General features: G+C 61.9%; 50 protein-coding genes and 1 tRNA gene. 31 read left to right on the top strand and 20 right to left on the bottom strand.

The window, feature by feature from the left end; genetic code table 11:
- Positions 1-94: 94 nt before the first annotated feature.
- Positions 95-670: a hypothetical protein gene (locus tag WYH_RS00865; RefSeq protein WP_156320029.1), complete on the bottom strand. Its 576-nt coding sequence runs from the start codon at positions 668-670 to the stop codon at positions 95-97.
- A gap of 135 nt (positions 671-805) precedes the next feature.
- Here WYH_RS00865 and WYH_RS00860 point away from each other — a divergent pair, with 135 nt between their 5' ends.
- Positions 806-2,239 carry an FAD-binding oxidoreductase gene (locus WYH_RS00860; protein ID WP_046902322.1) on the top strand — a complete coding sequence of 478 codons (1,434 nt, stop codon included), beginning with the start codon at positions 806-808 and terminating at the stop codon, positions 2,237-2,239.
- Positions 2,240-2,321: 82 nt separating this feature from the next.
- Positions 2,322-3,128: a SapC family protein gene (locus tag WYH_RS00855; RefSeq protein WP_046902321.1), complete on the top strand. Its 807-nt coding sequence runs from the start codon at positions 2,322-2,324 to the stop codon at positions 3,126-3,128.
- Positions 3,129-3,379: 251 nt separating this feature from the next.
- Here the strand turns inward: WYH_RS00855 and WYH_RS00850 are convergent, their stop codons facing one another.
- Positions 3,380-4,357: an N-formylglutamate amidohydrolase gene (locus WYH_RS00850; protein ID WP_235979623.1), complete on the bottom strand. Its 978-nt coding sequence runs from the start codon at positions 4,355-4,357 to the stop codon at positions 3,380-3,382.
- Positions 4,358-4,442: 85 nt separating this feature from the next.
- On the opposite strand from WYH_RS00850, the gene cpdR reads away from it, so the two are divergent.
- A complete protein-coding gene (gene cpdR / locus WYH_RS00845) occupies positions 4,443-4,820 on the top strand; it encodes a cell cycle two-component system response regulator CpdR (RefSeq protein WP_046902320.1) in 378 nt (125 codons plus the stop codon).
- 90 nt (positions 4,821-4,910) lie between these two features.
- Positions 4,911-4,985 (top strand) — tRNA-Val (locus WYH_RS00840).
- 129 nt (positions 4,986-5,114) lie between these two features.
- Here WYH_RS00840 and WYH_RS00835 read toward each other — a convergent pair.
- Complete coding sequence (locus tag WYH_RS00835; protein WP_046902319.1) at positions 5,115-5,432, bottom strand: hypothetical protein; 318 nt, start codon at positions 5,430-5,432, stop codon at positions 5,115-5,117.
- 190 nt (positions 5,433-5,622) lie between these two features.
- On the opposite strand from WYH_RS00835, the gene WYH_RS00830 reads away from it, so the two are divergent.
- Both WYH_RS00830 and WYH_RS00825 read left to right on the top strand, forming a co-directional pair.
- Positions 5,623-6,648, top strand: coding sequence for a thioesterase domain-containing protein (locus WYH_RS00830; protein ID WP_046902318.1), 1,026 nt, complete (start codon positions 5,623-5,625; stop codon positions 6,646-6,648).
- Positions 6,645-8,102 (top strand): oligosaccharide flippase family protein, encoded by a 1,458-nt coding sequence (locus tag WYH_RS00825; RefSeq protein ID WP_046902317.1) that lies wholly within the window; start codon positions 6,645-6,647, stop codon positions 8,100-8,102. The genes WYH_RS00830 and WYH_RS00825 overlap by 4 nt, the downstream gene beginning before the upstream one ends.
- Here WYH_RS00825 and WYH_RS00820 read toward each other — a convergent pair.
- Together WYH_RS00820 and WYH_RS00815 are read right to left on the bottom strand one after the other, a co-directional pair.
- The gene (locus tag WYH_RS00820; RefSeq protein ID WP_046902316.1) at positions 8,089-9,699 is read right to left on the bottom strand and encodes an AMP-binding protein; all 1,611 of its coding nucleotides are present in this window, start codon (positions 9,697-9,699) and stop codon (positions 8,089-8,091) included. The genes WYH_RS00825 and WYH_RS00820 overlap by 14 nt on opposite strands.
- Entirely contained in the window at positions 9,699-12,188 is a 2,490-nt protein-coding gene (locus tag WYH_RS00815; protein ID WP_046902315.1) for a TonB-dependent receptor, read from the bottom strand. The genes WYH_RS00820 and WYH_RS00815 overlap by 1 nt, the downstream gene beginning before the upstream one ends.
- A 122-nt stretch (positions 12,189-12,310) precedes the next feature.
- On the opposite strand from WYH_RS00815, the gene WYH_RS00810 reads away from it, so the two are divergent.
- The 4 genes from WYH_RS00810 (at position 12,311) to WYH_RS00795 (ending at position 16,955) form a co-directional block, all read left to right on the top strand.
- The gene (locus tag WYH_RS00810; protein ID WP_046902314.1) at positions 12,311-12,616 is read left to right on the top strand and encodes a hypothetical protein; all 306 of its coding nucleotides are present in this window, start codon (positions 12,311-12,313) and stop codon (positions 12,614-12,616) included.
- Between the two features lie 27 nt (positions 12,617-12,643).
- Positions 12,644-13,819: a serine hydrolase domain-containing protein gene (locus WYH_RS00805; protein WP_053833317.1), complete on the top strand. Its 1,176-nt coding sequence runs from the start codon at positions 12,644-12,646 to the stop codon at positions 13,817-13,819.
- Between the two features lie 288 nt (positions 13,820-14,107).
- A complete protein-coding gene (locus WYH_RS00800) occupies positions 14,108-15,331 on the top strand; it encodes an NADP-dependent isocitrate dehydrogenase (RefSeq protein ID WP_046902312.1) in 1,224 nt (407 codons plus the stop codon).
- Positions 15,332-15,356: 25 nt separating this feature from the next.
- Entirely contained in the window at positions 15,357-16,955 is a 1,599-nt protein-coding gene (locus WYH_RS00795; protein WP_082347702.1) for a carbon-nitrogen hydrolase family protein, read from the top strand.
- Here WYH_RS00795 and putP read toward each other — a convergent pair.
- A complete protein-coding gene (gene putP, locus WYH_RS00790) occupies positions 16,952-18,421 on the bottom strand; it encodes a sodium/proline symporter PutP (protein ID WP_046904669.1) in 1,470 nt (489 codons plus the stop codon). The two genes, WYH_RS00795 and putP, sit on opposite strands and share 4 nt — an antisense overlap.
- Positions 18,422-18,552: 131 nt before the next feature.
- Between putP and WYH_RS00785 the strand changes: the two genes are divergently transcribed.
- A complete protein-coding gene (locus WYH_RS00785) occupies positions 18,553-20,319 on the top strand; it encodes a cation:proton antiporter domain-containing protein (RefSeq protein WP_046902311.1) in 1,767 nt (588 codons plus the stop codon).
- Positions 20,320-20,374: 55 nt separating this feature from the next.
- The gene (locus WYH_RS16730) at positions 20,375-20,548 is read left to right on the top strand and encodes a hypothetical protein (protein WP_156320028.1); all 174 of its coding nucleotides are present in this window, start codon (positions 20,375-20,377) and stop codon (positions 20,546-20,548) included.
- A gap of 17 nt (positions 20,549-20,565) precedes the next feature.
- On the opposite strand, the gene alaS is transcribed toward WYH_RS16730, so the two are convergent.
- From alaS to dapA, 9 genes are all read right to left on the bottom strand, one after another.
- Positions 20,566-23,241: an alanine--tRNA ligase gene (alaS, locus tag WYH_RS00780; RefSeq protein ID WP_046902310.1), complete on the bottom strand. Its 2,676-nt coding sequence runs from the start codon at positions 23,239-23,241 to the stop codon at positions 20,566-20,568.
- Between the two features lie 83 nt (positions 23,242-23,324).
- Positions 23,325-24,152: a class I SAM-dependent methyltransferase gene (locus WYH_RS00775; RefSeq protein ID WP_046902309.1), complete on the bottom strand. Its 828-nt coding sequence runs from the start codon at positions 24,150-24,152 to the stop codon at positions 23,325-23,327.
- Positions 24,153-24,399: 247 nt separating this feature from the next.
- The gene (recA, locus tag WYH_RS00770; RefSeq protein WP_046902308.1) at positions 24,400-25,467 is read right to left on the bottom strand and encodes a recombinase RecA; all 1,068 of its coding nucleotides are present in this window, start codon (positions 25,465-25,467) and stop codon (positions 24,400-24,402) included.
- A gap of 102 nt (positions 25,468-25,569) precedes the next feature.
- The gene (locus WYH_RS00765) at positions 25,570-27,168 is read right to left on the bottom strand and encodes a DUF4139 domain-containing protein (RefSeq protein WP_053833316.1); all 1,599 of its coding nucleotides are present in this window, start codon (positions 27,166-27,168) and stop codon (positions 25,570-25,572) included.
- Positions 27,169-27,178: 10 nt separating this feature from the next.
- Complete coding sequence (locus WYH_RS00760) at positions 27,179-28,702, bottom strand: DUF4139 domain-containing protein (protein WP_235979611.1); 1,524 nt, start codon at positions 28,700-28,702, stop codon at positions 27,179-27,181.
- 80 nt (positions 28,703-28,782) lie between these two features.
- Complete coding sequence (locus tag WYH_RS00755) at positions 28,783-31,230, bottom strand: response regulator (RefSeq protein WP_046904666.1); 2,448 nt, start codon at positions 31,228-31,230, stop codon at positions 28,783-28,785.
- 5 nt (positions 31,231-31,235) lie between these two features.
- Positions 31,236-31,799, bottom strand: coding sequence for a DUF2062 domain-containing protein (locus tag WYH_RS00750; protein WP_244877939.1), 564 nt, complete (start codon positions 31,797-31,799; stop codon positions 31,236-31,238).
- A gap of 94 nt (positions 31,800-31,893) precedes the next feature.
- Positions 31,894-32,376, bottom strand: a complete 483-nt coding sequence (gene smpB / locus WYH_RS00745; protein WP_046902307.1) for an SsrA-binding protein SmpB — start codon at positions 32,374-32,376, stop codon at positions 31,894-31,896.
- A 184-nt stretch (positions 32,377-32,560) separates the two neighbouring features.
- Entirely contained in the window at positions 32,561-33,442 is an 882-nt protein-coding gene (gene dapA, locus WYH_RS00740; protein WP_046904664.1) for a 4-hydroxy-tetrahydrodipicolinate synthase, read from the bottom strand.
- A 105-nt stretch (positions 33,443-33,547) separates the two neighbouring features.
- Here dapA and WYH_RS00735 point away from each other — a divergent pair, with 105 nt between their 5' ends.
- Genes WYH_RS00735 through WYH_RS00720 form a run of 4 tightly spaced genes read left to right on the top strand, consistent with a single transcriptional unit; the run spans position 33,548 to position 36,389 of the window.
- Positions 33,548-35,485 carry a lytic transglycosylase domain-containing protein gene (locus tag WYH_RS00735; protein ID WP_046902306.1) on the top strand — a complete coding sequence of 646 codons (1,938 nt, stop codon included), beginning with the start codon at positions 33,548-33,550 and terminating at the stop codon, positions 35,483-35,485.
- 11 nt (positions 35,486-35,496) lie between these two features.
- On the top strand, positions 35,497-35,979 hold the full coding sequence (greB, locus tag WYH_RS00730) for a transcription elongation factor GreB (RefSeq protein ID WP_046902305.1): 483 nt from the start codon (positions 35,497-35,499) through the stop codon (positions 35,977-35,979).
- Between the two features lie 27 nt (positions 35,980-36,006).
- Positions 36,007-36,186, top strand: a complete 180-nt coding sequence (locus WYH_RS00725; protein WP_046902304.1) for a DUF4169 family protein — start codon at positions 36,007-36,009, stop codon at positions 36,184-36,186.
- Positions 36,186-36,389 carry a hypothetical protein gene (locus WYH_RS00720; RefSeq protein WP_046902303.1) on the top strand — a complete coding sequence of 68 codons (204 nt, stop codon included), beginning with the start codon at positions 36,186-36,188 and terminating at the stop codon, positions 36,387-36,389. The genes WYH_RS00725 and WYH_RS00720 overlap by 1 nt, the downstream gene beginning before the upstream one ends.
- Before the next feature lie 39 nt (positions 36,390-36,428).
- Here WYH_RS00720 and WYH_RS00715 read toward each other — a convergent pair whose 3' ends face one another.
- Positions 36,429-38,093 (bottom strand): flotillin family protein, encoded by a 1,665-nt coding sequence (locus tag WYH_RS00715; protein ID WP_413226742.1) that lies wholly within the window; start codon positions 38,091-38,093, stop codon positions 36,429-36,431.
- Positions 38,094-38,188: 95 nt separating this feature from the next.
- On the bottom strand, positions 38,189-38,824 hold the full coding sequence (locus WYH_RS00710) for a YqiJ family protein (RefSeq protein ID WP_046902302.1): 636 nt from the start codon (positions 38,822-38,824) through the stop codon (positions 38,189-38,191).
- Between the two features lie 179 nt (positions 38,825-39,003).
- Here WYH_RS00710 and WYH_RS00705 point away from each other — a divergent pair, with 179 nt between their 5' ends.
- The gene (locus tag WYH_RS00705; RefSeq protein ID WP_046902301.1) at positions 39,004-39,486 is read left to right on the top strand and encodes an invasion associated locus B family protein; all 483 of its coding nucleotides are present in this window, start codon (positions 39,004-39,006) and stop codon (positions 39,484-39,486) included.
- An 85-nt stretch (positions 39,487-39,571) separates the two neighbouring features.
- On the opposite strand, the gene WYH_RS00700 is transcribed toward WYH_RS00705, so the two are convergent.
- Positions 39,572-40,231 (bottom strand): outer membrane protein, encoded by a 660-nt coding sequence (locus tag WYH_RS00700; protein WP_046902300.1) that lies wholly within the window; start codon positions 40,229-40,231, stop codon positions 39,572-39,574.
- A 282-nt stretch (positions 40,232-40,513) separates the two neighbouring features.
- Between WYH_RS00700 and rlmN the strand changes: the two genes are divergently transcribed.
- Positions 40,514-41,770, top strand: coding sequence for a dual-specificity RNA methyltransferase RlmN (rlmN, locus tag WYH_RS00695; RefSeq protein WP_046904662.1), 1,257 nt, complete (start codon positions 40,514-40,516; stop codon positions 41,768-41,770).
- 24 nt (positions 41,771-41,794) lie between these two features.
- Here rlmN and WYH_RS00690 read toward each other — a convergent pair whose 3' ends face one another.
- Entirely contained in the window at positions 41,795-42,226 is a 432-nt protein-coding gene (locus WYH_RS00690; RefSeq protein ID WP_082347698.1) for a winged helix-turn-helix transcriptional regulator, read from the bottom strand.
- A gap of 41 nt (positions 42,227-42,267) precedes the next feature.
- Here WYH_RS00690 and WYH_RS00685 point away from each other — a divergent pair, with 41 nt between their 5' ends.
- The 13 genes from WYH_RS00685 to WYH_RS16365 all read left to right on the top strand — a co-directional run bounded on the left by WYH_RS00685 (position 42,268) and on the right by WYH_RS16365 (position 57,197).
- A complete protein-coding gene (locus WYH_RS00685; RefSeq protein WP_046902299.1) occupies positions 42,268-42,864 on the top strand; it encodes an FMN-dependent NADH-azoreductase in 597 nt (198 codons plus the stop codon).
- A 211-nt stretch (positions 42,865-43,075) separates the two neighbouring features.
- On the top strand, positions 43,076-43,447 hold the full coding sequence (locus tag WYH_RS00680) for a glycine zipper 2TM domain-containing protein (protein ID WP_046904660.1): 372 nt from the start codon (positions 43,076-43,078) through the stop codon (positions 43,445-43,447).
- Positions 43,448-43,572: 125 nt separating this feature from the next.
- Positions 43,573-44,775 (top strand): amidohydrolase family protein, encoded by a 1,203-nt coding sequence (locus tag WYH_RS00675; RefSeq protein WP_046902298.1) that lies wholly within the window; start codon positions 43,573-43,575, stop codon positions 44,773-44,775.
- Between the two features lie 153 nt (positions 44,776-44,928).
- Complete coding sequence (locus WYH_RS00670) at positions 44,929-46,962, top strand: NAD(+) synthase (protein ID WP_413226741.1); 2,034 nt, start codon at positions 44,929-44,931, stop codon at positions 46,960-46,962.
- Positions 46,963-47,036: 74 nt separating this feature from the next.
- Positions 47,037-48,488 (top strand): helicase HerA domain-containing protein, encoded by a 1,452-nt coding sequence (locus WYH_RS00665; RefSeq protein ID WP_046902296.1) that lies wholly within the window; start codon positions 47,037-47,039, stop codon positions 48,486-48,488.
- Between the two features lie 177 nt (positions 48,489-48,665).
- A complete protein-coding gene (locus WYH_RS00660) occupies positions 48,666-49,430 on the top strand; it encodes an SDR family oxidoreductase (RefSeq protein WP_046902295.1) in 765 nt (254 codons plus the stop codon).
- A complete protein-coding gene (locus tag WYH_RS00655) occupies positions 49,427-50,101 on the top strand; it encodes a cytochrome b/b6 domain-containing protein (RefSeq protein ID WP_046902294.1) in 675 nt (224 codons plus the stop codon). Before WYH_RS00660 ends, WYH_RS00655 begins: the two co-directional genes overlap by 4 nt.
- Entirely contained in the window at positions 50,088-50,828 is a 741-nt protein-coding gene (locus WYH_RS00650; protein WP_046902293.1) for a molybdopterin-dependent oxidoreductase, read from the top strand. The genes WYH_RS00655 and WYH_RS00650 overlap by 14 nt, the downstream gene beginning before the upstream one ends.
- Positions 50,829-50,940: 112 nt before the next feature.
- The gene (locus tag WYH_RS00645) at positions 50,941-52,212 is read left to right on the top strand and encodes an SAM-dependent methyltransferase (protein ID WP_046902292.1); all 1,272 of its coding nucleotides are present in this window, start codon (positions 50,941-50,943) and stop codon (positions 52,210-52,212) included.
- Positions 52,213-52,235: 23 nt separating this feature from the next.
- The gene (locus WYH_RS00640) at positions 52,236-53,510 is read left to right on the top strand and encodes an SAM-dependent methyltransferase (RefSeq protein WP_046902291.1); all 1,275 of its coding nucleotides are present in this window, start codon (positions 52,236-52,238) and stop codon (positions 53,508-53,510) included.
- Positions 53,511-53,546: 36 nt separating this feature from the next.
- Positions 53,547-54,908: an MATE family efflux transporter gene (locus WYH_RS00635; protein ID WP_046902290.1), complete on the top strand. Its 1,362-nt coding sequence runs from the start codon at positions 53,547-53,549 to the stop codon at positions 54,906-54,908.
- Positions 54,909-55,102: 194 nt separating this feature from the next.
- Positions 55,103-56,320: an argininosuccinate synthase gene (locus WYH_RS00630; RefSeq protein ID WP_046902289.1), complete on the top strand. Its 1,218-nt coding sequence runs from the start codon at positions 55,103-55,105 to the stop codon at positions 56,318-56,320.
- A gap of 334 nt (positions 56,321-56,654) precedes the next feature.
- Entirely contained in the window at positions 56,655-57,197 is a 543-nt protein-coding gene (locus WYH_RS16365) for a septal ring lytic transglycosylase RlpA family protein (RefSeq protein ID WP_413226735.1), read from the top strand.
- Positions 57,198-57,201: 4 nt separating this feature from the next.
- Here WYH_RS16365 and WYH_RS00620 read toward each other — a convergent pair whose 3' ends face one another.
- Positions 57,202-57,615 carry a CHRD domain-containing protein gene (locus WYH_RS00620; RefSeq protein WP_053833315.1) on the bottom strand — a complete coding sequence of 138 codons (414 nt, stop codon included), beginning with the start codon at positions 57,613-57,615 and terminating at the stop codon, positions 57,202-57,204.
- Positions 57,616-57,671 lie beyond the last annotated feature (56 nt).

Here is a 57,671-nt window from a genome sequence, read left to right as displayed (position 1 = left end):
CGCAGCTTCTGGTACGGCACCATAAGGTACCGCCATGATCGTCGCGCCCTATGCACTCACGGGTGCAAGAGTCAAGGAAACGCAGGCGTAAAGTCTAGTTTGAAATGGCGACCAGGCGGTTAAGCTGCTTCAGCTTGCAGGCCGAACCGGCGCGCGATTGCAACTGGTCACGCCCGCTGCAAAGTTGCCCGTCATCATTCCGTTCGACATAGAAGCCGGAATAGAAATCCTGCGCATTACAGGCCCGTTCCAGCGCGGCGGACAGGATCCGCCGATCCCGCATGAACAATAACAGCCGGTTTTCATTAGCCGGCTGTACCCCTGCGATTGCGGAAATCGGCACGCAGTTCTGGATCTTCTCTTCCTGATAACGCTGGGGCATCGGCCGGCGCGGCAGATCCGCCAGCAAACGGTCCCGCGCATGTGCCGGGCCTGGTGCAATCCGGATGATGACGCGTTGTTCGATGCGCACCTGGTTCTGCCGGGGCGTCCGGCGGGCGCGCTCCATGGTCAGAACCGGATCCGGCAAGGACTGCATCGCCAGCGGCAGATCGGCCCCGGCCTGCGATTTTTCGGCCAATAGCCGCGCAGTCTGCGGCGCCGCACTGTCTGACACAGCGATCGGCAGCAGCAGAGCCAGGGGAGCTATGAAGGCGGCAAGGCTGTTCATCTGGAGCAGTGCTTCGTTGCTCGGAACCGCATCATGCAATCCCGCAGCGCCCTCCTTAATCCGCGCGATTGAATGCTGGCTTAACTTGCCAATTGACCTTTGCAACCCTCTGCCGCGACTGGCAAAGGCAGCAGCATGGCACAGACAGAGGAATTTCTCGCCGCAGCCCGGGATGCACTGGGCGAACGCGGGCTGACCACCGATCCCGAACTGCTCCAGCCGTGGCTGACGGACTGGCGCGGCCGCTTCACCGGCAAGGCGCTCGCCCTCGCCTCGCCCGGTTCGACCGAGGAAGTCAGTCAGCTGATGAAATTGTGCACCCGGTTCGGCATCCCCATTGTGCCGCAGGGTGGAAACAGCGGGATGTCCGGCGGCGCCACGCCCGACGATACAGGCCATGCCGTCCTGCTCTCGCTTCGCCGCATGAATGCGATTCGCCGGGTCGATGCCGACGCGAAAGAGGCCGTGTGCGAAGCGGGCGTGATCCTTCAGACCCTGCATGAGGCGGCGGATAAGGAACAATTGCGCTTTCCCCTGACCCTGGGCGGCAAGGGGTCCGCCACCGTTGGCGGGCTGATCGCGACCAATGCGGGCGGATCGCAGGTTCTCCGGCACGGATCCATGCGCGCGCAGGTTCTGGGGATCGAAGCGGTTCTGGCGGATGGCAGCGTGTTCGACGCGCTGGTTCCGCTGAAGAAGGACAATCGCGGCTTCGACCTGAAACAGATGCTGATCGGGTCCGAAGGGACGCTGGGCATCGTGACCGCGGCCACGCTCCGCCTGCTGCCCGCAGTGGCGGAACGTAGCGTGCTGTGGATCGGCCTTGGCGATGTGCGCGATACGCGCAAGCTGTTCCTTCATGCGGACCGGATGGCCGGGGACGCTCTCGAAGCCTTCGAAATCCTCCCCCGTCACAGCCTGGAAGCAGTGCTGAAGCACACGCCTGATGCGCGTTCCCCGTTGCAGGGCGATCACGAATGGCACGTATTGATCGAACTGATAGCGGACGCGGCGGGCGCCGATGCCCTGCCCGATCTGGCCCAGAACCTGCTGGAAAGCGCGTTTGAAGCGGGCCTGGTGGAAGATGCCACCATCGCCGCAAATGAGACGCAGGCCGAACAATTCTGGACCCTGCGCGATGAAATATCACCGGCAGAACGGGCACTCGGCCCCGCCATGCAGCACGATATTTCCGTACCCGTTGCGCGAATGGCCGATTTCGTGGCCGAAGCTGTCCCGCTGGTCGAACAGAAATTCCCCGGCTGCACCGGCATCGCTTTCGGCCATCTGGGGGACGGTAATGTGCACTTCCACGTCCTGTCCCCGCCAGGTTCCGAACGCGGGACCTGGGAAGCTGGCGAAGGCAAGAAAATCAGCGCCTTCGTGCACGATCTGGTCACGCGATGGGACGGTTCCATCAGTGCCGAACATGGCATCGGCCAGTTGAAGGTGGATGAACTTGGAAGGCTGGGCGACCCGGTGCATCTGCACATGATGCGGGCGGTGAAACAGGCGCTCGATCCGAATGGCCTGCTGAACCCGGGGAAGCTCGTCCCGCCTTGCGCGTGATCGGCTCCCCCGATAAAGCGCCCCGAATTCGATGCGGGGGCTTCCTCCCGCGACCGCATTACAGCCAAACCGGAGAGTGATAATGGCCAGTGCGCCGCAAGCCCAACTGCCCCTGTTCTACAAAGACCTGATGCCGCTCAACAGCCGCGATCATGCCAAGTGGCATGCCCGCTCTGTCGATCGTGCAGGATGGGTCGGCAATCAGCACGCCATCCCGCTGACCGTGGACGAATTCGCCCAGGCACAGCGCGATTTTCCGATCGTCTTTTCGGCCGGTGATAACCCGGTGCCGCTGGCGCTGATGGGCCTGAATGAAGGCATCAATGTCTTCTTCGACGACGAGGGCAAGGCGCTGGAGGATTTCTACGTCCCGGCCTATATCCGTCGCTATCCGTTCCTGCTGGCACGGCTTGACCCGAATTCCACCAATATGTCGCTGTGCTTCGATCCGACCAGCGATCTTCTGGGCGAGTTCGAGGAAGGCCACGCCCTGTTCGATGGCGAACAGGCGACCGAGCATACACAGAACCTGCTGCAATTCTGCGAACGCTTCGAAGAAGCCGGCCAGCGCACCCAGGCCTTCATCGACGAGCTGAAGAAGCACGAACTGCTGATGGACGGCGAAGTTTCGATCCAGCGCAACGACAAGCCGGATCAGCCCTTCATCTATCGCGGCTTCAAGATGGTGAACCAGGAAAAGCTGCGCGAAGTCCGCGGCGACCAGCTGCGCAAATGGAATGAAAGCGGCCTTCTGCCCCTGATCTTCGCCCATCTGTTCTCGCTGGACATGATGCGCGTCGTCTTTGCCAAGCAGAGCGCGCAGGGCAAAGGCCCGGGTGCCGCGAATAGCGGCGATGCATCGCTGAATGCCGCCCCCGCCACCAACTGATCTGCCATAGGATCCGGGCCTGCCTTCATCGGGCAGCGTCCGGCGAAAAACACCAAGGCCCGGCGTGTCACGGATGTGGCGCGCCGGGCCTTGAACATTGGCGGTTGGCGATTAAATTGCACGCGTCCGCTCGGCGCTTCCCTCATGGCCCGACCGGATAGGTACGTCTCTACGTACCTCCTCCCTGAACCTTGGCCGCCTCGTGCAATGCACGGGGCGGTTTTTTCTTGGCTGTTTGCCCGCCTCCGCCGCTATTCCGCGGCTTGCGGCACGCTCCGCCCTGCGGCCAGAACCGAGGACAAGCGCCGCACCAGCCCGGCCAGGTCGCGCACCACGGCGGCCATCCCCTTGCCCGGTTCACGCATCTGCGAATCGAGATAAGCCGTGCGGCAGACCTCGATCTGCATCGCATGGAACGATCGGGCCGGCGCGGAATGCCGGTCAAGCACGTAACCGCCGGCATATGGCCTGTTATGCGCCGCCCGCCGGCCGATAGCCGTGAAATAATCGAAAGCCATTGCCGCCAGCACCGAATCGCAGGAACTTCCGAACCTGTCGCCGATCACGAAATCGGGCGCCGCGTCGGGCCCTCGTTTGGGGCCGAGCGGAGGCATCGAATGGAGATCGAGCAGGAGGACCGAACCCCACTGATCCCGCAGCCGTTCCAATGCGGATTCCAGCGTCGAATGATAGCTGCGATGGACGTGCTCTATCCGCGCATCCAGCTCTTGGGCCGTCATGCGCCTCCTCCACAGCTCGCCCATTCCCGGCAGGCGGCGGGGCACGAGGCCGAGGCCGCTGCGCGCCCTTTGCCCGGCCGCAAGGCGAACCCTGCCTTCCGGCGCACCGCCGGCGACCATGTCCCAATCCATATCGTCGGGCGCGCGGTTGAGATCGATCATCGCGCGCGGCGCATGGGCAATCAGTAGCGTCGCCCCCGTCTCCCGCGAGATTGCTTCCGCCAGCAAATCGGTAAAGCGATCCTCCAGCCTGAGGCTGGCCGTGCCGGCATTGCGCATCCGGCCGGCCAGATCGGCCGGATAGATCCGCCCGCCATGCGGGGCGGCAATCAGCACCGGCACGGGCGCCGGATCGCAACGCGTGATTGACCAGGCCGGCTGGCCCGCTGTTCCGGGGATCCGGCCGCCACGCTCCCTACGCGAATCGCGCGCCGGAATTTCGCCATTCACCATCCACAGATAGCTGGCCCGGATTGCCGCCTGTGTCAAAGCTGGGCACTGCCGAGACTCATCGAGATTCTTGACGCTGGTCCGATTATGCGGGGTCCGACACCGACAAACAGGGAAAGACACGATGATCCGCATCCTGCTGGCCGAAGACGATGACGCAATGCGGACCTATCTCGCGCGTGCCCTGGAAAAGGCGGGCTATTCGGTGGTCGCCGTGGATCGCGGCACTGCTGCCCTGCCCCTGCTGGAAGTCGAACGCTTCGACCTGTTGCTGTCGGACATCGTGATGCCGGAAATGGACGGGATCGAACTGGCCCAGCGTTGTGCCGATCTCAGCCCGACTACCCGCGTGATGTTCATCACCGGATTCGCGGCTGTCACCTTGCGCGAAAACCGCCACACGCCGCAGGCCAAGATGCTTTCCAAGCCCTTCCACCTGAAAGACCTGGTGATGGAAGTGGAACGCATCTTCGAAGAAGAAGCGATGGCCTCTCACCGATAGTCGAAATGCAGGCTTGATAAGCGCCGGCAGCGGCGCTAATGGGCCCGCCTGCCGAGCGATCTTCGCATCCTCGGCAGTCCGGAATGGATCGGGCGTATAGCTCAGTGGTAGAGCACTGTGTTGACATCGCAGGGGTCGGAAGTTCAACTCTTCCTACGCCCACCATTCGAAAACCCCGCAAAGCCTCGGCTTTGCGGGGTTTTTCGTTGCCTGAAGCGATTTCAGACACGGCCGCGGATCAGGATGATCGGACGCTCCGCTGAAATGTGTGCTGGAGAAAACCGAAAAAGGGTTTCAGCCTCGATCGGACACCGCCCTTACACCATGCAATGGCATTTTACCGATCGCGCCAGCATGAATCACCACCCGCAATTCATCGCCCAGGAGCTCTCCTTCGCAGCGCAAGGTCATCCTGATCGGCTTGGTCAGATCCATCTTCCAGCTGATCCGGGCCCCATCCACCCTGCCTTCCAGGAATTCCAGCGTGCCGGTATTGCTTTCACTCGTGCCGGTGAAGCTCTGCCCGTCATCGGCCATGACGAAGGTGAGCGTGCTGTCCTGGACGCCGATGGGCGTCTTCGTCTTGCAGATGAACACACCGTCGAGATTCATAGGGCCTCCTGCTTCGCCGGGCGCCCAGCCGAATTCTGGAAGCGGCGCGCCGGATACGGCGATAACCGCCCTCCCTCACCTCGCCAATATCAGGCTACGCCCTGGAACCGGATTGGGTCAGAATGGCACCATCATCAGCGCTCTGGCTTCTGCTTCTTCACTCCGCGCGAAATCCGGCTAGGGAAAGCGAGTGCACAGGACACAGATTCCAACTCCGCTGAAAGCGATTGAGACATGCTGGGAAGAAACCTTCCCGGATCTGGAATTCCTTCCCGATATTCCCTGGTGCGAAACTGGCGCCGATTCGCTGAAGAGCGTCCTCTTCATGCTCCATCTGGAGCAATTGCTCGGCATTTCGATCCCTCTGGACAATCTCACCCGGGATACGACGCCGCGCGAACTGGCCTCGGCCATTGCGGACATCTCCAGCCCGAGTTCCGAAAATGCGCCGATATTTCTTCTGCCAGGCATGCTCGGTGACGAGCCGCGCCTGGTGGCATTCCGCCAATCCTTCACCGACAGGATCAGGTTTCACCTTCTGAACCTGCCGGATATTGAACGCAGCAGCAGGGTACTTTCAAGCATTCCCCTCAGCGCAGCGATACTGAGGGAAGAGATCGAGAAATTGCAGCCCCAAGGGCCCATCCGGCTGGCGGGCTACAGCGTGGGCGGCGTGATAGCGTTCGAAATCGCCACGCAGTTGGAGGCAGCAGGCCGCGAAGTCACTTTCCTGTGCTTGCTCGATCCATTTCTTCGGATTCGGCTGCACAAACCCCTGATCGATGAAGCGGGGCAACAAAGCCCTATCCTGTTTGCCCGCGATTCCCTCACCGTTCCGAAAGGCGCAAAGGCGCTGGGGGAGAAACTGGCGTTCACCCTGCCGCTCCTGTTCGGCAGGCTGGAAAGCGCGCGCCGCCATCTGGTGAAGGTTGCACGGACCATTCCCCTGGGCACCCTCTATTGGCGCCGACAGCGGCTGATCGGGCGCTTGCGATGGATTGCGCTGCGCAGATGGCGCGCATCACCCCTGGGCATTCCAGCTCTGCTTATCTCCAGCGATGAAGCCGAAACGCATTTCGATGTTGAGGAATGGGATCGCCTGCTACCCGCGCTGCAACGCATCCATGTGGGCGGAACGCATCTGGGATTGTTCGAACCGCAACCATTATCCGTGATCACTCCGGCGGTGACCGAAGCCCTCCTCCCCAAATCATGAGCGGGAATACCGCAGAAGGCCAGGTCGGCAGCGCGGCCTTCTGGTCCTATGCCGGCGCCTTTGCCGAACGGGGTCTGCGATTTGCGGTCTTCGTGGTCATCGCCCGGTTTGTGCTCCCCGAAGAATTCGGCATCGTGGTTCTGGCCGGGCTGATCCTCAGCCTGTTCCAGGATTTTTCGCAAATCGGGATGAACGAAGCGCTGGTACGGCGGAAGGACGTCGACTCGCTGACTTTCGACAGCGTTTTCTGGTTCCTGATCGCCATCAGCGGCGTGGCAACGCTGATCTACCTGACCGGCGTCATGCTGTTCGTGGATAGGGAGAATCAGGCGCTATTGTGGATCGTCCTGCTGTCCCTGGCGCCGGCGCTGCCTATCTCTTCGCTGGGCAGCGTGCATCACGCCCACCTGCTACGTGATCTCGGTTTCAAGGAGCTCACCCTGCGGATCGTCGGGGCGAGCCTTGCATCGGGCGTGATCGCGATCCTGCTGGCACTGGCCGGCTGGGGGATCTGGGCACTTGTCGCCAAGAGCCTGCTGCAGGCGTTGTTCCAGACGGCACTATTGTGGTTTTTCTGCGATTGGCGCCCGTCACTGCGGTTTTCATACGAGAAGCTTCGACCGCTCATGCCCGACAGTCTTCGGCTTCTGGGTTCAGGCGCCCTCACCCAGTTCAACCAGAAAGGTTTCGACTTCGCCGCCGGGCTGCTTCTCAGTGCGGCTGCGCTGGGCATCCTGCGAGTGGCCGGGCAGACGATCCTGCTTCTGATTGAACTTACGATCGGCCCGATGACGATGGCCGCATTCGCGATCCTCTCCCGCTATCCGGACGATCCGGTGGTCGGCCGCAGGACATTCGCCCTGCTTACCAAATCGACCGCACTGCTGGTCTATCCATCCTTCTTCGGCCTCGCCGCGATTGCGGACCTGTTGTTGCCCTGGGTCTTCGGCGAACAATGGGGCCAGGCATCCGCTTTCGTCCAGCTTCTGGCCCTGCTCGCCCTGCCGGTTCACCTGCAATTGCTGCTGATGGCGGCCTTCTTCGCGGCGGGACGCACCGACCGCATGCTGCATTGGCAAATCGCGCTTTCCGGGGCCACTGCGCTAGGCATTGCCATCGGCACGCCTTTCGGCCTGTGGGGACTGGCCATCGCGACCGTCGCGCATTTCTATATCCTGCTTCCGCTGGGATTATGGTGGATGCAACGCGACACCTATTTTCAGATCGGCGAGTTGTTCCGTTCGATCTGGCCCAGTTTCCTGTGTGCCGGATTGATGGCGATCGCCGTTCTGGGGGTAAAACCCGCCATCAGCGGGAAGCTGGGCACCCCGCTCGAACTGGCGGTCCTCGTGGCAATCGGTGTGGCCCTGTTTGGCGCCGCGGCGTTGCTGATCGCCCCCGACCTGCTTCGTGCCGGGCTCGATGGTGCCCGCCGCAAGTTCAGGCCAGCATAGCTTCCAGCCGTTTCAGGTCGGGCTTGAAATTGGCCAGCCTCGGAATGGCGTCGAGCATTTCGATGCGGCCCGGCACCATATGTTCCGCGGTGGCCGTTGCAACGGCCCGCCTCAGTTCCGCTGCGGTGGGGGCATCGACAGACTTTTCCGGAACGACATAGGCAACGATCTGTTCGCTGCCACCCGCGCCGATTGCATCCACCACCGCATCCGCCACTCCGCCGCAGGAACGCAACGCGGCTTCCACTGCACCCAGATCCGCCCATTGCCCGCGGATCTTCAATTGGCGGTCCTTGCGACCATGATGTTCGAACAGTCCATCCGGACGAAGACGGACAAGATCGCCCATCGGATATACAAACCAGTCGGGCCTGTCCGGATCCGGCAGGAAGCGCCCCTGGGTCAGTTCACCCTTCTGCCAGCCGCCCCGCGCAAGCATCCCGCGTACCACGAGTTCACCAATCTCTCCGGGACGAACGGAATTGCCGTCTTCGCCAATGATGGCCACCTGTTTGCCGGGGATCAGATAGCCGACCGGGACGCGCCCATCCTCGATCTTGTCCTCCTTGGCGTACCAGGTGAACACCAGGCCGGTTTCGGTGGCGCCCAATGTGATGCTGATGTGGCAATGTTCCGGGAGACTGGACCGCATCAGCGCCATGTCTTCAGGAAGCGTGGCTTCGCCATGCAGATCGAGAATACGCAGGCTGCGCAGCGATTTCTCGATCCCCGGCAGGCCGAACAGCATCCGGATATAGGATGGCACAAAGCTCATGAAGGTGATCTGCTCTTGCTCGATCACCCGCAGGGCTTCCATCAGGCCAGCCCGTTTCACATCGATCAACCGGATTGTCGCACCGGAAATCAGTGCCATGAAGGTATCGCGTGAACCGCCCGATGTGAGCGAGCCCAGCCCGAGAACGATGTCATTCTCGTTGAGATGAAACGTATCGATCGTCTGCGACATGGTAGAGGCATGACGATTGGCGAAAGCCAGCCCCTTGGGCCTTCCCGTGCTGCCCGAAGTAAAAATCACGAACATCGGATCCGCCGGATCGGCAGGGCAATTGATCCGCTCCGCGCCGGTTTCCATCGTCGCATCGACCTTGATCCGCGGCAGATCGGCGGGGATGAAACTGTCATCTACCTTTGCGTTCGCATCCAGCAGCAGCAGTTGGGCCCCGCTCTCCTCGAACAGGGCTCTCTTCCGCTCCAACGGGTGCCCTGCATCCAGCGGCACCAGCGTCCGGCCGACGGCGAAACACGCCAGCACTATGATCGGCGCGGCGGCAGTGCTGCCGACCAGCGATGTGACGACCGCCCCCTTGGGCAGCATCTCGTCGATCTGCCGGGCCAGGCCGTAAACACGGTCCAGAACCTCGGCATAGCTCAGCGACGTCGTTCCGTCATAGATCGCGACCTTATCGGCATAGCGTTCAACGGCCCGTTCAAAGGGTTCGATACCGTGAAAATTCTCTGCCGCTTCCGAGAGGGGGACGTAGCCGATATCTTCCGGCCCGCCGAAATCCATCAGCACGGGCCGCTGGGCAATCCAGTCCACCGCCAGGCCCGAGGGCTCCTCAATCGCTACCGCCATTATCGCCCTCCGAGCGAAATCGATGCCGTGAACAGGATGCTGCGCGGTGCCCCGGCGACATAGCTGGGCAGGCCGAAAGAGACGCTGCCCGTTCCCAGATCGCGGACGTAATCCTGATCGAACAGGTTTTCGATATGGGCCTGCAAGCGCAGCGGGGAATTGTCCGGCTCAAATCCCACATGCAGGGCTGCCAGCGCATAAGGCTGCTGACTTGCCTCGAATGCCAAGGGCCGGAGGAAAGCCCCGGAAAAGGCTGACAGGTCGCCATTGCTGTTGTCGAAATAGACGCGCGAACGCCAGTTCAACGTGGGGGTGGCCGTCAATTCGCCGATACCCAGATCCAGCGCCATATTTGCGCCGAAAGACAGGCTGTGATCGGGGGAAAGGCGCACATGGTTCCCGTCATAAAGCCCGGCGCCGAACCGCGCCCTGGTATAACCATAGGTGGCAAACAGCGTGAATGCGGGCATTACGGCATATCGGGCGGTCAGCTCCGCCCCATGGGAACTTGCCTTCCCCGCATCCATCGAAACGAGCGTGGTGCCTTGCAGAACTTCTGTCTGGAAGTGCCGATAATCGTAATAAAATCCTGCCGCCTCGAGCCTGAACGGCCCAGAGTTGAGCTTGAATCCCAATTCGATGGAATCGACAACTTCGGAAGCGAGATCGCTGAAGCGCGCCTCCCCTCCAGGGCTCAACGGCGGTTGGGTGGAAAGTACTTCGGGACGTCGCCCCCGCGCATAGATCGCGTAGAGATTGAAGTCCGGGCTGGCCTCGTAAATTGCCGATGCGCGCCAGGAAAATCCTCCGGCTTCCAGTTCTCGCTCATCCCGGTTTCCTTCCTGATAAAGCAGACCGAAATTCGGCACCGGATAGCTTGCACTTGCCGGAATATGGGCGGCACCTGGCGCGGCAAGCGCCTGCAACAACGGATCCCTGACGGAAGCGGGCTGCGTCAGCGCGCCGAGAACACCTGCCAGAACGGACCGCTGATAGATGGTAGATTCTATGCCGCTCCGTTTCCTTTCGTCAGTGTAGCGCAGGCCGAGCTCGAACTTCCACCGCTCCGCCGGTTGGAAGACCATGCCAGCAAAGATTTCGCGATACTGATTGTCAGCGCTTCTCAGCAGGCGCTCCGAATGGTCGCCCAACATGTTGTTGGCGAGCGCCAGCGCCAGCGAACCGTCCAGTGCAAAACCGGACGCCGCAGCGATGCCCTGCAATTGCCCGGTCACTGCCGGAGAAGAAGAATAGACCGCCTCTGGCAGCGGTACCGGGTTGGTCCGATCGAGAAATCCGGTCTGCAGGGCCAGCAGATCGCGCTCATCCACCTGCAGCAATATGTCCTGCGATCCGGATTCGTCGGCAAAACTTGCGCCGATGAAGGCGCTCAGGCCATCCGCAGGCTGGTAATGCAACCGCAAATCACCGCTCCACTGCCGGTTTTCCGACTCTTCTCCGGTAGTCGCGGTATCGAAGGCAAAGCCGTCCACATCACCGGCAAACTGCGCACGGAACCTGTTCCACGCGCCGATTGCGGAAATCTTCCACCCTTCCCCGATTGGCTGTTCGTAGAGCAGCGTCATGCCTTCAAGCTTGCGCCTGCCCCCGAGGCGTTCATCGGGAAATCCCGGCGCCGTATCAAGAAAGGCAGGGCTCGACGGATCGAGATCTCCCAGCGGAGTGCCGGTGACTGGATCGGTGGGCGCGAATACACCCGATTTGTAGGAAAGGCCGCTGAAACGGTCCCATTGGGCATTGCCCAGAAGGTCGATCTTGCCGCCCGATGCCAGATCGAAATGCAGGCTGCCGCGCAGGGCGCGGGCGCGGTTGCCGTTCAGCTTTGCCCCACCGGCCAGGTTGCGCACATAGCCATCGCGGTTTCTGGCCAGTCCGGCGATCCGCAATGCCGAACTGCCGGATAGCGTCAGATTGACCACGCCCTGGGCCAGATAGGCCCCCAGATTTCCGCCGCCGACCGTGCCAGTGACATCGAAATCCGCAGGATCGGCCTTGTTCTGGATGATGCTGACCGCGCCTGTAAGGGCGCTCCTGCCGAAAAGCGTGGATTGTGGGCCCTTCAGAACCTCGACACGTTCGATATCGAACAGTTCGAACATGGCCGATTGCGGGCGCGACACATAGACCCCGTCCCGATAGACCGAGACGCGCGGTTCCGCCGAAAGATCGGCCGTATCGCTGCTGATGCCACGAATGACTATACTGGGCGTCGTCGGATACTGACTCTCGACATAGAAGCCGGGCACGAATGGCGCGATTTCGCGCAAGTCATGCAGATCCCTCGCCCCAATCTCCTCGTCGGAAAAGGTCTGAAGCGAAATCGGAACATCTTCGCTCGCTTCCCGGCGCCCCTGCGCAGTTACAATGATCGCGCCCTCATCCAGGGACAGGTCATCCTGCGCGTAAGCCGGCAATGGCGAAACGAGGACACAGGCAAATGTCCCCAGAAAAAGGCGAATTTGATGCAAGTAACCCCCGATGGTTCGACCCCGCGAATACGAAGGATTAAAAGCGGCTAATCCTTGTGACCAGCTGGAACCTGAGGTCGATCTATCTTAGGACACCCGTGAATCTGGATTGAGGGGCTGGCTTGTACACGATCGACGAACTCACCGAGAAACTGCAACTCGCTCTCGCCCATAATCCGGTAGGCCGCTCTCTGCTCATAGATATGGGCGATGAAGGCGTGATCCGGGCGGAAGGCCTGGTCGTCACAAATGAGCGGCAGGAGGCAGAATGCACGCTGAAAGTGAGCAAGGCCAATCTCGATGCAATCCTGCGCGGTGATCTGGATATGGTCGAAGCGGCAAATGATGGCCGGATCGAAGTGATCGACGATCCCAGCGCTGCCATTGCCATGCAGCCGGTTCTCTTCGCGGCCTGGCTCGACTCCTGAACCATGGCTCGTTCGGGCATGTCTGCAATGCGGCTCGCTCGGCTGACCGCCAAATTGCAGGCGCTGATCGACTGCGACGAAATTCCCGGCGCCGTGGCGCTGATCTTGCGCCACGGCGAAGAAGCCCATTGTGACGTGCTGGGTTCGATCGATGGCCAGGGCACACCCATGCGGCGGGATGCACTTTGGCGCCTCGGTTCGATGACCAAGGTCGTCACCAGCATTGCCGCGCTGATCCTTATGGAAGAAGGTAAGCTGCGCCTTTCTGACAGGATAGATCAATGGCTGGCCGAATTGCGGGGGCAGAGGGTGCTGCAGAAACCCAACGGCTCGCTGGAGGATGTCTGTGCGCCGATACGGCCGATCACGGTCGAAGATCTTCTTACGCACCGGGCGGGATTTCCCAGCTATGCTCTGCCGCAGGGGCCAGCGGCGCGAATGGCGCAATCGCTGATGGCGGGATCATCCATGCGGCCCGACATCGGCGTGGATGAATGGCTCGGCAAACTGGCGGAAATTCCGCTGATCCACCAACCCGGCGAGCGGATGGTGATGGGCTTTTCCAGCGATGTACTCGCCATCCTGATCCAGAGGGTTGCCGGCCTTCCCTTCGAACAATTCCTGCAAGAGCGGATATTCGGGCCGCTGGGTATGTCCGATACCGTGTTCTGGGCGGATGAAAGCCGGATCGGGCGCCTGGGGCCAGCCTATTCCATCAACTGGCTGACCGGAAAGAAAATCCTGCAGGATCCCGGCCCCGGTGGTTATTTCAGCCGCCCGCCGGCGCATCCTTCGGGCGGAGGCGGGCTGGTCTCCACGGCGGATGATTTTGCGCGCCTGGGCACCATGCTTCTGCGGATGGGGCGCTGTGAAGATGGCCGTATCCTGTCCCGCAAGACGGTGGAATTGATGACTACCGACTTCCTTACCGCCGAACAGCGCGCCCAACCCTATTTCGGCTACCCCTACTGGCGTGATCGCGGCTTCGGCCTTGGTGTTTTCATCACTGATAACATTGCCGCACGCGGCGGCCCCGTTTCTGTCGGCCAATATGGCTGGCGCGGGGCCTTCGGCACCTACTGGTTCAACGATCCGCAAGAGGACCTGGTGGCGGTGCTCATGCTGCCCGTCTCCTGGCCAGCAGTGATCCCCCAACCCCTGGCTGACTTCGAAACGCTGGTTTACCAGGCAATCGACGACTGAGCGGCGCCGACACTCAGGATCATCCCCCTCACTTTGCGCCGGAAAGACGAGAGGCCGGATGGAACGCAGCCGCCTCACCCCTCCGTTTTGGATGCAACATGCCCGTGCGGATTGGCTGGCACGCGAAGAATCCCGTAACATTCATGCCCGGCGAAAAATGCAGGCCGGGGAATTTGGCCATGAACGTGAAGGGTTTTCGCAATTTGGCGCACCGCCTTGCGCTCGACTGTCACGCTGCCTAAGAGGCGGCGCATTCTCGCGAAACAAAAGCAGCAGGATTCCTACCGCATGGCGAAGATCAAAGTCGTAAACCCGGTCGTTGAAATCGACGGCGACGAGATGACGCGGATCATCTGGAAATGGATCCGCGAACGGCTGATCCTTCCCTATCTGGATGTCGATCTGAAATATTACGATCTGTCCATCCAGAAGCGGGACGAGACGGACGACCAGATCACGGTCGATGCCGCGAACGCGATCAAGGAACATGGCGTCGGCGTGAAATGCGCCACGATCACGCCGGATGAAGCCCGGGTCGAGGAATTCGATCTCAAGCACATGTATCGTTCGCCCAACGGCACGATCCGCAACATCCTGGGCGGCGTGGTCTTCCGCGAACCGATCGTGATCGACAATGTGCCGCGCCTGGTGCCGGGCTGGACCGATCCGATCGTGGTCGGCCGCCATGCCTTTGGCGATCAGTACCGCGCGACCGATTTCCTCGTCCCCGGACCCGGCAAGCTGCGTCTGGTGTTCGAAGGCGATGACGGTGAAGTGATCGACCGCGAAGTATTCCAGTTCCCGAGCTCGGGCGTCGCGATGTCGATGTACAATCTCGACGATTCGATCCGCGATTTCGCACGGGCGAGCTTCAATTACGGGCTCGATCGCGGCTGGCCGGTCTATCTTTCCACCAAGAACACGATCATCAAGGCCTATGATGGCCGGTTCAAGGATCTGTTCCAGGAAGTGTTCGACACGGAAGGCTTCAAGGAGAAGTTCGAAGCCGCGAAGATCACTTACGAACATCGCCTGATCGACGATATGGTTGCCGCCGCGCTGAAGTGGAGCGGCAAGTTCGTCTGGGCCTGCAAGAACTATGACGGCGACGTGCAGTCCGACGTCGTGGCACAGGGCTTCGGTTCGCTGGGCCTGATGACTTCGGTCCTCATGTCGCCCGACGGGAAGACGGTGGAAGCCGAAGCCGCCCACGGCACCGTGACCCGCCATTATCGCCAGCACCAGCAGGGCAAGGCGACGAGCACCAACCCGATCGCCAGCATCTTCGCCTGGACGCGCGGCCTGATGTATCGCGGCCGTTTCGACAACACGCCCGATGTGGTCCGCTTTGCCGAAACGCTGGAAAAGGTCTGCATCCACTGCGTCGAAAACGGCAAGATGACCAAGGATCTCGCTTTGCTCATCGGCCCGGACCAGAGCTGGATGACGACCGAACAGTTCTTCGAAGCGATTGTCGAAGGGCTCGAAAAGGAAATGGCGAACTGGGCCTGATCGGGCCCGGCTGGCCTCATTTCGTATGACCAAGGCCCGCCTGGAGATTAGACAGGCCGCACCGGGCGACGTGGCGTCTATCGCCGCGCTCGTCCGGCGCGCTTATGAGGATCTGCCGCCCTACAAGCACAGCGAATTGCGCGGGCAGATCAATAATTACCCCGAAGGCTGCTTCATCGCGGTGCTGGACGGCAAGGTCGTCGGTTACTGCGCATCGATGCGTATTTCGGGCAATATCGCGCTCAAGCCGCATAGCTGGGACGAGATTACCGGCAATGGCTATGGCTCGCGCCATGATCCCAAGGGTGACTGGCTGTATGGCTATGAGATGTGCGTCGATCCCAAGACGCGCGGCACCCGGATCGGCCGCCGCCTGTACGAAGAACGCCGCCGCCTTGCCGAACGGCTGGAGCTGAAAGGGATCGCCTTTGGCGGCCGTATGCCCAACCTCAAGCGCGTGTGGCGCCGGGTGGATGGGCCGCAGGACTATCTCGACCGTGTGATTTCCGGGAAACAGCCCGATCCCGTGCTGCGTTTCCAGCTGGCCAACGGTTTCGAGCCGATCGGCATCCTCAAGAACTATCTGCCGGAAGACCAGCGGTCCAAGGCCTATGCCGTGCACATGATCTGGCGCAATCCGTTCGTCGATCAGGAAGACAGCCCGCAGCACCGCGTGCCGCGCGGCGTGGAAAGCGTCCGCCTCGCCACGTGCCAGCTACAGGCGCGGGCGGTGAAGGATTTCGACGAATTTCTCGGCCATGTCGAATATTTCGTCGACGTGGCAGCCGATTACGAATCGGACTTCATACTGTTTCCCGAACTCTTCACGCTCATGCTGCTGAGCGCGGAGGACGAGGAACTATCGTCGATTGAAGCGATCGAGGCACTGAGCCGCTACACGCCGAGGATCCGCAAGGCGCTTTCGGAAATGGCGCTCAAATACAATATCAACATCGTCGGCGGCTCTCACCCGACGCGTATGCCGGACGGGGACATTCACAATGTCGCCTATGTCTGCCTGCGCGACGGCTCCATCCATGAACAGGAGAAGATCCACCCGACGCCGAACGAAGCCTATTGGTGGAATATCAAGGGCGGCGATTCAATCGACGTAATCCAGACCGATTGCGGCCCGATTGGCGTAACCATCTGCTATGACAGCGAATTCCCCGAATTGACCCGCCGCCTGGTGGATGAAGGGGCCCGGATCATCTTCGTGCCGTTCTGCACGGACAGCAGGCAGGGTTATATGCGGGTGCGTTATTGCGCGGCCGCCCGCGCGATCGAAAACCAGTGTTTCATGGTGCTCAGCGGCAATGTCGGCAATCTGCCCAATGTCGCGAATATGGATATCCAATATGCGCAGAGCTGCATCCTGACGCCCTGCGATTTCCCCTTCGCGCGCGACGGGATCGCCGCCGAAGCCACTGAAAATGTGGAAACGCTGACCATCAGCGATGTGAACCTGGCCGATATCGCCTGGGCCCGCGCGGAAGGCACGGTGAAGAACCTGGCGGACCGAAGGTTCGATCTCTACCGGATCGAATGGGAAGAAGGCACCGCCGCGGGTGCGGGGCCGCACGGGCTGGCCCCGACCGCGAAGGGCGGCCCCGGCGGCGGTTAAGCCGCGCTGCGGGCCGTTCCCGGCATCGACTTCGCCGTCACCTTGCTCACCACGTAAATGGCCAGCCAGGCGGCGATGAAGCCCGGAATGATTTCATAAATGCCCGTGCTGTCGCCAACGCCCAGCCCGATCCATCCGATAACCACCAATGCCCCCGTCACCAGCCCTGCAACCGCGCCGGCGCCGGTCATTTTCTTCCAGGTGAGCGACAGGGTGATCAGCGGGCCGAACGCCGCGCCGAAACCTGCCCAGGCATTGGACACCAGGCCCAGCACCTTGCTGTCCGGATCGCTGGCGATGAAGATCGCGGCAAGCGAAACCAGCAGCACGCAGATGCGGCCGATATTCACCATCTCCTTTTCGCTGGCATCGTCGCGAATGAACAGGCGGTAGAAATCCTCCGTCAGGGAACTGGATGAAACCAGCAGCTGCGAACTGATCGTGCTCATGATCGCCGCCAGCAGCGCGGCCAGCAGGAAGCCCGTGACGAAGGGGTGGAACAATGTGTTGGCCAGCAGGATGAAGATCGTTTCGGAATCTTCCAGCGTAAGCCCGTTCGCCACCACATGGGCACGGCCGGCAAGGCCAACGCCCAGCGCGCCGATCAGGGCCACCAGCATCCAGCTCATGCCGATATTGCGGGCGGTCTTTATGCCGCCATCCCGCACCGCCATGAACCGCACGATGATATGCGGCTGCCCGAAATAGCCGAGCCCCCAGGCAATCGCCGACAGGAAGCCGATGGTGGACAAGCCGCCGAACCAGCTGAGAAAGTTCGGGTCCACGCCATCGAGGATGGAGGCGACATTCCCCGCTCCGCCCTCACCCATGATCACGACCAGCGGCATCACCACCAGCGCGACGACCATGATGCAGCCCTGCACGAAATCGGTCAGGCTGACGGCGAGGAAGCCGCCGACCATGGTATAGGCCAGCACGACCAGCGCCGTCAGCCAGACGCCCGCCGTATAGGGGCTGAGCCCCCAGACCTGCCCGTCGATAAAGGTGGATTCGAACAGCTTGCCGCCGCCGACAAGGCCCGCCGCGCTGTAAACGGTGAAAAACACCACGATGATGATGGCGGAAATCAGCCGCAGGGCGATTGCCTTGTCCGGGAAGCGATTGGAAAGGAATTCGGGGATGGTCAGGGCATTGCCGTACTGGACCGTCTGTTCGCGCAGACGTGGGGCAACCACGATCCAGTTGATCAACGCGCCGATGAACAGGCCGATGCCGATCCAGGCTTCCACCAGTCCCGACAGATAGAGCGCGCCCGGCAGGCCAAGCAGGAGCCAGCCGGACATGTCGGAAGCACCGGCGGACAATGCGGCCACGGCGGGATGCAATTGCCTCCCCCCCAGGAGATAGCCTTCGCTGTCTTCCGTCGACTTGCGCCAAGCATAAAGTCCTATGCCCAGCATGAGGATGAAATAAAGGGCGAGTGAAATCATTGTGGCTGTCTGCATGGGCGCCATACATACCGACACAGACCTCTATGTCACCCGCCTGCCGGGAATGAGCAAGGTTCCAAGCCTATTTACCGCCTCTGCCATCCGAAGTTGTCGAATCCCGGTATTCTCTGACATAAAGCCCGACAATGCATTCCGAAACGATATCTCCCATCATGTCGGACGCGCTGGTGATCCTCGGTGCCGCGGGCATCGTGATCCCCGTTTTTGCGCGTTTCCGCATCACGCCCGTCATCGGCTTCATCCTGGTCGGGCTGCTGGTCGGCCCGTTCGGGCTGGGCCGCATGGTCTATGACTATGAATGGCTGACCTGGATAACGATCAGCGATCCCGAACGGCTCGATCCCTTCGCTGAATTCGGTATTGTGCTGCTGTTGTTCTCCATCGGGCTGGAACTGTCGTTCAACAGGCTGTGGAACATGCGCAAGCTCGTCTTCGGATTGGGCGCGCTGGAACTGATCATCACAGCCACGCTGATCGGATCTTTCCTTTCCATGCTGGGGCAATACTGGACCGGCGCCCTCGGGCTTGGCCTGGCGCTGGCCCTGTCCTCCACCGCGCTGGTGCTGCCCATGGCGGGAACGCAATCGCCAGTCGGACGTGCGGCCCTGTCCATGCTGCTGTTCGAAGATATCGCCATCGTGCCGATCATCTTCATGCTGGGCGCACTGGCACCCTATGCGCAGAGCGACGGCGTGGATAATCTGATCGATACGATCTGGATGGGGCTGGTGGTCGTCATCGGGATGATGATCGTGGGACGCTATGCCCTGCCCCGATTATTTGCGCAGGCCGCCCGGACCAAGAGCCCGGAAGTATTCCTGGCCGCTTCCCTGCTGGTGGTAATCGGCGCCAGCCTCGCCACCGGCGTGGTCGGCCTGTCCCCCATCGTGGGAGCTCTGGTTGCCGGGCTGCTGATCGCGGAAACCGAATATCACGCCGAAGTTGAAGGGATCATGGAACCCTTCAAGGGGCTGGCGCTGGGCATCTTCCTGATTACCGTGGGCATGGGGATCGATCTCGCCACGATCTGGCAGAATCTCGGTATGATCACCATGGCCGTCGTCGGCGTGCTGGTGCTGAAAGCCGTCGTCACGGCCGTATTGCTGCGCCTGATGGGCGCACGGCGCAGCACCGCGACGGAAACGGGCATATTGATGGCCAGCCCTTCCGAAACCACGCTGATCGTGCTGGCCGCGGCCACCGATGCCCTGCTGATCCAGCCCGGCACCGCCCAGTTCTGGCAGATTGTCACCGCCATCGGCCTGACCGTAACGCCGCTGCTCGCCATGCTCGGCCGCCATCTCGGCCGCCAGGTGGAACCGATTGCCGAAATCGACGATACTGGCGTGGATACGGATCAGCCGCCCGTAATCATCATCGGCTGCGGCCGTGTCGGCCGGCTCGTCGCACAGATGCTGACCGCGCATGGCAAGCCCTATGTCGCGATCGATTCAAATACGGATTTGATCGAAGCCTGCAAACGCGAGGGCTATAACGCCGTATTCGGCAATGCCGCGCGGGTGGACGCGCTGGACAAGCTCGGCGTGGAACGCACGCCTGCCGTCATCCTGACCATGGACGAACCTGTTCTGGCCCAGCGTATCACCAAGAAATTGCGCGCCGCCTATCCCGATCTGCCCATTATCGCGCGTGCCCGCGACACGATCCATGCAGCGGAACTCTACAGGGCCGGGGCCAGCACGGCTGTTCCGGAAACACTGGAAAGCTCGCTGCAACTTTCCGAAGCGGTGCTGGTGGATCTGGGCGTGGCGGTTGGTCCCGTTATCGCATCGATCCACGCGAAGCGGGACGAATTCCGCGAGAGGATCATGGAAGGCGGAGCTTTGGAAGAGAAACCGAAGCTCCGCACCTCGACTGCCGACGCAGCCTGAAAAGCAGGACCGATTGCCGGAGCTGAGCGTTTGCTTCTCCGAGAGGAGAAAGAAAATGGCTGACGCGAAACAACGTCCTGACGGCACACCCGATCAGAAACCGCAAAACCAGACCGGTGCGAACAAGGGCCCGATCAAGGCCCCCCAAAGAGATGGCCATTCCGTGCGGGGCGAGGATCTGCCGCGCGGCAGCGAAGGCGATGTCCGCCGCGCGAGCCAGAACCGCTAGCTTCCCGGAGCCGAAAGCTATTCGGCGGGCACCTGCTCGCCGGCCAATATCGCCCTGACGGCGGCGAGCGCTTCTTCCGCCTTGCCACCGTCCGGGCCACCGCCTTGCGCCATGTCGGCGCGGCCACCGCCGCCCTTCCCGCCCAAAGCCGCGACGCCGGCCTGAACCAGCTTCACTGCATCGAAACGATCGACAAGATCATCCGTCACCCCCACGGCAAACGCGGCCCTGCCCTCGTTCACGGCAACTATCGCGGCAATGCCGGAGGTCATGCGCTTCTTGGCTTCGTCCAGCAGGCCGCGTAATTCCTTGGGATTCATCCCTTCCAGAACCTGGCCGGAAAAGCTGACACCGCCCACTTCCTCGTCCGCCGCGCCCTGCGCCGAACCGCCGCCACCGAGAGCGAGCTGCTTCTTCGTTTCGGCCAGTTCCTTTTCGAGCCGCTTGCGCTCATCCACCAGGGCAGCAACCCGCGTCTCGACGTCTTCAGGCACAGTCTTGAGCGTTGCGGCTACTGATTTCAGCGCTTCTTCGCGGTTCACGATCCAGCGTCGGGCCGCTTCACCGGTCAATGCCTCGATCCGGCGCACGCCGGAGGATACAGCGCCTTCGGAAATGATGCGGAACAGGCCAATATCGCCCGTGGCGCGCACATGGGTGCCGCCACACAATTCGACCGAATAATTGCGGCCGCTGCCCTGCCAGTCCTGCCGACCCATCGACAGGACGCGCACTTCCTCGCCATATTTTTCGCCGAACAAGGCCATGGCGCCGGCTTCGATCGCATCGTCGGGCGTCATCAAGCGCGTGACGACCTCTTCATTATTGCGAATCTCGGCATTCACTTCGGCTTCGATCGCGGCGATTTCTTCCTGCGACAGCGGCTTGGGATGCGAGAAATCGAAGCGCAGCCGGTCTTCCGCGACCAGTGAACCTTTCTGCGTCACATGCTCGCCCAGATGATTGCGCAGGGCAGCGTGGAGCAAATGCGTGGCGGAATGGTTCGCCTTGATGCGTTCGCGCCGTTCAGCGTCAACTTTCAGATGGACAGTGTCGCCCACGGCGATGCTGCCGCTTTCGATCTTGCCATGATGAGCGTGCAGACGGCCCAATGGCTTGGTCGTATCGCTGACCGCAATCGACAAGCGCTTGTCACCCGTGATCGTGCCGGTGTCGCCGTCCTGGCCGCCGCTTTCGCCATAGAACGGCGTCTGATTGGTCAGCACCACCACTTCGCTGCCGGCATCGGCGCGGTCGACTTCCTTGCCATCCACCACCAGGGCCACAACGCGGCCTTCGCCTTCGGTCGAGGCATAGCCGGTGAATTCGGTCGAACCTTCACGCTCGGCAATATCGAACCAGAGTTCCTGATCTGCCGCCGCGCCGGAACCCTTCCAGGCTGCCCGCGCCGCCGCCTTCTGCTGGGCCATGGCTTCATCGAAACCGGCACGGTCCACTTCGATGCCGCGCGGGCGCAATGCGTCCACTGTCAGGTCATAGGGGAAGCCGTAAGTGTCATAGAGCTTGAAGGCAGTCTCGCCCGGCAGGCGGGCACCTTCGCCCATATCGTCGGTTGCTTCATCAAGCAGGCGCAGGCCCTTGTCCAGCGTCTGGCGGAAACGGGTTTCTTCCCGCTCCAGCACTTCGGAAATCAACGCCTGTGCGCGCGGCAGTTCCGGATAGGCGGCGCCCATTTCCCCGACCAGGGCCGGGACAAGGCGGTGCATCAGGGGCTCTTTCGCGCCGAGCAGATGCGCATGGCGCATGGCACGGCGCATGATCCGGCGGAGCACGTAACCGCGCCCTTCATTGGAAGGCAGCACGCCATCGGCGATCAGGAAACTGGTGGACCGCAGATGGTCGGCAATCACGCGGTGGCTGGCTTGCTGTTCGCCTTCCGCCTTCGTGCGGGTCAATTCTTCGCTGGCCTGGATCAGTTCGAGGAAACTGTCCGTGTCGAAGACATTGTGAACGCCCTGAAGCACGGTCGAAATACGCTCCAGCCCCATGCCGGTATCGATGCTGGGGCGCGGCAAATCGCCGATGATCTGGTCATTTTCCTGCATGTGCTGCATGAAAACGAGATTCCAGATTTCAACGAAACGATCGCCATCCTCTTCCGGCGATCCCGGCGGGCCACCGGCGATTTCCGGGCCATGATCCCAGAATATCTCCGAACAGGGGCCACAGGGGCCATCGGACCCCATCGCCCAGAAATTGTCCTTGCTGGCGATACGAATGATGCGATCATCCGGCAGCCCGGCAATCTTGCGCCACAGGTCGAACGCTTCGTCATCCGTGTGATAGACGGTGACGAGCAGCCGCTCCGGATCGAGACCGAATTCACCGGTAACCAGCCCCCAGGCCAGTTCAATCGCGCGTTCCTTGAAATAATCGCCGAAACTGAAATTGCCGAGCATTTCGAACAGGGTCAGGTGCCGGGCGGTATATCCGACATTGTCCAGGTCGTTATGCTTGCCCCCGGCGCGAACGCATTTCTGGCTCGTCGTCGCCCGCGGAGCAGGCGGCGTTTCCAGCCCGGTAAAGACGTTCTTGAACGGGACCATGCCCGCATTCACGAACATCAGCGAGGGATCGTTATAAGGGACCAGAGGCGCCGACGGGCGCACTGCGTGCCCATTGGCAGCGAAATAGTCCAGAAACGTGCGGCGTATATCGTTTGTCGAATGCATCGTGCCTCGCGAATTAGGGCGCATGAACGCCCGCGACAAGGCGATTAAGCCGCAGACTGTGTACGAAGATGGCGATCATGGCCTTATTGGCCGTTGCGGGCGGACACGATCCAGGCTGCCGCGCGCAGCAGAACGATGCCGTCATGGCAGTGTTGTTCCAGCAGACCACGCAAATCGTCGAGGAAGGATTCGCGTTCCTCATCCGCAAGCATGGGCATCATCCGGGCGGCGGGACCAATGGTCGTATAATAGCCCACGGCATCTTCGATCGGGTCCGAACCTGCACCTGCGATCATCCCAAAATCGAATGATTCGAAGGAGATATCATGCCAGCCGCCTTGCAGGAGGATGTTTTCAACATGCTGCCTGTCGGCAAAGGCGAAGGGACCGGGAGCCTTGGGATCACCCGCTTTCTCCTGCCTGGGCAGGAGCTTTCCTATCTCGGTAAAGAAGGAATTTGCGCTGAGGTCGCGAAAGCAGGAAAAGAGCAATGCGGCACCGGGTGCGGCAATGGAGGAAAGATGCGCAAAAGCCGCCACGGGATCTTCAAAAAACATGACGCCGTGGCGTGAAACGAGGAAATCCGGCGCGAATCCTTCTTCCGGCATCCACTGGCTGGCATCGGCCAGTTCAAAACTGGCATTGGGGTGATTGATCCCGCGTTCCCGGGCAGTTTCGATCAGCCGTGGCGAAATATCCACACCCACAACCTTGGCGTGATTCCGGCTCCGGGCGATGGCCAGAGATATTTCCCCGGCGCCACAGCCGATATCCAGCACCTTGTTGAAGTCATGTTCGCGGCTGCGCCGGAGAAGCCGTTCGGTCAACATGCCGAAACTGCGATCCGTGCGGCGCCATTCGGCGGCCCAGCTGTCTCCGGCCTGTCCGGCCCAATCGAACTTGTCGGTCACTGCGTGCCAATCCTCATCCCGGGGCGCGGGCCAGCGCGTATTTCATCCACGCGAACATTAGTGCCAAGTGACGGATTGCGGAAGTACCGAGACGAAACTGCCTCAAACCGATTCACCTGAAGGATGATCGATCGGGTTGCCCCACATAAGGAAGAAGCCGGCACGGGCCCCGTAGGACGCGCAGTGCCGGCTCCGGTTCTGCAAGCGCGTTTGCCCCTCGCCATGCGGGCGCAGCGCTTCTTGAGGATCAGCTGTTGGAGTCCGCGTCCGGCCCCGTCATCATCTCCTCGGCAACCTCGTCGGTGCGGCCGCGAATCGCAGCTTCCAACCGGTCGCAAACTTCGGGATTTTCCTTGAGGTAGTTCTTCGCGTTTTCGCGGCCCTGCCCGATCCGGATGCTGTCATAGCTGAACCAGCTACCCGATTTTTCAACCACACCGGCCTTGACGCCCAGGTCTAGGATTTCGCCGATCTTGGAAATACCTTCGCCATACATGATGTCGAATTCGACCTGCTTGAACGGCGGGGCAACCTTGTTCTTGACCACTTTCACGCGGGTGGAGTTGCCGATGATCTCGTCCCGATCCTTGATCTGGCCGGTGCGGCGGATGTCGAGACGGACCGAGGCATAGAATTTCAACGCATTGCCGCCCGTCGTGGTTTCCGGATTGCCGTACATCACGCCGATCTTCATGCGCAGCTGGTTGATGAAGATCACCATGCATTTGGAGCGGTTGATCGAACCGGTCAGCTTGCGCAGAGACTGGCTCATCAAGCGGGCCTGCAGGCCAACATGGCTATCGCCCATTTCCCCTTCGATTTCAGCGCGCGGCACGAGAGCGGCAACCGAATCGACCACCAGCACGTCGATCGCGTTGGAGCGCACCAGCGTATCGGTGATTTCCAGCGCCTGTTCGCCCGTATCGGGCTGGGAGACGACCAATTCATCGATATCGACGCCCAGCTTGCGGGCATAGACCGGGTCCAGCGCATGTTCGGCGTCGACAAAGGCGGCAGTGCCGCCGGCCTTCTGTGCTTCCGCGATGACATGCAGGGCCAGCGTGGTCTTGCCCGAACTTTCAGGGCCATAGACTTCGATCACGCGGCCCTTGGGCAAACCGCCCACGCCCAGCGCAATGTCCAGGCCGAGGCTGCCGGTGGAAATCGCCTCCACCTGCATGGTTTCCTTCTGGCCCAGCTTCATGGCCGAACCCTTGCCGAATGCGCGATCAATCTGTGCGAGTGCGGCGTCGAGCGCCTTCTGACGGTCCACGTTAGCTTCCTTGCCTTCTACCAGTTTCAGACTCGCCGCCATGACATGGCCTCCGTCAGTTTCCTAGGGTTGCACACCAACTCTTCAACTGGGGCCTTCGTACCCACTTTGTTCCAATAGAACAAGAGGGGAACGATAATTTGTCTAGTCGAGTTCCGTGCTGCTCACCCGCCAGCCCACGTCACGGATGGAATTGGGCGGCAGGCGCAGGTCCACTTTGCGCTGGCTATTCTTTACCTCCATCCGGCGCAGGCCCTTGATCTGCCACTCATTTGGCGATCCCAGCTGGATCCGGAACGTGACCGGGAAAGGGTTGGCATTGGTCAGGCGCAGCTGCATCGGCAGCTTGCGGATCGTGCCGTTACCGTCTTCCCCATCCGCCCCCGAACGCAGGCAATGGGCGGTGACTTGCGAGCTAGCGCCGAGCGAGATTTCCACATCCTGCCCTTCCGCATAATCGCGGATTCGCTGTTCGCCGACCATCATGTCGCCCGCCGAACCGGGCTCGAACAGGGTGATTCCCCCCATTGGCAGGGCCATGCCCAGCCCATGCTTCTCGTCATTGACGGTCGAGAACAGCATCTCTGCCGGCGCGGCTTCGTCCGTCTCGTGCCATGGAGTGCAATGCGCCTCGTACAGCATCCGGCCCTTCACTTCCTTCCGGTCAAGAAAGGCCACCTGCTTCAGCCCCTGCGCCGCGACCGTCACCCTTTCAGGCACGCGATAGAGCTTAAGATCACCCAATTGCTCCTCCCCCGCCATCATGGCGACAGGGGAGGATTGCAGTTCATCGCGCGACACGCGGCCGCCGGTGACGACGATGCTCTGCGCTTCCGCCATCATCCTGGCCGGCGGCGGCGGTGCGGGCGGAGGCGGCGCAAAAGGCGTACCGGCGGCAGTGCTGCCAAAGGGGTAACAGGTTAGCCGCAGCGGTTGGGCCATGGGCGGATCGGACAATTCCTCGAAATCGCTTTCGACATTGATCCGCCCGGCCACGACCAGCAGTTCCGCATCGGGAAAGCTCTGCCCATTATCGTTGAGCACGGTCAGCCAGCTGCGCAGATGCATGCGGACATCGTCGCGATCGCCGCCTTCGGCCAAGGTCCCGACATAATGCGCCTGCCAGTCGAAGCCCCATGCGAGATAGGTCAGCTGGACATCGTAAGTGCCGCCGGTCTCGTCCCGCGTGTCTATCGTGAAGACTGGCTGCGCGGAGAGCCCATCCGGCACACGGTCGAAAGTCAGCTTTTCCGGCAGGCCGGAACAGCGCACTGCCTCGTAACCTTCGGCCGTCTGCAGCACCAGGCCGCCATCGGCCCGTGTGCGCACGATGGCCTGTTCGCTCTCCTGCATGCCGGTGGCCGGATCGGTGCGCGTGATCCGCACCCTGTTGCCAAGAGTGCCATCGACCAGAGCGGCGGGGCTCAGCAGGTCGGCATTGCGGTTCTTCTCGATCGTTCCGCCCGGCAGGCCGGTGACGATGGCGCTCACCGCAACCATGCCTTCGGCAACGCCGGTGAAGCGGATCGTCGACCGGCCCGGCGGTAGAGTGACCCGGCGGGTTTCGGTGATCATCGCGAAGCCCTGCGGCCAGTCGCGGTCCATGTCCTGCCATTCGGCCCGATCGGGATCACGATACAGGGTGACGGCCAGATCTTCCGGCGGGGAGGCATCGACCACTTCACGTGCGGCGGCCGGGCTCGCCACGCCCAGAAGCAGGATCAGGAAGGCAGCGCGTCGCATTGCCGGCCGCTCAGTAACGGGTTTCGTAGGTTACCCGCACCACGCGCTCGCCATTGGCCGGCACGCTGATCACATATTTGCGGGCGTCCGCATTCAACTGTTCGCCGGGAACATCCTCGCTCGGGATGCGATAGTCGCTGGCCCACCAGCCGCGGTCGAGGCCCGACTGGACCAGCTCAACCTCCACGGGCTCCGGCTTGGCATTGGTCAGCGTGTAGCGCATCGTCGTGCGGTAATGGGTAACGGCACGGTCCAGCTGCACTTCCCGCACTGCCTCGCCATTCTCGATCACGCGATAGCGGGCACTGCGTTCATATTCGGCGGCATTGATCGGTTCGCGCTTTTCCACTTCGGCCTGCACGAAAACGTCAAAGGCGTCGCCCGTGCTCAGCACCAGTTCGCTGCCCATCGGCGTGTGGCCAATGCCATTTTCGCCGATGAATTGCGGATTGCCCTGTCCGTCACGCTGATAGAAGCGCACCGTGCCGGCAGGCAGCGCATCGCCCAGCCCGCCCTCCTTCGAGGAGGAAAAGGCGATCTGGCTCGACACATTGACCGGCTGCGTATCCGAAGCCAGCCAGCCGACTGTCCGGCCATAGATCTTGCGCGCCGGCACGCCCTGCACGTCGAGGAAGCTGACCTGCTTGGTCTGATTGTTGGCAATCGTGGTGCGTTCGGCAATCGGATAGAGATAGTAATCGCCCAGCCGTTCCCGCTCGGCAGTTTCGGTGCCGGGGACGGTGCGCGAAATATCCGGGGCGATGCGCGGATTATAGCCACGCCCCGGCTGACGGGAGGAAGAACCGTTGGGATTACCGGCCACCAGCAATGTATCTGCCGAATGGAAGGTCGTGCCGGTGGAATTGGTCAGCGTGACCCAGCCCTGCATGTCGACCGTGCCCCGCCCCTCGTCGTAAAGAGCGACATAGTCCGAAGACCAGCCAAGGCCGGGCGTCAGATAGCGGATCGAAGCGGGCCGCGTTCCGCTGCTGCTGCTCTCCACCGTCACCGACAGGGTCGGCTTTGCGCGCAGATTGGGCGGCACCCGGTCGAACACCACGCGGACCGGCAAGCCATCGTCCCGCAGCACCTCGATCCGGTCACCGATCTGGACGACCGTGCCGCCGGCGGTGGACAGGACCTTCGCCCGCTCACGCGTTTCGGCGCCGGTTGCCGGATTGGTGCGGACAAGCGTGACCGTCTGGCCGATTGCCTTTTCCATCATCTTGGATGGGGTCAGCAGATCGAAATCGAAATTCTGTTCGACAATCGCGGTATCCCGCGCGGCGAAGCTCAGCGTTTCAGGGCGGATCTGGGCGGAAACATCGGGAAAGGCGATACGGCTGCGCCCGGATGCGATCTCCAGCTGCCGGACATCCTGCACGAGCGCGAGATTGCCATTATAGATCGTCACCGAAAGATCGCCCTGCGCGCTTTCACCGTCAGCACTGCTTGTCTGGGCGGAAACCGGCGGCGCGGACCAGGCGAATGTGGCGAGCGAAATGGCCGCAATTGTCAGACGATTCTTCTTCATGGCTGTCCTCCCCCAAGACCCTGCGGTGATCCCCACCATCCACCCGGCTCGTTTACGCCTCGTGAATGCGGCGCCTGAAATCAACGAGGGCTGGCGCGCAGCGCTTCCTCGACCTTCTTGGCGATCTGCTGCACGCTGAAAGGCTTGGCGATGAAATGCATCCGGTCGAAATCGATCTCCCGCCGCAATTGTTCCTCGGCATAGCCGGACATGAACAGGACCGGGATTTTCGGGTGCAGCTTGCGAATTTCACGGGCCATGGCCGGCCCATCCAGCGTGGGCATCACCACGTCGCTGACGACAAGATCGAATTCCTGCCCGTCATATACGGCTTCGACGCCTTCATCCCCGTCACTGGCGGTAACGACAGTATAGCCCTGCCGCGTCAGCGCCCGTTCGGCGACGGCGCGAACCATGTCTTCGTCCTCGACCAGCAGGATCCTGCCGCCGGCGGACCAGTCCCGGCTTTCCTCTTCCTCCACCTCTGCCCTTGCCAGCTCTTCTTCGCTCGCATGGTGAACCGGAAGATAAATGGTAAAGCGCGCGCCCTTGATCGTGCCGCCGGGATGCTGCGCATTATCGACGAAGATGAAGCCGCCCGATTGCTTCACGATGCCATAAACCGTGGACAGGCCGAGGCCCGTGCCCTTGCCCAGTTCCTTGGTTGTAAAGAACGGTTCGAATATCTTGGAGAGGTTTTCCGGTGGAATGCCGCCCCCGGTATCCTCCGCCACCAGCACGGTGTAATCGCCCGTCGGGATGATTTCGCTGCCCATGCGCTGAATGTCATTGGCCAGCACACGCCGCGTCGTGAAGGTCAGCGTGCCATGCGCATGTTCGCCCCGCTTGGCCTGGATCGCGTCGCGGGCATTGACTGCCAGATTGATGATCACCTGTTCCAATTGGCGCGGATCGGCACGGACCGGCCCCAGATCACGGTCATGATGAGTGCGCAGGGTGACCTTGGCGCCCAGCAACCGCTTCAGAAGCTGGGAGACTTCGGAAATCACATCCGGCAATTGCAATACTTCTGGCTGCAATGTCTGCTGGCGCGAAAAGGCCAGCAACTGCCGGGTCAGCGATGCAGCGCGGTTGGAATTGGCGCGGATCTGCTGGATGTCGTCATAATCGCTATCGCCCGGGGTGTGACGCAGCAACATGAGGTCGCAATAACCGATAATCGCGGTCAGGACGTTGTTGAAATCATGCGCCACGCCGCCCGCCAGCTGGCCAACCGCTTGCATCTTGGTGGCCTGCGCCACCTGCCGCTTCAACCGCGTCTCCTCCGTCGTATCGGCCAGGCTGAGCAGGACCGCCGCCTCGCCCAGCCCGCGCACGCCGGCCAGGCCCAGCGACACCGGCTCGTCCGGATCGGCCGCCAGCCGGACCGCGATATCCCCGCTCGATGCCGGGCCCTTGCCATATCGGCGCACGGCGTCCGACAATGCCGTCTTGTCCTGCCTGACCACGAGATCGGACGGATAAGGCGGCAGGCCCTTCACCTCCGTACCGGCTGCGCGCATGAAGGCCGGATTGGCAAACAGGAAATGTCCGTCCCGATCAGTCATCGCGAGGCCGAGCGGCAATTGTTCCAGCAGGGATTCAAGTTGCGGCGTTTGCCCCTTGGCATCCGCTCCCCAGCCGCCAAGCCCGACCGACGAATCGAGCAGCAGCATCAGCGACGGCGCCTCGTCCACGGCGACCGGCGGCGAATCCGGATCGGACAGGGGCACCTGCACCAATGTCTGCGGCGATCCCTTGCGGCCTTCCCGTGCAAAATAAATCCGGTCGCGATCGTCGGAGCGGAGCATCGAGACGAAGTCCTGACCGACCAGGCTGGCATCGCCATCACCGCAGGCGCGGCGGGCGAAACCCTCATTGACCGCCCGGATCGTGCCGTCAGGCCCGACCAGTGCAACTTCGATACCAGCCGCGCTGAGAATGCGCCCGAATACACCGGCAATCTGTTTGCCGATGCCAGCCAGCGGTTCGATCCTGGCAACGGGGGTAAAACGCCAGATCAGATATTCATCACCGCGCCCGGCGCGCTGGACACTCGCCGTCCAGCCCTGCCCTTCATCGGCAATGGTCACCTCTTCCGCTTCGCCATCGCGCCAGGCGGAACGCGCCGCACGGTTGAGCTTCTCGCTCGAAACGCCGTCCACCGGCAAACGCGGCGGTGCGTGGGATGAACCGAACCACAATTCGAAAGCGGCATTGGCACAGGCCAGCCGATTGGCCCTGTCGGTGATAGCCACCGCCACGCCCGGCTGTTCGATCGCGGCCACAGTCACCGACCAGTCCGGATCGGCATTTTCCGTGACGGCTACCGCACGCGGGCGCCTGCGCCCGGCCGCGAACGCCACCAGGCCGAGCACCACCAGCCCTCCGGCATAGGCCAGGGTTACAGGCGGGCTACGCGTCACGAGCTGGATCATGGCGATACTGGCCAGCACCGCCGCCGCGACTGCCAGCGTATCAACCAGCGGACGCGTGCCCTGCTGATCGGAAAATCCCAGCCGTTTCATACCCATTATTCCGCCGGCAACCTGCTGAAGCGGCCCGGCCTGCGGGTCCAGCGGCGCGCCACGACCGCCCGCCAGATCAGGCTTGAAACGAGATAGCCGACCGCGGCGGAAAGCAAAGACAGCACGATGAAGCCGAAAGCCGTCACGCCCGCAGTTTGCAGGAACCATCCGAATTGCTGCCAGCGGCCGCTGGCAATTTCGCCCTGTGCCATGCCACCCGTTACCGCATCGATCTTGAGCACGAAACGCCCGACCTTGTTCGCCCCGACCAGCCAGAACGGCAGGGTAAAAGGATTGGTGATGAAAGTGACCAGCGCAGCCAGCGGCATATTGGCGCGAGCCGGCAGGGCGAGAAAGGCGGCAAGGAAAATCTGGCCCACGGGAACGATGAAGCCGGCGAACAGGCCCAGTGCGACACCGCGCGGCACCGATCGGCGTGTGAACCGCCAGAGTTCCGGACTGAGAAAGCGATGAGCGATGGGCGCCAGGAAGCGGTTAGCAGCCATCTCTTCCCGCGTGGGCATTTTGGGCATCCTGCGCCCGAGCCATTTGCGGATTCTCCTCGCCATCGCGGCTTCCATACACCTTTCGCATCTGCGCGAAAGTGCACCCTAGCGCGCCAAGGACAAACCGCTGCTTAACGGCGGTGGAATGATGAAAAAATTATCCCCGTTCGCGCATCAGGCGCGCCTTGTCGCGCTTCCAGTCGCGTTCTTTGATCGACTGGCGTTTGTCATGGGTCTGCTTGCCCTTGGCCAGGGCGAGTTCGACCTTGGCCCTGCCCTTGGAATTGAAATAGATGCTGAGCGGAACCAGCGTCATGCCCTTGCGCTCCACGGCGCCGACAAACCGCTCTATCTCGCGCGCATGGAGCAGCAGCTTGCGCGGCCGCTTCGGCTCGTGATTGAAGCGGTTGCCATGGCTGAATTCGGGAATGTTGGCATTGATCAGCCATGCTTCCCCGCCGCGAATTTCGGCATAGCTTTCAGTAATGGAACCTTCGCCAAAGCGCAGGCTCTTCACTTCAGTGCCGGACAGGGCGATCCCGGCCTCGAACGTATCCTCGATAAAATAGTCGAACCGTGCACGCCGATTCTCGGCAACGGTTTTCTGCTTGTCGAAAGTCGAGGGTTTGGGACGAGCCATAAGGATGGGCCATGTAGTATCCCCCGCCACGAAGCGAAAGCCCCTCGGACCACCTTAATTGTTTCCCTTTCAAGGTCGGCTGAGGGGCCCTGGAGCCGGAACAATTCTCTCGGGCACGGCATTCCAGACGGCCTTGCCGCATCGGAAGAAGTATTTCGCTTCAATCGGGCGCGTGCCGCGCCTCCTAGGTCAGCCCCACGCTTGTCAAGGCGGCATCCACTGCCTGGCGGGCGGGTTGGCTGCAGGGGGCAATGGGCAGGCGAACTTCGTCGGTCAGCCAGTCATGCAGCCTGGCCAGCGCATATTTGACCGGCGAAGGGCTGGCATCGGAAAACAATGCCCGGTGGAGCGGGAACAGGCGATCATGCAATTCGCGCGCGCGGTCGAAATCACCTGCGGCCGCGGCGGCATGGAAATTGGCACAGAGGCGCGGGGCGACATTGGCCGTCACCGAAATGCAGCCCACCTGCCCCAGTGCATAGCCGGCAAGGGCCAGCGGATCATCGCCCGACAGCTGGCAGAAATCCGCCCCCGCACCCAGCCTGTGGGCCGTCACCCGCGCGAGATCGCCACTGGCGTCCTTGATGGCGACGATCTTTTCCGGAAAACGGCGGCGCAGTTCGATCACCGTATCGGGTGAAATGTCCGTAACCGTGCGGCCCGGCACATTATACAGCACGATCGGCAGGACGCTGCGTTCGGCAAGATAGGAAAAATGGGCGAGCAGACCTTCCTGGCTCGGCCGGTTGTAATAAGGCGCCACGATCAGCACCGCATCCGCGCCTGCCGCGGTCGATTCCTTGATATGCCAGAGCGCGGTCTGCGTATCGTTGCTGCCGCAGCCGGCGATGATCTTGACCCGGCCCGCCGCCTGTTCGGCGCACAGGCCGATCACCCGATGATGTTCGTCATTATCCAGAGTGGAGGCTTCGCCTGTCGTCCCGCAGGGGACAAGGGCGCTTGAGCCATTTTCGATCTGCCAGTCCACCAGGCGTCGGAAGGCAGCTTCATCGACCGCACCATCGCGGAAAGGCGTGGCAAGCGCCGGAATCGAGCCAGAGAACATTTGCGCCGCTCCCGCTTTTTCCATTACATCGAAGGCAGTAGCCCCCATGCGAATTCATTTCGGAGGGCGCCCCGTTAAGCGCCTGATAAGGAGCCGGTCAACACAATGTCGCACATGCTCCGCACCTCAATGATCGCCGCCCTCCTTGCATCCGCCTGTGCCACATCCGCGCCGGCCCTCGCCAATCAGGGCAATGAATGGGATCAGGCACGGGCAAGCCTTGTCGCGCGGGAACCGGGCCGCATGGTTCAGGCAATATCCCGCTGGGCGGAATTATCGGGCAATTCCAAGCTGTCCTTTACCGACTATGCCGATTTTCTGCTTCGCTATGACGATTTTCCCGATCAGACCCGCTTGCGGGCCTATGCTGAAAACCGACTGCGGGAAGAATTCGTCGATAATGGCGCCCTGATCGCCTTTTTCGACAAATTTCCGCCCGTCACCAATTATGCGAGAGCGCATTATGCGCTGGCCCTGATGGGCAGCCGCCCCGGCGAAGCGCGGGCCATTGCCCGCGAGGCATGGCGCGGCGGCGAGATGAGCGACACCGCGGCATCCTCGATTCTCGCGATGTATGGGCAGGATTTCACCCAGGATGATCAGGACGCGCGGATGGATGCACTGCTGTGGCAGCGCGACCGCGAGGCGGCCGAACGGCAATTGCCGCGCACTTCGGGCAATCGGCGGGCAGTCTTCGCCGCGCGTCTTGCCATATTGCAGGGCGGCGATGGCGCCGTTTCCGCGCCGGAAGCTTTATCCGACCCCGGATATCTCTATAATCGCAGCCGTGAATTGCGGCTCGAAGGCCGGCCGCAACAGGCCGTGGCCATGTTGGCGGAACGTCCGCTGCTGACTTCGATCCCCTTCGACCAGGCGGCCTGGGTCGAGGAATTGCTGAACGTCGCACGTCTGGGCACGGCGCGGCAGGCACAGCGTATCGCCGCTTCGGTGGACGATGGCTTCAGAAGCGATGCGGACATTTCTGACAAGGGATATTCACTGCGCGACGATTACACATCGCTGATGTGGCTGGGCGGAACGCGCGCCTTGTGGGAACTGGGCGATGCGGCCAACGCTTCCCCCCTCTTCTACCGCTATGGTGCAGCGGCACGCACGCCGCAGACCCGCTCGAAAGGCTTTTTCTGGGCCGGCCATGCGGCAAAGCGCGCCGGCGATACGGATAGTGCGGCGCGCTATTTCGAAATGGCGGCCGATTACCCGGATCGTTTCTATGGCCAGCTCGCCCTTGCGGAACTTGGCCGCAGCCTGCCGGCATTCGCGGAAGGGCCGGCCTATGCGCCGACTGAGGAAGAACGCCGCGCCTTCATGAACGCGCCGCTGACCGCCGCCGTCACCGAAGTTGCCCGTGATGCGCCCTGGAGCCAGGGCATCCGTTTCTACCGTGCCATTGCCGACCGGGCGGAAACGCCGGGCGAACATATGCTGGTGGCGGAACTGGCGCGGCAGATCGGCCGCAGGGATCTGGCAGTGAACCTGTTCGATTCCGCGGAAGAAGATGGCGTGCGCGGCTTCACCCGCATCGGCTTCCCCACTCTGGTGCCGCCACAGGGCACGGACTGGACAATGGTTCACGCCATCGCCCGGCAGGAAAGCCAGTTTGCCGAAAATGCGATCAGCCATGCCGGCGCGCGCGGCCTGATGCAGTTGATGCCCGCCACTGCCCGTGAAGAAGCCGGCAAGGCCGGACTGACCTATATGTCAGCCTCGCTGATTGCCGATCCGGGCTATAATGTCCGCCTTGGCAGCAATCATTTCGAACGGCTCTATGCCCGTTATGGCAGTTATCCGCTGGCGGTTGCCGCCTATAATGCCGGGCCGGGCAATGTGAACAAATGGCTGCGTCAGAACGGCGATCCGCGCACCGGCAGCATTGCCTGGATCGACTGGATCGAGCAGATCCCGTTCTTCGAAACGAAGAATTACGTCCAGCGCGTGCTGGAAAACGCCGTGATGTATGAAACGCTTTATCCCGACAAGGCGACCAAGGGCCGATCGCGCACGCTCGGCGAGTTCCTGCGCTAGACATTTACCACATGAAAACAGCTTCCAATCCCATTACGCCAGCCGGACTGGCCGCGCTGAAGGCGCGTTATGACCATCTGCTCGGGAAAGAGCGGCCGGAAATCGTGGAAATCGTCAGCTGGGCAGCCGGTAATGGCGACCGCAGCGAGAATGGCGATTATCTCTATGGCCGCAAGCGAATGCGAGAGATCGATCGCGAACTGGCGCATCTGGCAAAGCGGATGAAAGCGGCGAAGGTCATCGTTCCGTCCGACCAGCCGGACCAGTCGCGCGTATGGTTCGGGGCGCTCGTCACCATCGCGGATGAGGACGATCAGGAACGGGAACTGATGCTGGTTGGCGATGACGAACAGGATCCCTCGGCCAACAGGATAGGATGGAGCGCGCCCATCGCCCGCGCCCTGCGCGGTGCGGCCATCGGCGATCTGCGGACCGTGCGCCTCCCCGCCGGGGAGAAGGAATGGGAAGTGATCGCAATCAGCTATCCCGGCTGACCGGCCGGGCATTCAAGGACAGGCAGCATGGCGGAAATCGTCAATTTGCGCATGGCGCGAAAAGCCAGAAGCCGTGCGCAAAAGGCCAGGCAATCGGCTGAAAACCGGGCAAAATTCGGCGAAAGCAAGATCGCAAGGCTTGCTCACCGAAAAGAGAACGAGCGCACTGACCGGACGCTCGACAATGCGAAGCTGGATCACGACTGATGCGCACAACCTATGGCGAAGCAAGCGTCCGGCTCTATCACCTGGACGGATCGAGCGAAGGCGGCGCCGCCAATACGCTGTTCTACGGGCCATTATCCGAAGCCATGCGGATCGCCGCGCAGCAACCGGAAGCCGTGCAGGACGGCCTTTATCTGGCAACGGATAATGATGTTGTCAGCTATCTCGACCTGCTCGAAAGCTGAGAGACGCCCCGGCAAAAACGGGGCGCCCCCGCCCGTCTTCTATTCGCCCCCGGGCGCCGGATTGCCATCCCCCACACTCTGATCGGGCAAGTCGTCTTCATCCAGTGCAGCGCTTCCGCCCGCCACGGAATTTTCCATTGTCGGCGAAATGCCGGCCGGACCGGAAACGAGACTGCTGAGCGAACTTCCATCGAGGCCGAGTTCCTTCATCAGCCCGTCCAGAACCGGGGCCTGCGCCCGATAGGCCAGGGCCGCGGCGACGGCATCGCTGGCAAGATTGCCGCTGCCGCCATTGCCGATGGTCGCGCCGGGCGCACCGGTTTTCTGGGTAAGGCCGTCCACCTGGACGATCTTGATGGAATCGATCGCTTCCATCGGCTTCGCGCTTTCACGCACCAGTTCTGGCAGAACCTTCAGCAGCGCAAGCTTGGTCTGCAGCGAGATCTGATCCATCGAGAGGATATTCGCCGCTTCGTTGATGGCGCGCTGGCCGGCCGCTTCCACCTCAAAGCGCACGCGGTCCGCTTCGGCGCGAAGCTTCTCCGCATCGGCCTGCCCCTGCGCTTCCAGCCTGGCGGCTTCCGCGCGGTTGGTGGCAGCATCGCGTTCCGCCTCCGCCTGCACCTTGATCCGGATCGCATCGCGTTCCGCAGCCTTTGCCGCCTCTATCAGTTCGATACGCTTTTCGCGTTCAGCAACTTCGGTATCGCGCGAAGTCGCGACTGATTCCTCGGCCGCGACGGCCTTGGCGCGCGCCGCATCGGCTTCAGACTTTGCCTGGCTTTCTTCCCGGCTCTTGTTCTGGACCGCAATCTGCTGTTCCTGGCGGGCAATCTCGACCGCCTGCTGCTGGGCGATCCGGGATTCTTCGACCGAACGATCGGCTTCGATCTGCTGACTGTCGATCTCGCGTTTGGCCTCGATCCGGGCCGCCTCCGCCTCGCGGTTGCGGGCCGCCTGTTCGCGCGCGATTTCCGCCATTTGCGAGGCGCGGCGTGTCTCCACTTCGCGTTCCTGTTCCAGCCGGGCGAATTCATTGTCGCGGCCGATTTCGAAACTGCGCTTGTCAGCTTCGAGATTCTTGGTTTCGATCTGGACGCGCGTATCCATCTCGATATCGTTGCGCAGCTTCTTGCGCGCCTCGATCTGTTCGGTGAGCTTGGTAAGGCCTTCCGCGTCAAACGCATTGTTGGCGTTGAAATGTTCAATGCTGGTCTGATCGAGGCCGGTCAGCGAAACCGATTCCAGTTCCAGCCCGTTCATCGCCAGGTCGCTTGAACTGACCTGCTGAACTTTCTGCACGAATTCGGCGCGCTGTTCATGCAGCTCGTTCATGCTCATCCCCGCCGCCACCGACCGGAGTGCGTCCACAAACTTGCCTTCGACCAGATCCTTCAGCGCTTCGGGATGCATGGTGCGCTGGCCCAAAGTCTGCGCGGCCATGGCAATGGCGCCCGCATCGGGGCGAACGCGAACATAGAATTCAGCCTTTACGTCGATCCGCAGGCGATCCAGTGTAATCAGCGCCTCTGCATCCCGTCGAACAACCGGCAATACGACCGTGTTCATGTTCACGGGCATGGTTTCATGGAAGACCGGGAGCACCATGGCGCCGCCGTTCATCACGACCTTTTCTCCGCCGACACCCGTGCGAACGAATGCGACTTCCTTGCTCGCCCGACGATAGAGCTTGGCGATCATCATTCCGATGATCAGCAGGACAGCGAATACCGCCCCGGCCCAGATCACGATCTCAATCAAATTCGAACCCATTACCTCTCCCCTCGGACGAAATTGCGTTACCGTTCGGGCTCCAGCCGGCGATCCTCCAAGGCCACGCAATAGAATATTTCCTTATCGCGCCTGACCACGAGCACCTGCTCCCCTTCCCGCAGCTCTGCAGCGGGTTCATGCGGTTCGACCATCACGTGGTGGGGATGCCCATGCCGGTCGTGGATCCGTGCCCGCGCCGGATATCCGGCGGCAGCCCTTCCGTTGAGGATGATGCCACGCCGGCCGACAAGGCTGTTCAGATCGACAGCGCTCGTCTCGTCCGCCGGCAGGATCCGCGCCAGCGGTCGCACCAGTGCGCCAGTGACAGGCAGCGCCGCCGCGCCCGCCAGCACGGCCGCCAGCCAGCGATCGAGCGGCCCGTAGGCCAGATTATGGGCCACCCCCTGAATGCTTACGCCGATCGCTGCAAAGACCAGCAGGGCGACCGCCAACCAGATGAGGAAAGGAACACGCCCTATGCCAAGGATGCTGAGCAATCCGCCCGAAACGCCCGCATCCCCATCGGCATCCATGTCCGGATCGACGCCGACATCGGATTCGCCAAACAGGTCTCCAAGGCCGGCAGCCTGCAGAATGGCAAGCATCACCATCAGCATCAGTGCGACGGCGAAGGGCAGATTATGGTCTGCCAGAAGACTCATCCCCAATTCCCCCAATTGGAATCGTCAGGAATCGAACCTGCCCTGAAAAACGCCGCCGGGCAAAGCGATTCCACAAGGCCGCCATGCCTGCCCCGATTGAGGACGGGCAGATGTTCCCGTCCGGAGGGGGCGCGGCATTATTTGCCAAATGCGGCACCGCTGCTAGCAAGCGAAAGCCCATGAAGCGCTTTGGCCTTGCCCTGATCCTGTTTGCATCCAGTGCTTCGCTTTCGGCGAAGGACAGTCTTGGCATATTCGATGACTGGGGGGCGTTCCGGGATGCGGGCGTACCGCGATGTTATGCGATCAGCGCGGCGGAAGGCGAAGCGCGCGATCAGCCGGCTTATGCCGCCATCGGCATCTGGCCGGGCCGCCAGATCAGGGGGCAGGTCCATATCCGGCTTTCACGGTCCATCCCTTCGGGCGGCGGCGCCACGCTGCGCATCGGCAATCGGCGTTTCCGGCTCGGCGGCGGCGGACCGGATGCCTGGGCGGAAGATACGGCGATGGACGCCGCGATCATCACGGCCATGCGCGCCGAAAACCGCATGTGGGTGACGGCAAGGGATCGTTCGGGCCGGCGCTTTACCGATTCCTACAGCCTGGCCGGGGCGGCTACTGCCATGGATGCGGCGCAAGTGGGATGCGCCCGGTCCCGCTGACCGGGTTACGCCTCCGCACAATGTGCAAATGAAATGGGCCGGAAGGCAAACCTCCCGGCCCACTGCATGTCAGGCTATGACTGGCTCAGAAACGCAGGCCGACACTCGCCACGATCTGATGGCGGTCCGTGTCGATATCGAAACGGTCGCTGTCGGGAATGTCCTCGGCTTCGAAATCGATCTCGCCCTCGCTATAGTTGGAGTAGCGATATTCGAGACGGCCGAAGGCGTTGCTGGAGAACTTCTGTTCAAGACCCGCGCCCACGCGGAAACCGTCCGTATCCAGACGCTCGTTATAATCCGTCGTCCCGTCAGAGCCGACGAAGTTGAAACGGGCATTGGTGTAACCACCCTTGGCATATAGCAGCGTGCTGGGCGTTACCTTGTAGCCGGCGCGCGCACCCACATAGATATCGCGGCCCGCATCCACGGTTCCGAGACCGAAAGTGGAGAAGTTGTTGTCATAGTCGGAATCGGCGGTGGAATCGGTCAGTTCCGCTTCGGCACCCAGAACGACATTGCCCATGTCGACGTCGTAACCGATCGCCGCACCATAGGTCAGCCCTTCGACGCTTTCATCGGCATCGGGGTTGAGATCATCGTCCTGGGAACTGCCGGCCTTGTTGATGTCATAACCGGCAATGCCTGCAATCCAGGGGCCGGAGAAATCCGAATCCTGGGCGAAAGCCGGCGTGGCGATTGCTGCCATCGAACCGGCGGCGATGAGTGCGAGACCCTTTTTCATTTCTTGTACTCCATTCACTTCAATCGCGCGGCATCGCGCCGCGGACCTGTGTAATGTCGCAACCCGGCAGTAAGTTTCCTGAACGTAACACAACGATAAGATTGATGTTTTTTTGCCACAGTGCAGTGCAGCAAAGCGATGCGGCGCTGCGGCAGAAACCGGGAACCGAATGAGCGGGACGGCGATTTCGCGCGCTGGCGCGCGTGTTTTTGCGGATGCTGCGCAGCGGGTTTTCCGGATGGCTGGCATGATCCGCCGCTGCGCCCTATATGCGCCCCCATAATGGCCGATACCGCACTCATGAGCATTCCCGGACAGGTTGATCCGGTTCCCGTCGCGCGTGACATCACGCCGCGCCCCGATGGCCGGGTGGACTTGCTGGGCCTTTCCAGGAAGCGGATAACGGAACTGTTCGCCGAAGCAGGCTTGGAAACCAGGCAGGCGAAGCTGCGCGCGAAGCAGGTGTTCCACTGGATATATCATCGCGGCGTGACCGATTTCGCCGACATGACCGACATCGCCAAGACGATGCGCCCCTGGCTGACGGAACGCTTCGTGATTGCCCGGCCGGAAGTGGTGGAAGCCCAGCACAGCAGCGATGGTACGCGCAAATGGCTGCTGCGCACGCCGGACGGCCACGATTTCGAAATGGTCTTCATCCCCGACGCGGATCGCGGCACGCTGTGCGTATCCAGCCAGGTCGGCTGCACGCTGAACTGCCGTTTCTGCCATACGGGAACCATGCGGCTGGTGCGCAATCTGACACCGGGCGAGATCGTGGGACAGGTGATGCTGGCCCGCGATGCGCTGGGCGAATGGCCCAAGGGCCGGATGGATGTTCCCGACGAGGAGGATGTTGCCGAATACAGGGCCGATGGCCGCCTGCTGACCAATATCGTGATGATGGGCATGGGCGAACCGCTGTATAATTTCGACAATGTCCGCGACGCATTGAAACTGGTGATGGATGGCGAAGGGCTGGCCCTGTCGAAGCGCCGGATCACACTGTCCACCAGTGGCGTGGTGCCGATGATGGAACGCTGCGGGGAAGAGATTGGCGTCAATCTCGCGGTTTCACTACATGCCGTGACCAAGGAAGTGCGCGACGAGATCGTGCCGCTCAACAGGAAGTTCGGCATCGAGGAATTGCTGGAAGCCTGCGCCGCCTATCCCGGCGCGTCCAATGCCCGGCGCATCACGTTCGAATATGTGATGCTGAAGGACAAGAATGACAGCGATGAGGATGCGCATGAACTCGTGCGCCTGCTCAAGCAGTTCAAACTGCCTGCCAAGGTCAATCTGATCCCGTTCAACCCCTGGCCGGGCGCACCCTATGACTGCTCCACGCCGGAACGGATCAGGCGCTTTTCGGACATCATCTTTGAAGGCGGGATCAGCGCCCCGGTCCGCACCCCCCGCGGCCGGGATATTGACGCCGCCTGCGGCCAGCTGCGCACCGCCGCGGAAAAGAAAAGCCGGGCAGAGCGCGATCGCGAAGCCGCTCAGGCGGTGGCGGAGGCAGATCAGGAAGTAGGCTGAGCGCGCGCTTCCGGCCGGCTCGTCCTAGATTTCCCCCGCTTCCCGGTCGAAAGCCTGCCTTGCGGCATCCACCGCTTCGCGATTGGCAACGGCCCAGTCTCCCAGGGCAAGCACGGGCTGACGCAGTGATCGGCCCAGTTCGGTAAGCGCATAATCCACGCGCGGCGGCACGCTGGGCGTCACGGCACGGCTCACCAGCCCATCCCGTTCCAGTCCGCGCAATGTGCGCGTCAGCATTCTTTGCGAAATACCATCGATTTCGCGCCGCAATTCATTGAAGCGCAGCGATCCTTCGGACAGGCTCATCACCACCTGCATCGACCATTTATCGCCCACGCGCGCGAGGATCTGGTTCACCGCCTGGCAACAGCGCGCGGGATGGGTCTGAATGGTCACATCCATGTGACTATCGGACAGCGAAGTGCCTTCTTGCACGATCGTGGTGGCAGTATCCATATGGCCTGCAAGTTATCAATCGTAACCTTGGAAGGAAAGCCATGCAGATTCTCCGTATCGACAGCGCCACGACGGGCGACAGTTCCGTCAGCCGCGTTCTCACCCAGGCCGCGCTGGATCATTTCCGGTCCAAACATCCCGAAGCCCGGATAGTCGATCGCGATTACGGCAAGGCCCCCCTGCCCCATCTCGACGATGCCCGCACCGGGGCGATCCGTCTCCCGCAGGACCAGCACACTGACGCCATGAAGGCTGTTTTTCCTGAAGAGCGCGCCGTGCTGGATGAATTCCTGGCTTCCGACATCGTGGTGATCGGCGCGCCGATGTATAATTTCACCGTGCCGAGCCAGATCAACGCATGGATGGACCGCCTGGGCGTGCCCGGCGTCACCTTCAAATATTCCGAAGCCGGCCCCGAAGGTCTGGCTGGTGGCCGGAAGGTAATCGTCCTCTCCACCCGTGGCGGTGAATATCAGCAGGATGGCGCCTTCGAACATCAGGAAACTCTGATGCGCGATTTCTTCGCCTTCATCGGGATTACCGATCCGGTCTTCATCCGCGCCGAAAAGATCGGCTTCGGCCCGGAAGCGCGGGAAGAAGCGATCAATTCCGCAAAAGCCGAAATCGCCAGCCTCTGAAGCTGACGCCTGAATCCGGGTGCGAAGGAAGGGCGGGACAAAACTGCCCTTCCCCACCCGGACTCAAATGGCCGAACCGACCACTCGATCCATCGCGGAATTGGCGCAAATCGCCGCAGTTGAAGGCGGAAACGCGTTTGTTCATCTCAGGTTGGGGATCGGTGAATGCATGGTGGCGTTGACCCGCAAAGTTACACGGAAAGGCACCCCAATGCGTATCTTCATGCTCCTCGCCGCCGCAACTGCAATGGCGATCCCCGCTGTGCCGGCAGAGGCCGGCTCGCGCGATCGCCATGATCGCGGCCTGCATCGCGGGCATCATGCAAAATATGACCATCGCGGCCGCTATGTGGAACCGCGCCGCGTCAAGCGCGGCGATCGCGTATGGCGCGGGAATGATGGCCGTTATTATTGCAAGCGGGACAATGGCACGACCGGGTTGATCATCGGCGCCGCAGGCGGTGCCCTGCTCGGCCGCGAGATCGATGGCGGGCGCGACAAGACGCTGGGTACGATCCTTGGCGCCGCCGCCGGTGGCCTGCTGGGGCGGGAAATCGATCGCGGCGAAGCGCGCTGCCGCTGAGCCAGGATTTGCAAGCAAACGCCAGGGCGGTTCCGCAAGGAGCCGCCCTTTTGCATTGCGGCACCCCCGATCGCCTGCCATCAAGCTTCGCAAGCTAAGCAAACAATGCATCGGGAAGAGCTGCCATGATCGAAACCGCCCTTGTCTCCTGCGACGACCATCTGGATCTCAACATGCTGCCGGCAAATGTCTGGACCGGACGCATGGCCGCAAAATGGGGCGACCGCGCGCCGCAAGTGGTCGAAAATGGAGACGGCCCCGCGATGTGGATGGCCGATGGCCAGAATTGGGGCATGTGGGCAGGCAAGCCGTTCAGCTTTGGTGGACCAAAGCCCATTCACACGGCCTATGACCGGGGCGGGATCGAGGATGTCAGCGAATTGCGCGCCGGCAATCCGAAATTGCGGCTGGAAGACATGGACCGGGACAGCGTGTGGGCCCATCTGGTCTTCGGCCCGGTAACCAGCATCAAGAGCGATGATGCCGCCTTCATGCAGGATTGCTATTCAGCCTATAATGACTGGCTGTATGACGAATTCTGCACCGTCGCGCCGGAACGGCTGATCGGCGTCGCCATGTTGCCCCCGCATCCGGAAGCGGCATTCGCGGAGCTGAAACGGCTCGCGGAACGGGGCGGCTGCCGGCAGGCCAATCTGCAGATCGCAATGGCCGAACCGCGGCTGGAAGACAAACGCTGGGAACCCGTCTTCGACCTGCTCGAACAATCGGGCATCGTGCTCAGCTTCCATGTCACCGTCTTCCCCGGCGTGACCAAGGCGTTCGACAAATACAAGGGGTCGCCCGGCGCGACATTTCTCCACGCCAAGATGTTCATCGAACAATTCCTCGATCCCTTCGTGGACCTGTTCGCCTGGGGCATTCTGGAACGCCATCCGAAGCTGAACATCGTGATCGCCGAAAGCGGCGTGGGCTGGGTTCCATGGGTGGTGGAAGAGCTTGATTATCGCCACTGGCGGCTGTGGGAATGCAAGGAATTCTGGGACGACAAGGGCGGCATCCCGCACAAGATGAAGCCCAGCGAAGTGTTCAAGCGGCAGGTTTACGGCACTTTCCAGCAAAGCCCCACGGCCATGCGGCTGCTGGAATTCTGGGGGCCGCACAATCTGCTCTGGGCCAGCGATTACCCCCATCCGGACAGCATCTGGCCCAACAGCGTGCGGACGATCAACGAAACAATGGGCCATATGGCGCCATCGGACGTGGCCGATATCGTGGGCGGGAACGCGGCGCGGCTTTACGGCCTGGATCTTTCAAAGGCGACGACGAAAGCCCGGCTGGATATTGGCGGACAGCGCGAAGCCGCCTGAGGGATTGGCGGTTCCGCACAAACGCCCCGATAGCGCCCCTGTGCGAGGGAGTTGGCGTGCGGGCCCACTCTCCGCTAACGCATGGGCAGGCTCCAGCCGATACAGGGACGTGCAGTGACGATAACGGGTGACGGAACCCATCCATTCTACGACATGCACCAGCATGGTTTCGTGCGCGTGGCGACCAGTACGCCGCGCGTCCGCACGGCCGATGTGGCCTATAATGCCCGCGCCATCGTGGAAGAGGCGAAGCGCGCACACGAGGCGCAGGTCGATCTCCTGGTCTATCCGGAACTGAGCCTGTCATCCTACGCGCTGGACGATCTCGTCATGCAGGATGCGCTGCTGGACGCGGTGGAAGCCGAAATGGCCGGCATTGTCGCGGCCAGCAAGGGGCTGACCCCGGTCATGCTGATCGGCGCACCCTTGCGCCATAATGGCCGGCTTTATAATTGCGCCCTGGCAGTGGCCGACGGAAAATTGCTGGGCGCCGTGCCGAAAAGCTTCCTGCCCAATTACCGCGAATATTACGAGAAGCGCTGGTTCGCCCATGGCCGCAATATTCGCGGTGCCACGATCACGGTCAGCGGGGATGAAATTCCCTTCGGCACGGATCTGATCTTCGCGTCCAGCCAGCTTCCCGGTTTCAGGCTGTTCGTGGAAATCTGCGAGGATTTCTGGGCGCCCTCCCCGCCATCCACCGCAGGCGCGCTGGCCGGGGCGACAATCCTGGCCAATCTGTCCGCTTCCAATATCGTTATCGGCAAGTCGGACGAAAGGCATATGCTGTGCCGCGCGCAAAGCTCGCGCACGGCCAGCGCCTATGTCTATTCCGCCGCTGGCCACGGCGAAAGCACGACTGATCTTGCCTGGGACGGCCAAGGCATGATCTTCGAACTGGGCGATTTGCTGGCCGACAGCCAGCGTTTCGAATTGCAGCCGGAACTCTGCATCGCCGATGTCGATTGCGACCGCATCCAGAACGACCGGCTGCGTTTGCAGACTTTCAACGATGCGGCAGAACATGCCGGGCGGCCGGAAGACAGCTTCCGCTTCATCGCTTTCGACCATGCACCGGCAAAGGGCGATATTGGCCTCAACCGCCCGATCCGGCGCTTCCCCTTCGTGCCCAATCGCCCGGAAAAGCTGGACGAGGATTGTTACGAAGCATTCAACATCCAGGTCGACGGGCTGATGCGCCGGATCGAGGCGACACGGCCCAAATCGCTGGTGATCGGCATTTCCGGCGGGCTGGATTCCACCCATGCGCTGATCGTTGCAGCCAAGGCCTGCGACCGGCTCGGCCTGCCGCGCACCACCATTCGCGGCTATACTATGCCGGGCTTCGGCACTTCGGACGAGACGAAAGACAATGCCTGGAAGCTGATGAAAGCGCTGGGGATTTCCGCCGAGGAAATCGACATTCGCCCAGCCGCAAGCCTTATGCTGGAAGATATCGGCCACGCCTTCGCCGGCGGGGAGCCGGTCTATGACGTGACATTCGAAAACGTGCAGGCGGGGCTGCGCACCGATTACCTGTTCCGCCTGGCCGGGCAGCATAACGGTTTCGTGATCGGCACGGGCGACCTGTCCGAACTGGCTCTGGGCTGGTGCACTTACGGCGTGGGCGACCAGATGAGCCACTACGCCGTCAATGCCGGTGTGCCGAAAACGCTGATCCAGTATCTGATCCGCTGGTGCACGCGCACCGACCAGTTCGATGCGGCCACCGATGAAGTGCTGGGCGCCATCCTCGCCACAGAAATCAGCCCGGAACTGGTGCCTGCCGATGCGGAAGGCGCGATCCAGAGCACCGAGGCCAAGATTGGCCCCTATGAACTCAACGACTTCTTCCTCCACCACGTGATGCGTTTCGGCCAGCGGCCGAGCAAGGTCGCCTTCCTCGCCTGGCATGCCTGGCGCGATAAGGGCGAAGGGCTGTGGCCCGCCGAATTCCCGGCAGCGAAGAAGAACGAATATGATCTGGCCACGATCCGCCACTGGCTGGAAAGCTTCCTGAAACGCTTCTTCGCCTTCAGCCAGTTCAAGCGCAGCGCCATTCCCAACGGCCCGAAAGTTTCCAGCGGCGGCGCGCTGAGCCCACGCGGCGACTGGCGCGCGCCGAGCGATGCGGTGGCCGATGTCTGGCTTGAGGAATTGAAGGCGAAATTGCCGGAAGGTTCGTGAACTGGTTCGCGATCTCTGGAAAACTCGCCAGCGCCCTTTGGCCCAGGCGCGCCAGCGGCTAGGCAGGGGCAATCGTGAACAGCAGAATCGAAATCGGCACCGACGAGCGCGGGGCCCCCGTCGGCATCGATATCGAGGAACTCCTCGCCACCCGCCTGCTCGTCCAGGGCAATAGCGGGTCGGGCAAATCGCATCTGCTGCGCCGCCTGCTGGAAGAAAGCGCCGCCTTGGTGCAGCAGGTCGTGATCGACCCGGAAGGCGATTTCGTCACGCTGGCGGAAGAATTCGGCCATGTCGTGATCGACGGATCCGCCTATGCCGATAGCGAGATCGAACGGCTTGCCGCGCGCATCCGCGAACATCGCGCATCCGTAGTGCTGGCGCTGGACGGGCTGGAGGTGGACGGGCAGATGCGCTGCGCCGCCCTGTTCCTTTCCGCGCTGTTCGATGCGCCGCCGCAACATTGGTATCCGGCCATTGTGACGGTGGACGAAGCGCAGCTTTTCGCCCCTTCCGCCGCGGGTGAAGTGAGCGAGGAAGCCCGCCGCCTGTCGCTGGGCGCGATGACGAACTTGATGTGCCGCGGGCGCAAGCGCGGTCTTGCGGGCGTCATTGCCACGCAGCGTCTGGCAAAACTGGCCAAGAATGTCGCCGCGGAAGCATCCAACTTCCTGATGGGGCGGACTTTCCTGGATATCGACATGGTCCGGGCGGCCGATCTGCTGGGCATGGAACGGCGGCAGGCAGAACGGATCCGCGATCTGGAACGCGGCCATTTCCTCGGCCTCGGCCCGGCGGTCAGCCGGCGGCCGGTGTCGGTAAAGATCGGCTCCGTTCGCACGCAGGGCCGCTCCATGATCGGCGGCCTGATGCCGCCGCCCGCCGCTTCTGGCGAAGATATGCAGGCCCTCCTGCATGATGGGCTGGCGGAAGAAGTGGCCGCTCGCCCTGCTCCGCCGCCGCCCCCTCCTCCGCGTGAGGAATCGGAAGAGCTGCAAAGCCGCATCGCCCATTTCGAAGCCCACGCCCCGGTGCCGGACCTGCCAGCAGCCAATGCGGAGGAAACCGAGGCGCTGCTGCGCCAAGTGCTGATGGAAATGGCGGCAGAGGAGGATGCCTCCTTCCAGCAGCCGGCCTCGCTCTATCAGGATTTCTCTATCCGCTGCCGGATGCGCGGCGCGCCCGCCAATGCGTTGAACGCCGCGCAGTTCAAACGGCGTTTCGCCATGGCATTGGCCGGTTTCGATGACAGCGATCCGGAACTCGCCCCGATACTGGAGCTGGCAGCATCCGTGCCGGACGAATTGCTGGCCCCGTTCCTGCTTATTGCCCGATCCGCCGGGGCGGGCGATCCCTGCCCGGATGATGACGAACTGGCGCGTGTATATGGCACGAATTCCCCGCGCCGCGTCCAGCGCCTGATGGATTATTTCGAACGCCAGGGGCTGATGGTTGTCCGCACCGATTTCGGCGGAAGGCGCACCGTGGCCATCCCCCATCTCAACCTGACGACCGCTGCTGCCTGAAGGGCGCCATCAAGCGCCCGCCCTTTCCTATTCCAGCCGGTTGTGCTGCAATGGGTGAATGAGCGCGTTTGTTTCATCGCATTCTCCCGGCATCGCACATGACATTGTCCGGGTTCGATATTTTTGCGCACAGAACCGTGTTCCAACTGTTCCAGCCGCCGGACGGAAAGGCGCGCCATGACGCGGCCCTGCGTCCTCGTTACCGGCGGGGCGAAGCGGATCGGCGCTGCCATCGCCCGCCGCTTTGGCGAAGCGGGATGGCATGTCGCCCTGCATTGCAACACTTCGCTGGTGGAGGCGGAAAAGCTTGCCGCCCAACTGGATAGCGCCGAAGTGATCCGCTGCGATCTGGCGGACAATCAGGCGGCACGGCGCATGATCGCCGATCTCGCCGCGCGACATGGCGATTGGCGGGTGCTGATCAATTCCGCATCGGTATTTCGCCCCGATTCCGCGACCGGACTGGACCCGGCAACGAATGCGCAGGCGATGCAGATCAACGCACTGGCCCCGGCTCTCATGGCCCAGCTCTTTTTCGCCCAGGCGCGCTCCGCCAATGGGCGGCGGGTAATCCAGCTGACGGACCAGAAACTGGCCAATCCCAATCCCGACTTCTTCTCCTACACGATGAGCAAGCACGCATTGGCGGCGACCGTGCCCATGCTCGCCATGACTGCGGCGGTTGAGGACAGGATATATGAACTGGCCCCCGGCGCCATCCTCGCCAGTCATGACCAGGCGCCTGAAGATGCCGAGCGCACGCACCGGATGAACCCGCTGCGCCGCCGCACTTCAGCTCAGGAGGTTGCCGATGCCGCTTATTTCCTCGCCACCGGCCCGATGGCGAGCGGCCAGCGCCTGTTCATCGATTCAGGCCAACACTTGCTGTCGCAACCGCGCGACGTGATGTATCTCACCGAAGAGGGAGATGAGCGGCGATGAAAAAGCACGCGTTGACCACGCGCATCTGGCATTGGCTGAATGTTGTCAGCCTGGTCGTGCTGTTCATGTCGGGGCTAAACATCTCCAACGCCCATCCCCGCCTCTATTGGGGAGACTGGGGTTTTGAACCTTCCGCTGCCTGGCTGCATGTGCCGCGCTTCCCCGGATGGGCGACGATCCCGGGATATTACAGCCTCGCCACGGCGCGGGACTGGCATGTCATCTTCGCCTGGGTCTTCGCGGTATCGTTGCTGCTATTCATGCTCGTGGCGCTGCTGAACGGCCATTTCCGGCGGGACATCGCCACGCGCCGGGCGGAATGGGCGCCAGCAGCCATCCGGTCCGATATTCGCGCCCATCTGAAGTTCGATTTCCACCACGGGCCGGGAAAGTACAATTTCCTGCAAAAGGCATCCTATGGCGGGGTAATCTTCGTGCTGCTGCCACTGATGATCTTCACCGGCATGGTGATGAGCCCCGGCATGGAAGCTGCCCTGCCCTGGCTGACCGATATTTTCGGCGGGAGGCAGAGCGCGCGTTCGATCCACTTCATCTGCGCCTGGCTGATCTTCGCCTTTTTCGTCATTCACATTCTGCTGGTGCTGCTGTCCGGGCCGTTCGGCCAGCTGCGCGACATGATCACCGGAGGTCGGATCGATGAAAAGGCGTAACGTGATCGCCGGTCTTGCCGCCACGTTGACGGCCGGCTGTTCCAAAATCAGCGACAGCAAATGGTTCGGCGCGGCGGTGGACAAGGCGGAGGACCTGCATCGCGGCGCCCACCGCGCGATCGGCGGCGATCAGGCACTGGCGCCGGAATATACGAAAGCCGACATTTCACCCTTCTTCCGCGGCAATGGCACGACCCAGATTGAGGACCCGGCCTATCAGGCGGCTCTGGAAAACGGTTTCGCGGATTGGAACCTTGCCATAACCGGCCTGGTCGAACGGGAATTGTCGCTTTCCATGGCGCAATTGAAAGCCATGCCGCAGAGAACCCAGATAACCCGGCATGATTGCGTGGAGGGTTGGAGCGCGATCGGCCAGTGGACCGGGCCGCAACTGGGCCATATCCTCGACCTCGCCCAGCTTCGGCCGGAAGCGAAATTCGTCGTGTTCCACTGCGCCGACACGCTGAATGGCGGCAAATATTACGAAAGCGTCGATCTGGCGGATGCCTATCATCCGCAGACCATCATCGCCCATGAACTGAACGAGGAACCGCTGCCCATGCGCAATGGCGCGCCGCTGCGCGTGCGGATCGAACGGCAACTGGGTTACAAGAGCGCGAAGTATCTGACCGGCGTGGAAGCCGTGGCGAGCCTTGCCGATGTGGGCCAGGGACAAGGCGGTTATTGGGAAGATCGCACCGGCTACCAATGGTATGCGGGGATCTGATCCGGCGCCGGCGCATTTTCGGCCACATCTGCGGGCCATGGCCAGATTGACAGCCGGCAATGCCCCCGGTCTAGTGGCATTCACATAGCGATATCTGGGGGACACGCACCACATGTGGTTGCTGAATAAGATGCTTGGGAAGCTGATCCGAAAAGGCCAGCTGATTATTACCGACCACGATGGCAAGATTTACGAATTCGGCCCCGGCGGCGATAGTGGAGACACGCTGAATATCCGGCTGACGCATCCGAAAGCTGCCGCCCACATTGCCCGCTATCCGCAAGTGGGCGCGGGCGAAGCCTATATGCGGGGCTGGCTGGAAGTCGATCCGCCCCACGATATTCGCGACATGATCCTGTTCGTCACCGAACAGTCCAAGGCCCATGGCGACCGCGCGCTTCAGCCGCAGGGCCCGCTGAAGCGTCTGGCGCAAAAGGTCGCGGCGAAAGCCGACAGCATCAATTTGCGCAGCAAGGCGCGCAAGAATGCCGAACACACCTATAATCTGACCCGCCGCCTGTACGAGCTGTTCCTCGACGAGGACCGCCAATATACGATGGCCTATTACCGCGACACGGCGAACAGCCTGGAAAAGGCCCAGCTCGACAAGAAGGCCCATATGGCGGCCAAGATGTATCTGAAGCCGGGCATGAAAGTGCTCGATATCGGCTGTGGCTGGGGCGGCTTCGCCATGTATCTCAACAAGCATTATGATTGCGAAGTGCTCGGCGTGGCGCTCGCGCCGGACCAGATCGCCTTCTGCCAGGAACGTGCGAAAGCCGCCGGCGTGGACGACAAGGTGAAGTTCGCGCTGATGGACTATCGCGACGTGCAGGGACAGTTCGACCGGATCAGCTCGGTCGGTCTGCTGGAACATGTCGGCACGCCGCATTATCCGCAGTTCTTCGAACATACGAACCGTCTGCTGAAACCGGACGGCGTGATGTTTTCCCATTGCTGCGGGCGTGCGGGCCCGCCGGGCTTCACCGATGCGTGGACCCGCAAATACATCTTCCCGGGCGGTTATATCCCGGCCCTGTCCGAACTGGTGACCCAGAGCGAACGCTATGGCTGGCAGGTGATGGATGTGGAGGCGATGCGCTTCCATTACAGCCATACGCTGGAAGAATGGTACAACCGCACGGTCATGCACAGGGACGAGATCGTCCATATGTATGACGAACAATTCTATCGCATGTGGCAGTTCTATCTCGCCGGGGCGGAACAGAGTTTCCGCCACGGCACGCTGGTCAACTGGCAGATCCAGTATGTGAAGGACCGGGCGGCGATCCCCATGACCCGCGAATATATGGAAGAAGAAGCCACGCGGCTGCGGGAAAGCGAGGATCCGCCCGTCTGGCATCTGGCACAAGCCGCAGAGTAAACATAACCAGAGAGCACCAGAGCATGAGCACACGCCTGATCGATCGATTGCTGTCCTCGCTCATTCACAAGGGCACGCTGGAACTCACCTACGCCGACGGGACGAAAAAGACCTTCGGGGAACCGGCGCCCGGTTTCCCCGATGTCGCCATTCGCTTCACGGACAGCAAGGTTCCGCGGGACATAGTCCTGGATATCAGATTGGGCGTGGCCGAAGCCTATATGGATGGCCGGATCCAGCTCGATCGCGGCGACATCATGCAGCTCGTCATCCTCGCCCGCGCGAACAGCCGGTGGGATGCAGGCCGTGACCTGGGCTCACCCAAACTGCACAAACGCGTTATATCGCGCGCAAAATCCCTGATCCGGTCTTTCAACAAGCCGGGCAGTTCCAAGCGTAATGTCGCCCATCACTACGATATCGGCAACGCGCTTTACGAGCTGATGCTCGATCCCGAACATATGCAATATAGCTGCGCCTACTGGGCGGAAGGCGTGGAAACGCTGGCCCAGGCGCAGGAGGCGAAGCTCGCGCATATCGCCGCCAAGCTGGACCTGAAACCCGGCCAGCGCGTGCTCGATATCGGCTGCGGGTGGGGCGGCATGGCAATCTTTCTGGCCCAGCGTGCCGGGGTGGATGTGCTCGGCATCACTCTCAGCGAAGAACAGCTCGCCCTCGCCCGGAAGCGGGCAGAGGCCGCGGGCGTGGCCGACAAGGTTCGCTTTGAACTGATCGATTATCGTGAATTGCCGGATCGCGGGGACCAGTTCGACAGGATCGTGTCAGTCGGCATGTTCGAACATGTCGGCACGCCGCAATATGAAACCTTCTTCCGCACCTGCGCGCGATTGATGAAGGAAGACGGCGTCGCCTTGATCCACACGATCGGCCGCATGGGCAAGCCCGGCTTTACCGACGCATTCACCGATAAATATATCTTCCCGGGCGGCTATATCCCGGCCTTGAGCGAAACGGTGGAAGCCAGCGAGAAGGTCCGCCTGATCGCCAGCGATGTGGAGACATTGCGCGTCCACTACGCAAAGACGATCGACGAATGGTATGCCAACTGCATGGCCAACAAGGATGCGATCGTCGCCATGTATGACGATCGCTTCTTCCGCATGTGGACCTTCTATCTCGCGGGCGCGGCCACTTCCTTCACATTCGGCGGAATGTGCAATTACCAGATCCAGTATATCCGCCAGCGCGACGCCCTGCCCCTCACCCGCAACTATATGGAAAAGGCGGAGAACGCGCTGCTCCAGGCGCCGGAACAGGAACCCCGGCCGGCCAGGTAACGACAAGCCGGGGGCAAGCGGGTAAGGCCCCGCCCCATGCAGAAGACCCAGCCCCTCACCCGCGCTTCGATCTTTGCGCAGGCCTGGCCGATAATGCTTGGCCAGGCATCTGTCCCGCTGGTCGGAATTGTCGATGCGGCCGTGGTCGGCCGAACCGGGGATGCCGCCGCGCTGGCCGGCGTGGCTCTCGGGGCAACGATCATTTCCATGGTCTTCTGGAGCTTCGGCTTCCTGCGCATGGGGATGACCGGGCTGACCGCCCAGGCCGAAGGGTCCGGCGACGAGCGCGAGGTGGCCGCATTGCTGCTACGTTCACTGGCCATCGGGGCTGCAATCGGTTTTGTTCTGGTGCTGCTGCAATGGCCCATCGGCGAACTGGCCTTCGCCCTGCTTGCCGGAGGAGAAGAAGTCAGCCGCGAAGCGGGCGGTTATGTCGGCGCGCGCTTTTTCGGCGCCCCCGCAGCCCTGTGCGTCTTTGCCATCAATGGCTGGCTGCTCGGCCTTGGCCGAACCCGCGCCGCGCTGCTGCTGCAAGTGGTCATGAACATCGCCAATATCGCGCTCGATATCGGCTTTGTCTGGGGCCTCGGCATGGGTGCACGGGGCGTGGGACTGGGCACGGCCGGCGCGGAATGGATTGCGCTGGCAACCGGCCTTGTGGTGGCCACGCAAATTGCCGGCCGTTCGCCATTCGCCATCTTCCGAGATCTCGGGGCCAGCATGGTGTTTGATCGGGCGGCACTGGCGCGGCTCTTCGCGGTCAATCGCGACCTCATGATCCGCACCATCGCCCTGCTTTTCCTGTTCGCCTGGTTCGCCAATGCCGGTGCCCGGCTCGGCGCCGTGACCCTGGCGGCGAACCATGTGCTGCTGCAATTCGTGAGCGTGGCGGCATTCGTTCTGGATGCTTTCGCCTTCACCGCCGAATCGCGCATCGGCAAGGCGATCGGCGCAAATTCGCCGCAGCAGTTCCGCCGCGCAATCAGGCTGGCGGGTGAGTTCTCTCTGCTTGGCGGCGTGCTGCTTTCGCTTGTCTTCTGGCTTGGCGGCAGCGCGGCCATCCATGCGATAACCACGGATCCCGAAACACGCGCTATCGCGCGCGATTTCCTGTTCTTTGCCGCATTGATCCCCGTTCTGGGAATGCCGAGCTGGCTTCTGGACGGGATCTTCATCGGCGCCACTGCCGGCCGGGCGCTGCGCAATGCTGCGGTGATTTCCACGCTTTCCTATCTGGCGCTTGATTTCGCGCTTCGCCCTCATGGAAATTGGGGCGTGTGGATCGCTTTCACGGCCAGCTATATCCTGCGTGCCGCCGCGCTTGGCGCTCACCTCCCTTCACTCATGCACCGCATATCGAAACGGGCCCCTCTTGCGGAGGCAAAACCGGCTGAATAATCTTCTCCGATGCGTCAGTCATTTCCGGATGCCTGCACCGATGCCGAGAATCTGCCGTGCAAGCCCAGGGCCTGGCTGGACCATATCTCGCGGTTCAATCCACAAAGGGATGCCGCACAGATCGATTGAGGGAACTGGCCTAATTCCGCCGGGCCTGTTAACGGCGCGCGATCAACCCCGCAGGAGCCTTTCGAATGTCCGATATCAAGCGTGTCGTCCTCGCCTATTCCGGCGGCCTCGACACCAGCGTGATCGCCAAGTGGCTGCAGGTGACCTACAATTGCGAAGTCGTCACCTTCACGGCCGATCTGGGCCAGGGCGAAGAGATCGAACCCGCCCGCCAGAAGGCGCGCCTGATGGGCATTCCTGACGAACATATCTATATCGAAGACGTGCGCGAGGAATTCGTGCGTGATTTCGTCTTCCCCATGTTCCGCGCCAATGCCCGGTATGAAGGCGACTATCTGCTCGGCACTTCCATCGCGCGACCGCTCATTTCCAAGCGGCTGATCGAAATCGCGCGCGAAACCGGCGCCGATGCAATTGCCCATGGCGCGACCGGCAAGGGCAACGACCAGGTGCGTTTCGAACTTTCCGCCTATGCGCTCGATCCCGATATCAAGGTGATTGCGCCGTGGCGCGAATGGGATCTCGGTTCGCGCAGCGCGCTGATCGAATGGGCGGAAAAGCACCAGATCTCGGTGCCCAAGGACAAGCGCGGCGAAAGCCCCTTCTCCACCGATGCCAATCTCCTGCACACATCTTCCGAAGGCAAGGTGCTGGAAGATCCGTGGGAAGAAACGCCGGATTATGTCTATTCCCGCACGGTCAATCCCGAAGATGCGCCGGACACGCCCGAATATATCGAGATCGGCTTTGACAAGGGCGATGGCATTTCGCTCAACGGCAAGGCGATGAGCCCGGCCACGCTGCTGACCGAGTTGAACGAACTTGGCCGCAAACATGGCATCGGCCGGCTCGATCTGGTCGAAAACCGCTTCGTCGGCATGAAGAGCCGCGGCATGTATGAAACGCCGGGTGGCACGATCTATGCCGCCGCCCATCGCGGGATCGAACAGATCACGCTGGATCGCGGCGCGGCCCATCTCAAGGATGAGCTGATGCCGAAATATGCGGAGCTGATCTATAACGGCTTCTGGTTCTCGCCAGAGCGTGAAATGCTGCAGGCCGCAATCGACCACAGCCAGGAACGCGTGAACGGCGCCGTACGGCTGAAGCTGTACAAGGGTCTCGCTTCCGTCGTCGGACGCAAGAGCCCGGATTCGCTCTATTCCGAACGTCACGTCACGTTTGAAGACGACGCGGGCGCTTATGATCAGCAGGATGCGCAAGGCTTCATCAAGCTGAACGCATTGCGCCTGCGCCTGTTGGCCCAGCGCGACGGCAAGTAATTTCGGACGATTCGTCAAGGCGTTGACGAAGCCATCCGTGAACAGGGGCCGGCCGCAAGGCTGGCCCCATTTCTCTTTGTGCCACCATATTTGCGAATCGATGCGGCACACTGCCCGCTCCTGCACGAGTAGGGCAGCAGCAACCGACTCGCACTCACGGCTAACCGTTCACCAGCGCCGACAGGCAGCGTCCAGTTGTGCGGGGAGGTTTCCGAATTCTCACTGTTTCGGGATGAGTCGAGTGCACCGCAGGGCGAAGTGCCCGCCACAGGGTATTCCTTCCCACAGCGCTCCGGTATTGGGTCGGCCACTCATTGGACGGGAGTTTCGGGCAATGATGAACCGTATCGCGATTGGCGCCGTGGCGCTGCTCGCCCTTGTCGGATCGCTTACCGCGGTGAATGCCGCGGATGCCGTAGAGGTGGCGACGCCTGCAGCGGAAGCGCCTGTGGACATGCCGCGCTTTGCCCCCTCCGAAGAAGATTTCGACGCAGCCTTCGTCAAATATGACCGGCCGCCCAGCGCCCTTTCCGTGCCGGACCACGCCGTCGATCTCGAAACGATCGAACCGGCGCAGGCAGAGGATCTCGGCACCGGCATCGCTTCCTATTACGGCAAGCGTTTCGCCGGCCGCCCCACCGCCAGCGGCGAGGCGTTCGATCCGCAACAGCATACGGCCGCGCATCGCACCCTGCCCTTCGGCAGCAAGGTCCGCGTCACCAACCCGCGCAACGGCCGTTCGGTCGTAGTGCGCATCAATGATCGCGGGCCGTTCGTGAAGGGCCGCACGATCGACCTTTCACGCGGCGCCGCCGAGGAAGTCGGCATCGTTGCTGCCGGCCACGGAACGGTCCAGCTCGCGCTTCTTTCCGACTGACGCCCTACCCCCGCAACTGGCCGCGCACCACGCCCTGGGGGAAGCTGCCGGTGTGGATATTGACGTAATAATTGCCCGGGCCGGCAATCAGCGCCTGCGCCATCTCCGCCCCTATATCCACGCAATCGCCGCTCGCTCCGTCCACCGGAGTAGCCAGCGGAATGACCACATCGCCCCTTTCACCCTTGGCGCCCGCATGGATATGGGCGCCGGTTGCCGCTTCATGCGTCGCGATATTCAGCATGTAGCACATCTGCCCCGCTTCCTGATCGATCACCGCGGTGAAATGGCCGCTGCCCACGCCATCGTCGATCGTGGCGGAAAGAACGGGGTTCTTGCTCTGCTGGGCCGTGGCCGTCGTGGTAAGCGCCAGCGCCCCCAGCGCGATGAAGGTGGATTTGCAGATCGCGTGCATCATTCTCCCTTTCCAGTCGGGAGGTGACACCGGCCAGAGGGGGATGCGGGCAACCGGCG

Source organism: Croceibacterium atlanticum (assembly GCF_001008165.2).
GTDB lineage: Bacteria > Pseudomonadota > Alphaproteobacteria > Sphingomonadales > Sphingomonadaceae > Croceibacterium_C > Croceibacterium_C atlanticum.
Note: the sequence above shows the minus strand (reverse complement) of the source record. Positions and strands in the feature narration are given on the sequence as shown.

Coding starts and splice junctions, on each gene's coding strand:
- WYH_RS00630 (WP_046902289.1), top strand. CDS start 55,103: ATGTCCGATATCAAGCGTGTCGTCCTCGCCTATTCCGGCGGCCTCGAC.
- WYH_RS00645 (WP_046902292.1), top strand. CDS start 50,941: ATGTGGTTGCTGAATAAGATGCTTGGGAAGCTGATCCGAAAAGGCCAG.
- WYH_RS00750 (WP_244877939.1), bottom strand. CDS start 31,799: ATGGCGAGGAGAATCCGCAAATGGCTCGGGCGCAGGATGCCCAAAATG.
- WYH_RS00855 (WP_046902321.1), top strand. CDS start 2,322: ATGGCCAGTGCGCCGCAAGCCCAACTGCCCCTGTTCTACAAAGACCTG.
- WYH_RS00755 (WP_046904666.1), bottom strand. CDS start 31,230: ATGAAACGGCTGGGATTTTCCGATCAGCAGGGCACGCGTCCGCTGGTT.
- WYH_RS00635 (WP_046902290.1), top strand. CDS start 53,547: ATGCAGAAGACCCAGCCCCTCACCCGCGCTTCGATCTTTGCGCAGGCC.
- rlmN (WP_046904662.1), top strand. CDS start 40,514: ATGGCCGATACCGCACTCATGAGCATTCCCGGACAGGTTGATCCGGTT.
- WYH_RS00805 (WP_053833317.1), top strand. CDS start 12,644: ATGCGGCTCGCTCGGCTGACCGCCAAATTGCAGGCGCTGATCGACTGC.
- WYH_RS00670 (WP_413226741.1), top strand. CDS start 44,929: ATGCACCAGCATGGTTTCGTGCGCGTGGCGACCAGTACGCCGCGCGTC.
- WYH_RS00835 (WP_046902319.1), bottom strand. CDS start 5,432: ATGAATCTCGACGGTGTGTTCATCTGCAAGACGAAGACGCCCATCGGC.
- WYH_RS00720 (WP_046902303.1), top strand. CDS start 36,186: ATGCGCACAACCTATGGCGAAGCAAGCGTCCGGCTCTATCACCTGGAC.
- greB (WP_046902305.1), top strand. CDS start 35,497: ATGAAAACAGCTTCCAATCCCATTACGCCAGCCGGACTGGCCGCGCTG.
- WYH_RS00725 (WP_046902304.1), top strand. CDS start 36,007: ATGGCGGAAATCGTCAATTTGCGCATGGCGCGAAAAGCCAGAAGCCGT.
- WYH_RS00785 (WP_046902311.1), top strand. CDS start 18,553: ATGCATTCCGAAACGATATCTCCCATCATGTCGGACGCGCTGGTGATC.
- WYH_RS00660 (WP_046902295.1), top strand. CDS start 48,666: ATGACGCGGCCCTGCGTCCTCGTTACCGGCGGGGCGAAGCGGATCGGC.
- WYH_RS00715 (WP_413226742.1), bottom strand. CDS start 38,093: ATGATGATCGCCAAGCTCTATCGTCGGGCGAGCAAGGAAGTCGCATTC.
- dapA (WP_046904664.1), bottom strand. CDS start 33,442: ATGTTCTCTGGCTCGATTCCGGCGCTTGCCACGCCTTTCCGCGATGGT.
- WYH_RS00685 (WP_046902299.1), top strand. CDS start 42,268: ATGCAGATTCTCCGTATCGACAGCGCCACGACGGGCGACAGTTCCGTC.
- WYH_RS00760 (WP_235979611.1), bottom strand. CDS start 28,702: ATGAAGAAGAATCGTCTGACAATTGCGGCCATTTCGCTCGCCACATTC.
- alaS (WP_046902310.1), bottom strand. CDS start 23,241: ATGCATTCGACAAACGATATACGCCGCACGTTTCTGGACTATTTCGCT.
- recA (WP_046902308.1), bottom strand. CDS start 25,467: ATGGCGGCGAGTCTGAAACTGGTAGAAGGCAAGGAAGCTAACGTGGAC.
- WYH_RS00650 (WP_046902293.1), top strand. CDS start 50,088: ATGAAAAGGCGTAACGTGATCGCCGGTCTTGCCGCCACGTTGACGGCC.
- WYH_RS00795 (WP_082347702.1), top strand. CDS start 15,357: ATGACCAAGGCCCGCCTGGAGATTAGACAGGCCGCACCGGGCGACGTG.
- WYH_RS00700 (WP_046902300.1), bottom strand. CDS start 40,231: ATGAAAAAGGGTCTCGCACTCATCGCCGCCGGTTCGATGGCAGCAATC.
- WYH_RS00825 (WP_046902317.1), top strand. CDS start 6,645: ATGAGCGGGAATACCGCAGAAGGCCAGGTCGGCAGCGCGGCCTTCTGG.
- WYH_RS16365 (WP_413226735.1), top strand. CDS start 56,655: ATGATGAACCGTATCGCGATTGGCGCCGTGGCGCTGCTCGCCCTTGTC.
- WYH_RS00655 (WP_046902294.1), top strand. CDS start 49,427: ATGAAAAAGCACGCGTTGACCACGCGCATCTGGCATTGGCTGAATGTT.
- WYH_RS00675 (WP_046902298.1), top strand. CDS start 43,573: ATGATCGAAACCGCCCTTGTCTCCTGCGACGACCATCTGGATCTCAAC.
- WYH_RS00690 (WP_082347698.1), bottom strand. CDS start 42,226: ATGGATACTGCCACCACGATCGTGCAAGAAGGCACTTCGCTGTCCGAT.
- cpdR (WP_046902320.1), top strand. CDS start 4,443: ATGATCCGCATCCTGCTGGCCGAAGACGATGACGCAATGCGGACCTAT.
- WYH_RS00640 (WP_046902291.1), top strand. CDS start 52,236: ATGAGCACACGCCTGATCGATCGATTGCTGTCCTCGCTCATTCACAAG.
- WYH_RS00710 (WP_046902302.1), bottom strand. CDS start 38,824: ATGAGTCTTCTGGCAGACCATAATCTGCCCTTCGCCGTCGCACTGATG.
- WYH_RS00765 (WP_053833316.1), bottom strand. CDS start 27,168: ATGCGACGCGCTGCCTTCCTGATCCTGCTTCTGGGCGTGGCGAGCCCG.
- putP (WP_046904669.1), bottom strand. CDS start 18,421: ATGCAGACAGCCACAATGATTTCACTCGCCCTTTATTTCATCCTCATG.
- smpB (WP_046902307.1), bottom strand. CDS start 32,376: ATGGCTCGTCCCAAACCCTCGACTTTCGACAAGCAGAAAACCGTTGCC.
- WYH_RS00705 (WP_046902301.1), top strand. CDS start 39,004: ATGAAGCGCTTTGGCCTTGCCCTGATCCTGTTTGCATCCAGTGCTTCG.
- WYH_RS00800 (WP_046902312.1), top strand. CDS start 14,108: ATGGCGAAGATCAAAGTCGTAAACCCGGTCGTTGAAATCGACGGCGAC.
- WYH_RS00735 (WP_046902306.1), top strand. CDS start 33,548: ATGTCGCACATGCTCCGCACCTCAATGATCGCCGCCCTCCTTGCATCC.
- WYH_RS00860 (WP_046902322.1), top strand. CDS start 806: ATGGCACAGACAGAGGAATTTCTCGCCGCAGCCCGGGATGCACTGGGC.
- WYH_RS00820 (WP_046902316.1), bottom strand. CDS start 9,699: ATGGCGGTAGCGATTGAGGAGCCCTCGGGCCTGGCGGTGGACTGGATT.
- WYH_RS00680 (WP_046904660.1), top strand. CDS start 43,076: ATGCGTATCTTCATGCTCCTCGCCGCCGCAACTGCAATGGCGATCCCC.
- WYH_RS16730 (WP_156320028.1), top strand. CDS start 20,375: ATGGCTGACGCGAAACAACGTCCTGACGGCACACCCGATCAGAAACCG.
- WYH_RS00620 (WP_053833315.1), bottom strand. CDS start 57,615: ATGATGCACGCGATCTGCAAATCCACCTTCATCGCGCTGGGGGCGCTG.
- WYH_RS00865 (WP_156320029.1), bottom strand. CDS start 670: ATGAACAGCCTTGCCGCCTTCATAGCTCCCCTGGCTCTGCTGCTGCCG.